30 protein-coding genes and 6 pseudogenes are annotated in these 49,496 nt (G+C 71.5%); 25 read left to right on the top strand and 11 right to left on the bottom strand.

Annotated elements, in window-relative coordinates; genetic code table 11:
• A pseudogene (locus B0E53_RS04960) lies at positions 1 to 504 on the top strand (amylo-alpha-1,6-glucosidase); the annotation flags it as partial.
• 122 nt (positions 505 to 626) lie between these two features.
• Positions 627 to 1,148 (top strand): annotated as a pseudogene (locus tag B0E53_RS04955) (transposase); the annotation flags it as partial.
• A gap of 124 nt (positions 1,149 to 1,272) precedes the next feature.
• On the opposite strand, the gene B0E53_RS38520 reads toward B0E53_RS04955, so the two are convergent.
• The 3 genes and pseudogenes from B0E53_RS38520 to B0E53_RS04945 form a co-directional block, all read right to left on the bottom strand.
• Positions 1,273 to 1,443 (bottom strand): cation transporting ATPase C-terminal domain-containing protein, encoded by a 171-nt coding sequence (locus tag B0E53_RS38520; protein ID WP_246835247.1) that lies wholly within the window; start codon positions 1,441 to 1,443, stop codon positions 1,273 to 1,275.
• A gap of 280 nt (positions 1,444 to 1,723) precedes the next feature.
• A pseudogene (locus B0E53_RS39085) lies at positions 1,724 to 1,936 on the bottom strand (IS5/IS1182 family transposase); the annotation flags it as partial.
• A gap of 77 nt (positions 1,937 to 2,013) precedes the next feature.
• Positions 2,014 to 2,243: pseudogene (locus B0E53_RS04945) on the bottom strand (hypothetical protein); the annotation flags it as partial.
• Positions 2,244 to 3,228: 985 nt separating this feature from the next.
• On the opposite strand from B0E53_RS04945, the pseudogene B0E53_RS40035 reads away from it, so the two are divergent.
• Together B0E53_RS40035 and B0E53_RS40030 are read left to right on the top strand one after the other, a co-directional pair.
• A pseudogene (locus B0E53_RS40035) lies at positions 3,229 to 3,642 on the top strand (low temperature requirement protein A); the annotation flags it as partial.
• An 18-nt stretch (positions 3,643 to 3,660) separates the two neighbouring features.
• Positions 3,661 to 3,901 (top strand): annotated as a pseudogene (locus B0E53_RS40030) (transposase); the annotation flags it as partial.
• A gap of 199 nt (positions 3,902 to 4,100) precedes the next feature.
• On the opposite strand, the gene B0E53_RS04925 reads toward B0E53_RS40030, so the two are convergent.
• Complete coding sequence (locus B0E53_RS04925; protein WP_107074881.1) at positions 4,101 to 4,859, bottom strand: DeoR/GlpR family DNA-binding transcription regulator; 759 nt, start codon at positions 4,857 to 4,859, stop codon at positions 4,101 to 4,103.
• A 72-nt stretch (positions 4,860 to 4,931) separates the two neighbouring features.
• Here B0E53_RS04925 and B0E53_RS04920 point away from each other — a divergent pair, with 72 nt between their 5' ends.
• Both B0E53_RS04920 and B0E53_RS37340 read left to right on the top strand, forming a co-directional pair.
• Positions 4,932 to 6,143 carry an MFS transporter gene (locus B0E53_RS04920; protein WP_107074880.1) on the top strand — a complete coding sequence of 404 codons (1,212 nt, stop codon included), beginning with the start codon at positions 4,932 to 4,934 and terminating at the stop codon, positions 6,141 to 6,143.
• 289 nt (positions 6,144 to 6,432) lie between these two features.
• The gene (locus B0E53_RS37340; protein ID WP_168215223.1) at positions 6,433 to 6,639 is read left to right on the top strand and encodes a hypothetical protein; all 207 of its coding nucleotides are present in this window, start codon (positions 6,433 to 6,435) and stop codon (positions 6,637 to 6,639) included.
• Positions 6,640 to 6,887: 248 nt separating this feature from the next.
• Here B0E53_RS37340 and B0E53_RS39080 read toward each other — a convergent pair whose 3' ends face one another.
• The 3 genes from B0E53_RS39080 to B0E53_RS04900 all read right to left on the bottom strand — a co-directional run bounded on the left by B0E53_RS39080 (position 6,888) and on the right by B0E53_RS04900 (position 9,261).
• On the bottom strand, positions 6,888 to 7,223 hold the full coding sequence (locus B0E53_RS39080) for a hypothetical protein (protein ID WP_246835245.1): 336 nt from the start codon (positions 7,221 to 7,223) through the stop codon (positions 6,888 to 6,890).
• A gap of 242 nt (positions 7,224 to 7,465) precedes the next feature.
• Positions 7,466 to 8,125: a response regulator transcription factor gene (locus B0E53_RS04905; RefSeq protein WP_281492836.1), complete on the bottom strand. Its 660-nt coding sequence runs from the start codon at positions 8,123 to 8,125 to the stop codon at positions 7,466 to 7,468.
• Positions 8,116 to 9,261 (bottom strand): histidine kinase, encoded by a 1,146-nt coding sequence (locus B0E53_RS04900; protein WP_146167590.1) that lies wholly within the window; start codon positions 9,259 to 9,261, stop codon positions 8,116 to 8,118. Before B0E53_RS04900 ends, B0E53_RS04905 begins: the two co-directional genes overlap by 10 nt.
• 128 nt (positions 9,262 to 9,389) lie before the next feature.
• Between B0E53_RS04900 and B0E53_RS36890 the strand changes: the two genes are divergently transcribed.
• The 13 genes from B0E53_RS36890 to B0E53_RS04840 all read left to right on the top strand — a co-directional run bounded on the left by B0E53_RS36890 (position 9,390) and on the right by B0E53_RS04840 (position 38,187).
• The gene (locus B0E53_RS36890; protein WP_146167589.1) at positions 9,390 to 9,683 is read left to right on the top strand and encodes a hypothetical protein; all 294 of its coding nucleotides are present in this window, start codon (positions 9,390 to 9,392) and stop codon (positions 9,681 to 9,683) included.
• An 80-nt stretch (positions 9,684 to 9,763) separates the two neighbouring features.
• Complete coding sequence (locus B0E53_RS04895) at positions 9,764 to 10,456, top strand: hypothetical protein (RefSeq protein WP_107074876.1); 693 nt, start codon at positions 9,764 to 9,766, stop codon at positions 10,454 to 10,456.
• Between the two features lie 1,053 nt (positions 10,457 to 11,509).
• Positions 11,510 to 12,280, top strand: coding sequence for an alpha/beta fold hydrolase (locus B0E53_RS04890; RefSeq protein WP_246835244.1), 771 nt, complete (start codon positions 11,510 to 11,512; stop codon positions 12,278 to 12,280).
• A gap of 164 nt (positions 12,281 to 12,444) precedes the next feature.
• Complete coding sequence (locus tag B0E53_RS04885; RefSeq protein ID WP_107074874.1) at positions 12,445 to 13,452, top strand: class I SAM-dependent methyltransferase; 1,008 nt, start codon at positions 12,445 to 12,447, stop codon at positions 13,450 to 13,452.
• A gap of 4 nt (positions 13,453 to 13,456) precedes the next feature.
• Entirely contained in the window at positions 13,457 to 16,078 is a 2,622-nt protein-coding gene (locus tag B0E53_RS04880; RefSeq protein WP_107074873.1) for an amino acid adenylation domain-containing protein, read from the top strand.
• Positions 16,059 to 17,234: a potassium transporter TrkA gene (locus tag B0E53_RS04875; protein ID WP_107074872.1), complete on the top strand. Its 1,176-nt coding sequence runs from the start codon at positions 16,059 to 16,061 to the stop codon at positions 17,232 to 17,234. Before B0E53_RS04880 ends, B0E53_RS04875 begins: the two co-directional genes overlap by 20 nt.
• A complete protein-coding gene (locus B0E53_RS04870) occupies positions 17,225 to 18,586 on the top strand; it encodes a DUF6002 family protein (RefSeq protein WP_107074871.1) in 1,362 nt (453 codons plus the stop codon). Before B0E53_RS04875 ends, B0E53_RS04870 begins: the two co-directional genes overlap by 10 nt.
• Positions 18,580 to 20,955: a non-ribosomal peptide synthetase gene (locus B0E53_RS38510; protein WP_107074870.1), complete on the top strand. Its 2,376-nt coding sequence runs from the start codon at positions 18,580 to 18,582 to the stop codon at positions 20,953 to 20,955. Before B0E53_RS04870 ends, B0E53_RS38510 begins: the two co-directional genes overlap by 7 nt.
• A complete protein-coding gene (locus B0E53_RS38505) occupies positions 20,952 to 22,622 on the top strand; it encodes a polyketide synthase (RefSeq protein ID WP_107074869.1) in 1,671 nt (556 codons plus the stop codon). The genes B0E53_RS38510 and B0E53_RS38505 overlap by 4 nt, the downstream gene beginning before the upstream one ends.
• Entirely contained in the window at positions 22,619 to 26,116 is a 3,498-nt protein-coding gene (locus B0E53_RS04855; protein ID WP_107074868.1) for a non-ribosomal peptide synthetase, read from the top strand. Before B0E53_RS38505 ends, B0E53_RS04855 begins: the two co-directional genes overlap by 4 nt.
• Positions 26,113 to 28,431, top strand: coding sequence for a lantibiotic dehydratase (locus B0E53_RS04850; RefSeq protein WP_107074867.1), 2,319 nt, complete (start codon positions 26,113 to 26,115; stop codon positions 28,429 to 28,431). The genes B0E53_RS04855 and B0E53_RS04850 overlap by 4 nt, the downstream gene beginning before the upstream one ends.
• Positions 28,428 to 32,789, top strand: a complete 4,362-nt coding sequence (locus tag B0E53_RS04845; protein ID WP_107074882.1) for a type I polyketide synthase — start codon at positions 28,428 to 28,430, stop codon at positions 32,787 to 32,789. Before B0E53_RS04850 ends, B0E53_RS04845 begins: the two co-directional genes overlap by 4 nt.
• A gap of 55 nt (positions 32,790 to 32,844) precedes the next feature.
• Complete coding sequence (locus B0E53_RS04840; RefSeq protein ID WP_107074866.1) at positions 32,845 to 38,187, top strand: non-ribosomal peptide synthetase/MFS transporter; 5,343 nt, start codon at positions 32,845 to 32,847, stop codon at positions 38,185 to 38,187.
• Here B0E53_RS04840 and B0E53_RS04835 read toward each other — a convergent pair.
• Complete coding sequence (locus B0E53_RS04835) at positions 38,149 to 40,470, bottom strand: lantibiotic dehydratase (RefSeq protein ID WP_107074865.1); 2,322 nt, start codon at positions 40,468 to 40,470, stop codon at positions 38,149 to 38,151. The genes B0E53_RS04840 and B0E53_RS04835 overlap by 39 nt on opposite strands.
• 45 nt (positions 40,471 to 40,515) lie before the next feature.
• On the opposite strand from B0E53_RS04835, the gene B0E53_RS04830 reads away from it, so the two are divergent.
• The 4 genes from B0E53_RS04830 (at position 40,516) to B0E53_RS04815 (ending at position 44,822) form a co-directional block, all read left to right on the top strand.
• Positions 40,516 to 41,526, top strand: a complete 1,011-nt coding sequence (locus tag B0E53_RS04830) for a 3-oxoacyl-[acyl-carrier-protein] synthase III C-terminal domain-containing protein (protein ID WP_107074864.1) — start codon at positions 40,516 to 40,518, stop codon at positions 41,524 to 41,526.
• A gap of 85 nt (positions 41,527 to 41,611) precedes the next feature.
• Complete coding sequence (locus tag B0E53_RS04825) at positions 41,612 to 41,830, top strand: acyl carrier protein (RefSeq protein ID WP_246835243.1); 219 nt, start codon at positions 41,612 to 41,614, stop codon at positions 41,828 to 41,830.
• Positions 41,827 to 42,732, top strand: a complete 906-nt coding sequence (locus B0E53_RS04820; protein WP_107074862.1) for a thiamine pyrophosphate-dependent dehydrogenase E1 component subunit alpha — start codon at positions 41,827 to 41,829, stop codon at positions 42,730 to 42,732. Before B0E53_RS04825 ends, B0E53_RS04820 begins: the two co-directional genes overlap by 4 nt.
• Complete coding sequence (locus tag B0E53_RS04815) at positions 42,729 to 44,822, top strand: 2-oxo acid dehydrogenase subunit E2 (protein WP_107074861.1); 2,094 nt, start codon at positions 42,729 to 42,731, stop codon at positions 44,820 to 44,822. Before B0E53_RS04820 ends, B0E53_RS04815 begins: the two co-directional genes overlap by 4 nt.
• 91 nt (positions 44,823 to 44,913) lie before the next feature.
• On the opposite strand, the gene B0E53_RS39075 is transcribed toward B0E53_RS04815, so the two are convergent.
• The gene (locus B0E53_RS39075; protein ID WP_246835242.1) at positions 44,914 to 45,600 is read right to left on the bottom strand and encodes a phosphotransferase; all 687 of its coding nucleotides are present in this window, start codon (positions 45,598 to 45,600) and stop codon (positions 44,914 to 44,916) included.
• A gap of 282 nt (positions 45,601 to 45,882) precedes the next feature.
• Here B0E53_RS39075 and B0E53_RS04800 point away from each other — a divergent pair, with 282 nt between their 5' ends.
• Together B0E53_RS04800 and B0E53_RS37330 are read left to right on the top strand one after the other, a co-directional pair.
• Positions 45,883 to 48,135 (top strand): hypothetical protein, encoded by a 2,253-nt coding sequence (locus tag B0E53_RS04800; RefSeq protein WP_107074860.1) that lies wholly within the window; start codon positions 45,883 to 45,885, stop codon positions 48,133 to 48,135.
• A gap of 25 nt (positions 48,136 to 48,160) precedes the next feature.
• Positions 48,161 to 48,484 carry an STAS domain-containing protein gene (locus tag B0E53_RS37330; RefSeq protein WP_281492835.1) on the top strand — a complete coding sequence of 108 codons (324 nt, stop codon included), beginning with the start codon at positions 48,161 to 48,163 and terminating at the stop codon, positions 48,482 to 48,484.
• A gap of 171 nt (positions 48,485 to 48,655) precedes the next feature.
• Here B0E53_RS37330 and B0E53_RS39070 read toward each other — a convergent pair whose 3' ends face one another.
• Both B0E53_RS39070 and B0E53_RS39065 read right to left on the bottom strand, forming a co-directional pair.
• Entirely contained in the window at positions 48,656 to 49,021 is a 366-nt protein-coding gene (locus tag B0E53_RS39070) for a hypothetical protein (protein WP_246835241.1), read from the bottom strand.
• Complete coding sequence (locus B0E53_RS39065; protein ID WP_246835240.1) at positions 49,018 to 49,227, bottom strand: hypothetical protein; 210 nt, start codon at positions 49,225 to 49,227, stop codon at positions 49,018 to 49,020. The genes B0E53_RS39070 and B0E53_RS39065 overlap by 4 nt, the downstream gene beginning before the upstream one ends.
• Positions 49,228 to 49,496 lie beyond the last annotated feature (269 nt).

Here is a 49,496-nt window from a genome sequence, read left to right as displayed (position 1 = left end):
CCGAAGATCGCCGAACACCTGCTCGGCCCCCGCCTCTTTTCCGGCTGGGGCGTACGCACCCTCGCGCAGGGGGAGGGGCAGTACAACCCACTCGGCTACCACGTCGGCACCGTCTGGCCATTCGACAACGCCTTCATCGCCTGGGGGCTACGCCGCTACGGATTCCACCAGGAAGCCGGGCAGATCGCCGAGGGAATCATCGACGCGTCCCGGTACTTCCAGGGACGACTTCCGGAAGCCTTCGGCGGCTACGACCGCGAGTTGACCCGGCACCCCGTACAGGAACCCGCGGCGAACAGCCCACAGGCCCTGGCCACCGCAGCGCCCCTGCTGCTGATACGCACGCTGCTCGGCCTCGAGCCCTACGGCGATGATCTGGTGGTCGCGCCGGCACTGCCCGAACGGTTCGGTCGCATCGAACTGCTCGACATCCCCGGACGGTGGGGCCGCGTCGACGCCATCGGCAGCGTGACATCCCAGGAGGCGAACGCGGCCGACAGATGAGCGTGGCGGCGTTGCCGCCGACCAATGCCGGTGACCAGTGCTGCGGCAGACAAAGCCGCAGTTCACAACCCCTGCGAACCAGTATGGCACGGCAGAGGCCGAAAATGATCTTCAAAATGCCAGGTCAAAGCCTGCCCGAGGTGGTGGAGATGGTCTGGCCACGCACGATCGTTCAAACGTGCGTGGTTCACCTTCTGCGCAACTCGTTCCGCTACGCGGCCCGGCAGGACTGGGACAAGATCGCCAAGGCGCTCAAGCCGGTCTACACCGCACCGACGGAGGACGCCGCGACCGAGCGGTTCATGGAGTTCGCCGACGCCTGGGGGAAGAAGTAGCCGGCGATCGTGAAGCTGTGGTCCGACGCGTGGGCCGAGTTCGTGCCGTTCCTCGCCTTCGACGTCGAGATCCGCAAGGTCATCTGCTCCACCAATGCGATCGAGAGCGTCAACGCCCGCATCCGCAAAGCCGTCCGCGCCCGCGGACACTTCCCCAACGAACAAGCCGCGCTCAAGTGCGTCTACATGGCGTTGATGAGCCTCGACCCCACCGGCGCCGGCCGCCGGCGCTGGACCATGCGCTGGAAGGCGCCATTGAACGCCTTCCAGATCGCCTTCGAAGGCCGGCTCACCCCGGCCAACCACTGACCACCTCAACAACCAAGATCAGCCGTTAACTTGACACTCCCGCGTCCGGCGCGGCGTAGTACCGCTCGCCGTATCTTGTCAGGCGCCCATAGGAGTATCGGGAAGGCGATCAGGAGGGCGAGCATCAGGGGGCGGGCGGGGCGGTGCCGAAGATCGTCTGTAGCGGCGGCACGGCGACGATGGTGGCGGCGAAGGCGAGTTCGAACGCGATTCCCCGAAGCAGGAGGCGGTTGGTCGCCAGGCCGATGGAGCGGAGCGAGGCCCGTTCGGTGCGGGCGGCGCGGGCGGTGCCGATCTGGCAGGCGACGATGGGGCGGATGGACGCCGCCGGTACCGGGGTCGTTGAACGTTGTTGCGCCGAGTGAACCCGCTGCTACGGCCCGGCCGTGAGATAGCAGAGGAGGTAACGGGTTGAGCATGTTGGGCGACGAGGAACTGCGGGCCGAGATGCGGGCGGCGTCATGAGTGAAAAGGTGCCCTTCAACGAGGCTGGCGCAGCGGGTGGAGTTGCTGGGGGAACATCGTGCTCGGCGTTTTCGGTCAACTGGCTGAGCGGTCGCGCAGATGGGTTGCCTTCATGGTCGGCGGGTGGGGCGGGTGTCCCACCGGTACAAGAACCATGCCTGGCGGATGAGGCTACGGATGGTGACGATGGCATCAGCGAGGTTGAAGTGAGCGCTGGCCACGTCTTCTTTGCGTTCGTAGCGGCGTTGTAGGCGGTTGAAGGCGTTGTGCCAGGCGTTCGTGCGCTCGATGTGCTACCGCCGGGTGGCCTGGACCGGGGCTTTTGACGCCCTTGTGGGCGATCTCGCCGGTCGGCCTGTGGGCGGTGAGCAGGGCCTCCGTCACCGTCGGGATCGCCACGGAAGTGACATACGGTGATCTGAAGGCCGGTCTGGACGGCGAGGGTGGCCAGCTCGGCTTTCCAGGCGCGGGTGCGGTAGCCGTTGGGGCCACCGGCGTCCGCGGTGATCAGCAGCCGTCGGGGAAGTCGTGGGTGAGGGTGGCCACCGGCTCGCCTTGGGGCCGCCACTGCCGGCCGGCGTGGCTGAACTGGCCGACCAGTTCCTTCCACCTCAACAGCCCGTTTACGACCTCCACCGGGCCTGCGTTTGAACCTGTCACCGCCACGCCCACCGGCCACCGTCGTCGACCTTGCCGAGCAGCGGCGGATACGGCGAAAACCGATCCTCGGCGGGCTGATCAACGAGTACGAACGAGCCGCATAGATCCTCAAGAAGCAGCAGGTCACCGCAGGTACCAGGGTTCTGAGCCCCTACACGCTCACCCAGGTCCTTGTGGGGACCCGCGCAGACCGGGCGGGACCGGGGCGGACGGCCGACCAACCCGATCATGCCAATAGACAGGCTTCGGTCTACGGATCAGATGTTCTGGTTGATCAAGCGTCTCCTCGCCCGTCACCGCTGAGAGCCCGGTGCCGCGCTGTTGGCCCTCTGCCGAGAGCGCAGGTGGCGATGGCTGATCTTGACGATGTGCGCGTTGTGTGCTCTCCAGCAGGTGCCGTCGTGGGGTAACCGGTGCCACTCCTGGTCAACGCGGGTCAGGGATCACGGCCGCTGGCGCGACCCGTGTGGTCGACGTGTGGTCATCCGCTGGTCCCGTGGGCCGGGGCGGTGCAGCTCAACGCGGGCCACTTCCTGCGACCCCGGGTCAACGCGCGGGTCGCTACACTGGGCCGTCGCGCCCTCGTAGCTCAGGGGATAGAGCATCGGTTCCCTAAGACGGTGCTCTCGCCACGTCCGCAGGGCTGACTACCTGCGGCATTGCTGATTCTTCTTCTCTTTGGTTGGTCGCATAAATGGGGCGCTGTGCTCGCTCGCGTAACAGCTGGGAAAGCGCGTCGCAGTGTTTCGAGTGCCTCCTGGGACTAATGGTTCCTTGAAGGCTAATTGCTGCTCGGGCGGGCGCATCGGTACTGACGATGCCGCCTGCGCCGCAGCCGCCGTTTGAGATCTTGCTGGTGAACGGGGTGGATCCGAGACGGCCACCGCGGGCTCTGACGCCCGTCGTTGTGCCGGAACTTGGCGCGGGAGCGCCCGGCCGTTGAAAGACTCGTCGGGTGAGGGGCTTCGGGTGGCGGGGGAGCCTTGGTCCTGCGGTGCCGGTGGCGCCTGCAGCCCGGGTGGACCGGTTCGAGGTGTTCTTCGACCTGGTTTTCGTCTTCTCGTTCTTCATCATTACCCGGTCCACGGCGCGGGATGTCACTGCCGGGGCGCTGTTTCACGCGCTACTGGTTCTCGCCGTGTTGTGGTGGTCGTGGGTGTTGCACAGCGTGGTCGCTACCCGGGTCCGGCTCAGCGAGGGCTTCGTGCCGGTGCTGATGACGGTCGGCATGGCGTCGCTGTTCAGCTTCTCCCTGTCGCTGCCGCAGGCGTTCCGGGATGTGCGGGGCGCCGCCGGGCCGATCACCGCGGCGGTCAGCTACGCCGTGTTCCGCCTCGTGCACGTGCTGCTCCTCTGGCACGCGCTGCGGGACAGCCCCGCCGAGCGCTGGCTCGACCACGAAGGCGACCTGCCGATCATCGAAGGCGCCCTGATCCGGCTGCAGGTCGGCCCCCCTGCCCGGCGACCGCCACCCGAAACCAGTCTGGCTGTGGACCTCCATCACCACGGCCACCGCCGCGGACGTGGACCGCAGCTGGCAGTCCTACCTGCGCAGATTCGACCTCGAACACACCTTCCGGCTCCTCAAACAGGCACTGGACTGGACCCGACCCAAGATCCGCACACCAGCTACGACGTCGGGAAGACCGTGAAACGCGCCCTCACCATCGCCGAACGACGAGATCAGACGGGTTGAACGACAAGCTAAGACTCCCAGAACCCGGGGGCTGAGACAGCCGCCGTCGTCACCAGCAACTCCTGGCGGGAAGAGGACTGCTGGCGGGCGATGACGCCGAACAGGTCGAAGAGCCGGTGTCCGCCATCGGGTCACACCCTTCGCACGACGACGCCGGCGGCTTCCAGTGCGTCAGCCTCGTCGTGTGGGGCGTCGTCTCCGGTCACGACGGCGTGCAGCGCGGACGTCGGCGCGACGAAGGCGAGGGCGGTGCGGGAGAACTTGCCCGCCTCGGCGACCGCGATGACGCGGTTGGCCGAGGCCATCACGGCACGCTTGATCGCAGCGTCGGCCAGGTCGTACGCGGTCAGGCCGTTCGAGGCGTTCAGGCCACAACAGCCGATGACTGCGGTGTCGAAGCGCAGCGCGGCAAGCGACGCCTCCGCGAGGGGGCCGGTGAGCGCCAACTCACCGGGGCGCGGCTCCCCGCCGGGCAGGAGAAGCCTCAGCTGGGGTGCGCCGACCAGTGCGTTGGCCGCGTGCAGGGACAGCGGCATGACGGTCAGGCGGCGGTGGGTCAGGGCGCGGGCCACTTCGAGGCAGGTAGTGCCGCTGTCGATGACGACCGCCTCGCCGTCGGCAATCATCCCGGCTACCGCTGCGGCGATGCGCTGCTTGACCGCCAGGTCATCGTGTGCGCGAAGCGCGAACGGGGGCTCCTCGCCGCGCAACAGCAGACTTCTGGCCCCACCGCGGTAACGCTCCAGGACGCCCTGTTCGGCCAGGATCTCCAGGTCTCGGCGGATCGTCATCTCCGAGGTGCTGGTCAGTTCCGCCAGCGCCGCCACGCTGAGCTGCCCGGCCTGCCGTACGGCATCGGTGATCTGTTGGTGTCGGTCCACGCTCGCCATGCGCTCATTGAACACCTCGTGCGTTCGATCAACAAGTTTTCGAACGCGTAGCATGTTTGTTATGTTCGAAGCATGACGAGATCCTTGCGGGCCGCCCGGCTGGCCACCTTCGCCTACTTCGCCCTCAACGGCTTCGTCTTGGGGATCTGGATCGTCCACATCCCCGCCGTCGAACACCGGGCAGGAATCAGCCACGCCGTGCTCGGCTGGCTCCTGCTGCTCCTCGGCGCCGGCGCCTTCGCCGGAATGCAACTGGTCGGGCCGCTTACCGACCGTTTCGGCGCTCGCAAGGTCGTGCCGCTGAGCGCGGCGCTGTGCAGTATGGCGCTGGTCCTGCCCGCGCTTGCCGCGAACGCGTGGACACTGGGCGTGGCACTGCTGGCATTTGGCATTGGCAACGGCAGCCTGGACGTCAGCATGAACACCCACGCTGTTCAGGTCGAAGCCCGGTACAAGCGTCCGATCATGTCCGCGTTCCACGCCGTGTTCTCCATCGGCGGAGTTCTCGCCGCGCTGGTCGGCGCTCGGACCCTCAGCTGGGGTTGGAGCACGACGGCCACCCTAGCCGCGGCCAGTCTCCTCGCCCTCGCCATCACCGCAGTCGTCGCACCCGCACTGTTACAGAGGCCAGAAGCCGCCAGCGCGCCGGAGCGCTCCACCGCCAAGGCCACCACCTGGCGGACCACGCCCCTACGCATCTGGGCGCTCGCCGCACTCGCCTTGATGCTGATGCTCAGCGAAGGCGTCGCCAACGACTGGAGCGTGCTGGCCATGCGCGACGTGCTCGACGCGCCCGCCGCCACCGCCGCCCTCGCCTACGGTGCGTTCGCCACCGCCATGACGATTGGGCGCTTCCTCACCGACCGGGTCGCCGCACGCTTCGGCCCCGTCGCCATCGTCCGCTACGGATCGGCACTGGCGGCACTCGCCCTCACGATGGTCGCCCTTTCACCATCGATCCCGCTGGCTATCGCCGGATGGGTACTGTTCGGTATCGGGCTGTCTGGCACCATCCCGCAACTCTTCAGCGCGGCCGGCCACGCCAACCCCAACGCCGCCGGAGCAAACGTCTCCCGCGTCGCCGGCCTCGGCTACCTGGGCATGCTCGCCGGGCCCGCCATCATCGGACCCCTCACCCACCTTACGCCGTTGAACTACACATTCTTCCTGCCCGTGGCCTTCTGCGTAGTCGCCACCCTCACCGCCGACGTCCTTCGATCCAAGGCAGAAGATCCGCAGCCACAGGTAGCCGACCTGCCAGCGGCCAGCGTCCGCGCCATCTGAGCCACACCTTGATGCCGCCGGCGGATTCTCCCGATCCTGTTAGAGCCTTCAACAAGATCAAGAAGAGTCATGCGTACGATCGTACAAACAACGTACGATCGTACGCAACGAAAGCGGGAACGCCGAAAATCCGGCTGAGGTAGACCCAGATGGCCGCCTCCCCCGGGGCGGGGCTGCGGCAGCGGGCTCGGCCGACCTAACGACCTCGTGCACGGTTGACGGTAGAAGGAGCAGCACCGTCTCATCGAACTTTGGGTGCAGCGGGTAGTGCCCTGATCCGCCGGGCGTTGTGTTCGATGCGGTCGGTGTGTTGGTGCTCGGACATGAGGCCGGCGATCGCGCGGATGCTGGCGTCGAAGGATTCACGTCGGCCGTGGTAGCGGCCCAGAATCCGCCAGTTCTTCAGGTGTCCGATGGCATGCTCGACGCGGATGCGCTGGGAGGAGTGCTGTTTGCGGATCGCCTCGTGCGCGGCGATGACGCTCGGTGGCAGTGAGGTCTGGCGTTTACGCGGTACAGCAACCGATCGAGCCGCAAGAGCTACCAGGCGGCGACCAGGAGCTGTGCGACGTCGGGGACGACCGCAGGAGATCGCATCGCCCGGAGCTACGGATCTGTGAGTGTCAGATCTGGCGGTTCTGGGTGAGCTGCCGCCAGGATCGGTGCTGGTGTTGTCGGGTGACTCGCTACGGATTTGGCTGAAGTGGACCTCACCTCAGCCGCAACCGCTGCCTAACGGAGAAATCATGCCCAATGAACAAGATCATCATATGGATGCAGTCGTCGCTCGACGGGCTTTACCTTTGGACCAAACGGCGAGTTCGCTGGCCGTACATCGGGAACGACCTGCACACCCATTTCGTCACCACGCTGCGCGAGGCGGGACTGTTCGTCTACGGCCGCGCGGTCTTCGAGATGATGGCGGCCTTCTGGCCGATCGCCGACACCCTTGAACAGCACGCCGAACCAGGACCCGTACGCACGGATCTGGCGGCCCAGGCCCAAGGTCGTCGTCTCCCGCACGCTGACCTCGGCGGACTGGAACGCGTCGGTGGTGGCCGACCCGGCGTTGGTCCGCAAGGCGGCCGACGCCGCGGACGGGCCCAGCTACGTCTTCGGTGGATTACAGACCGTCGCCGCCCTCGCCGAGGCCGACCTGATCGACGAGTACCAGATCTTCGTGCATCCCATCGTGCTCGGCGCCGGCACCCGATTCTTCCCGCCGTTGGCCCGGCGTCAGGCCATGACGCTCGTCGAGGCCCGCACCTTCGACGGCACCGTCACGAGCCTCCGGTACGCCCGGCGCGGGAGGTGTGACCCGGTCAGGACGTGCGGCGCGCCTGATAGACAAGTAGGGCTACCTGCACGCGGTTCTCGGCCGCGGTCTTGGACAGTATTCGCGACACGTGCGTCTTCACGGTCGCCTCGCTCATGAACATGTCGCCAGCGATGGAAGCGTTCGAGCTGCCTGCGGCGATTCCCTCAGCCACCTCCATCTCCCGTTCTGTGAGCTGCGCGAGCCGGCGCCGAGCCTCGTGCGTTTGCGGATCGCTTTCCCGACTGCTGATGTGCGACACCAGCCGCTCTGTGACCTGCGCCGAGAACACCGAATCACCGGCGGCCGCCATGTGCACAGCCCGCGCGATTTCCTGCGGTGCGGTCTCCTTGAGCAGGTAGCCGAGGGCGCCCGCCGCAAGCGCTTCCAGCACGTAGTGGTCGAGATGGAAGGTGGTGAGGATCAACACCGCGGGTGGATCCGGGCGCCGGCGCAGTTGCCGAGTCGCGGTGACGCCGTCCATGACGGGCATCTGGAGATCCATCATCACGACATCGACCGGATCGTTGCGAGTCCGGTCCAGGGCTTCCTGACCGTTGGCGGCCTCACCAACCACCTGGATGGTGGGATCTGCCGACAGCACCATGCGCAATCCGGTCCGCACCATGGCATCGTCATCAACGATCAGTACTCGGGTCACTTCCACGTCAGCTCCGCACACAGTTCGAATTGGTGGGATTCTGAGATGCCGTAATGCAATGTTCCGCCCGTCAGAGCGACTCGTTCTGTCAGCCCAATCAGGCCGCGATCGGACCCGGGCATCTCCAGCCTCTCGGCCGTCAGGGGATTGCGTATTTGCAGGAGTAAACCGCCGGATGTGCGCCGCAGGGTGAGCGACACAGCGGAGCCGGGGGCGTGTTTCCGGGCATTCGTCAGCCCTTCCTGGACGATGCGATAAGCGGCGCGTCCCACATCTGGCGGGACACCGTCCGCGATGTCGGGAGTCCTCGCTACCGCCACTCGCTGACCGGCGTCCGTGGCGTCGCGGAGCAAGTCGTCGACACGGTCCAGTCCCGGTTGCTCCAGTGATCGAGGCTCGTCGGCTCGCAGAACACCAATTGCCACGCGCAGTTCCTCCAACGCCTGGACGGCGGCAGATCTGATCAACTCGGCAGACCGGCGGACATCGCTCTGGGCCGGATCCGGCATGACATCGAGGCCACCCGCGTGCAGAGCCACGAGAGAGATCCGATGCGCGACGGCGTCATGCATTTCCCTCGCAATCCGGGTGCGCTCGGCACGGCGAATCTCTCTCTCCCGCAATTCTTGTTCCCGCTCCAGCCGCTCCGCCCGCTCCCGGTAAGAGTCGAGCAATGCTTTTTGCGCCTGCCGTAATGCACCCCAAGCGGTCAATGCCGCGGCGATGGCGACGTTGACCGTGAAGGTCAACAACAGCGAGCTGTTCTTGGGATACAGCGTCCAAAAGAAGCAGCCGCAGACGACATTGAACGATGCGATGAGCAGCGCCACCGTCAGCTGTCGATGGCGTGCCACGGCGTAAAGTGCCAACATATTTGCCAGTCCGCCGGAGGCGAATACGGCGGCGACCCCCGCCAAAGCCAGCGCCACCGGTACGGGCGCACGGCGAGAGAACACCAGGGCCGCGCTGGCCAAGGCACCGAACAGCACATCAATCCAGCGTGCTGCACCCGCCGGAGCCTGCTGCAGAACTCCATATAGAAGGGCAAGTCCGCCCGCGAACGAAACAAGCACCAAGAATGCGGGTCGGACATACGACAGCCACCCGCGGCCCGGCTGGATTGCGGTTTCGTCCTCGCTCACGCGACGAGCCTAGGGAAGAGATCGCCCGCATGCAATGCCCTTCCGTCGACCGCTCGTACAACTTTAGTTGGTGAGTCTGCCCGGAAGGATCGATGTGCGGTGTCGTGAAACCTGGCGGAATTGTGGCCATGAACTCCACCCCGACTTTGCAAACCATCGGCGAACGTACTCGAAGCTTCGTTGGCGACGTACTGAGGCCACCTAGCACGCCAACCGGGTCCCCTCGGCGGATCCTCGCCGCTCGACAGATCACCGCCGTGGTCGGCTCTCTCGCGACCCTCATTCAAGTGGTGATCTGGCTACTGATCGGTGTTATCGGCGGCGATCTGGACTCGCCATGGTGGCTTCTCACCGCGGTCGCCACCACCGCAGTTGTCGGCGGACTCACAGTCGCCGACGGGCTGGCCGCAGACATCCGATGACCGGACCGGACGCGCCAGCGGAACTCAGCGCGCCGCCCGGGCGCAACCCCACCCGAACCCCACACTCCTCTGGAGCAAACATGCCCACCACGTTCACCTCGATTCAGCGACGCGTCACAGGTCTGAGCGGAATCGCCGGCGGAGTCGTGTCGGTGCTGATGGTTGCGCTGTACTTCGTCTACTCCGGGCCGCCGCCCCTGGCGAACGTGCTCGGTCGCAACCTCATCACCGTCGCCACGTTCACTGGCTTCCTCATTTTCTCGGTCGGCCTGTCTCGCATGCTCAGGGCCAGCCGACATGGGGACCCGGGGCTCTCGGGAGCGCTTGCGGTCACGGCGCTACAGGCCTATGTCGTGGTCACCCTGGTTTCCGCGTCGTTGGAGACCGGAACGTCCCTGTGGTACCCGGACGGTTCCCTGGATCCGACCGTGGACGGCCCGCTCGCGTCCGCGGTCGTCCTCCTGCACGGCCCCATCGCTCGGGTCCTCGTGGCCACGTACCTTATCGCGCTGAGCATCGCGACCCGTAATGGTATTTTCTCGGCCCGGGTCCGTCGATGCAGCATCATCCTGGCCGCAGCCAACCTTGCGCTCGTGCCGTCACTCTTCTTCGGCATGGACGCGGCCTCGTTCTACGCCGCAAACGGTTGGGGCTCTGTCGCCCTCATCGGACTGATCAACGTGATCTGGTTCGGCGTCCTGGGCCGAGCGGTCCTCAAGACCGGAGTGACTGCTGCATCAAGCGGGGAACGAATTCATTCGCTCACTCGTTGACCGAGATCCAACTCCCGGACCGCAAGGGGCTGTCCCGGTAGCGGTGGCCCCCGGGGCGATAACAGCAACAGCGTTGAACAAGGAGTCCGACCTGCCGCAGCGCGGGTCGGACCCTTGCCGGCCGGCCATCTCTTGCCCGTGGCATCGACGTGTCGAGCTGGGCCGGGTGAGCCCGCCCGCAGGCACCGGCTGCGACCCGGACGGCCGATGTCATCTCAGCGCGGCTGCCTTGCCCAGCAGCAGGGACCGTTCGCGGGCATTGCGGCACGCCGCGGTCGTTGAGGAGGGCCACGACGTCCATGTCGTTCTCGGGAGGGCAGCCAGTGGGGTTGCCCATCGGTGGGTCGCCTCTGGACTTCGGCCCACTGTCTGGCAAAGTCAGGGTGCGCGTACGAGGGCGCTGTCAGGTGCCGAAGCGGCGGCGGGAGTCCTCGATCGCGCAAGTCCCCTTCAGTCCCAGCCGGACGCTCCGCACGGCGCATGCCCACGTGGCGAGGCTCTGAAGGTCGCGGACGTTAGCTCGGACGCGCCGGCCGCCGTCCGCAATCACCCGCCGTTCCGCAAGGTCCAGGAGCGGCTGTCACATCTCTCGCCGCTCCTGCCGCTCGCGCTCGCCGGTGTGGTGGCATTCGCCGTTGCTTCTACCACCGGGACGCCTCCGATGCGCCACCATGCCCCCCAAGTCTGGGCAGCCGCTGGCCGCTGGCCGGGATATCACTGGGGGTCGGCCTCCTGATCCTCACCGGACTGGCCATCGCCGCCCGACCGCGCCGGAAGGCTGCCATGGCCCGGCTGGCCCATGTTCTCAAAGGGATACACCAAGCTGCCGAACCCCGGCGCGACAGTTGAGCAGGACCATCGCCAATCGTCGCGAAACAACTGAAACCCTGGCGGCACCCAGCAACACCAGGGCGAGGCCGTAGAGAGTCCCCCTGCCCGGCCCGAGAACACTCATACGCCCGGAACCTGGAGGTCGGGGCAGGCAGCAGTAGGCGCGGTCGAGGTTCCAAGGACTAGGCGGCTCCGCTGCCTGGTTGACCTATGCTCGCGGTCATGTCCCTGGCGAGTGCGGGCGGCGCGAGCCGCTGGTTCGGGTCGGTGGCGCAGTCCACCGGCGATGGGCAGGTCTTCGTCTTCCCGCATGCCGGTGGCATCGCCGCGTCGTTCATGGAGTGGCAGGCGATGGCTGAGCCGGAGCTGTCGTTGCAGGTCGCGCTGATGCCGGCCAGGGGGATCCGGATGCACGAGCCGCCCGTCGACGACATTACGGAGCTGGTGGATCAGCTGACGACGGCGGTCATCGAGCGGGCGTCGGGGCCGTTCCTGCTGTTCGGGCACAGCCTGGGCGCGCTGGTGGCGTTCGAGGTGGCCCGGGAACTGCGCCGCCGGGGCGCACCCGATCCGCTGGCGCTGCTGGTCAGCGGGGCCGAGGCGCCGCAGACCCGGCTGATCACGCAGCGCTGTCACGATCTCGACGACACCGGCCTGATCGAGGCGTTGCGCGACTTCGGGGCCACCCCGGCCGGATTGCTGGCGGACCGGGAGATGATGGAGATCATTCTGCCGGGTATCCGGGCCGACTTCGCCCTGTCCGAGCGGTACGCCTACCGTGCCGAGCCGCCGCTGGAGCTGCCGGTGCACGTGCTGCTCGGCGACGGGGACGAGCACGTGGACCTGGACCGGGCGGCCGGGTGGGCGCTGGAATGCGCGGCCCCGCCACAGCGACATGTGTTCGCCGGTGGGCATTTCTTCCTGACTGACTACCAGTCGGAAATCTTGGACCTTATGCGCCGCATCGTCGCCCGTCACACCGCTGTGGCGTAATTATCGACAAAGGATGTGTAAGGACTCTTGCCCGCACCGGCGCTTCCATTGTGTCGGGTGTTCGACCTGGCGGACCGGCGAGACGCGGTGCTACAGTTCGCCATCCGTTCATCGATGGGACGTCGCTGACGAGGCGGCAAACCGTTGCGTGCGCCGAGGTGCTCATGAGCCCGTCGTACTTGCCGTCCTTGATTCTGCGTGAGTACTTGCATACGGTGGCGACCGTCCACCCCCAGCTGCGCGAGGTGCTTGATTTCGAGCGCCCGGGTGCGGCTGCGGCGCTGGCGGAGCTGGCCGCCACGGTGAGCGAATTCGACACCGACTCCACCGGCCGGGGCGATTCCTATCGCCGGGCCCAGCGCGACACCCTGGTGCGCTGGACCGGAATGCGGCAACTGCTGGAGCTGGCCGCTCCAGCCGGATCCGAGCCGGTCACACTCATCCTGGACGTGCTCGGCGGCGACGGCACCGTGGCGCGCGCGGCGAGCAGCCAGTCCGCCTGTTTCGAGTCCAAGCTGGCGTTCATCACGGGCGACCTGTCCGGCCACATGGTCGACAAGGCGCTCGCGCACGGCCTGCCCGCCGTGCGCCAGGCCGCGCACTTCCTGTTTCTGCGCGCTGCCAGCCTGGACGCGGTGCTGCTCGCCTACGGAACGCATCACATCCCGGCACACCAGCGGCCGCTGGCGGTGGCGGAGGCGGCCCGGGTGGTCCGCCCCGGTGGCCGGATCGTGCTGCACGACTTCGACGAGTCGAGCCCGATGGCCCGATTCTTCGGTGAGGTGGTGCATTCGCACGCCTCCGGTGGCCACGACTACCAGCATTTCAGCCGGGCGGAACTGGCCAGCCTGTTCGCCCAGGCCGATCTGCCGGTGCGCATCGTCGACCTCTATGACCCGCTGATCGTGCGCGCCGACACCGCACAGTCCGCGTACGCGCGGATACGCGACTATGTCGGCGACATGTACGGGATACGGGAATTTTTCGCGACGCTGAGCGATGACGAGGTGTGGCGGCTGCTGACGCACCACTTCGACCACACCGGCTACCTGGCCGCGCTCGGTGGCCGTGACGACATCCCGGTGCGGCCGGTGCTCTACCGGACCGACGGGCAGTTCGTCGCCGAAGTGCCCAGGATGGCGATCGTCGCGGTCGCGACAAGGACGGCATGACCCCATGTCCAGCCCGCGCTACCTGATCGATCTGGTGCACCGGCCCTCGGGCGCCGACGCCGACCGGCCCGCGATCGTCGCCCCCGACGGGGAGCTGAGCTACGCACAGCTGTGGCAGCGGATCGGCGCGACGGCCGAACTGCTGCGCCGGGCCGGGATCAGGCCGGGTGACCTGGTCGGCCTCTACCTGCACCGGTCCGCCGACTACGTGACGTCGCTGCTGGCGACGCTCACGGTGGGCGCGGTCGCGGTGCCGATCGATCCCGAGCTGCCCTCCGGCCGGGCCGAGCAGATGCTCGCCATGGCCGCACCCCGGCTCGTCCTGTACGCGGACCGGCCCGCGACCGTCGCCGCGCCGGCGGGCACCCGCTGGCGCGATGTGCGTACCGCCAAGGTGGTGGCGGGGACCGATCCGCTGGATCGCGCGGGCTGGCTGCCGCCGGGGGAGCAGGCCGCGCTGGTGTTGTTCACCTCGGGTTCCACCGGCCAGCCGAAGGGTGTCGTGCTGCACCACGCCGGGCTGGTCAACCGGCTGGCCTGGGGCCACGACTGGTTCGGTTTCGCCGCCGACGACCGGGTGCTGCACAAGGCGTCGATCGGGTTCGACGCGTCGGTACACGAGATCTTCTCCCCGCTCATCGCCGGTGGCACCGTGGTCATCGCGGGGGCGGGCCTGCAATTCGACAGTCTCGGCCTGGTCCGGCTGATCCAGCGGGAAGCTGTCACGACCGCGCATTTCGTGCCGACCATGCTGCGGCACCTGCTCGACGAGCCGGAACTGCCCGGATGTGTCACGTTGCGGCGGGTGCTGTGCGGCGGTGAGGCGCTGGACATGCAGCTGGTCCGGCGGTTTCGTGCGGCGCTGCCGGCCGGGCTGTTCAACGGGTACGGCCCCAGCGAGACCTCGATCAACGTGTCCTACTGGGACTGCTCCGAGGCGTACGCGGGCAGCATCGCCCCGATCGGCCGGATCATCGGCGGGGTGTCGGCGCGGGTGCTGGACGAGGAGTTCCGGCCGGTCGCCGACGGCGAGACCGGTGAGCTGTGGATCGGCGGGGTCGCGGTCGGCCTGGGCTACCTGCGCGACGACGAGCGGACGGCGCACCGTTTCCGGCCCGATCCGGCGCAACCGGGCGCCTGGCTCTACCGCACAGGTGACCTGGTGCGGGTCGCGCCGGAGGGTTTCCTGGAGTTCCGGGGCCGGGTCGACGACCAGGTCAAGATCCGGGGCATCCGGGTGGAGCCGGGCGAGGTCGCCGCGGTGCTGCGCAAGCATCCCGCCGTGCACGACGCGGTGGTCGTCGCCGTGCCGGACGAGGACGGGCCGCGCCTGGTCGGATACGTGGTACCGCAGCCACGCCGGGCCCCGACGATCGGCGGGCTGCCCCGGTTCCGGCTGCCCAACGGCATGGCGGTGACGGCGGCGTCGCCGGACGAGGCCGTCTTCCTCTACCGGCAGATCTTCGACCACGCGGAGTATTCCCGGTTCGGCGTACGCCTCGGTGACGGCGCGGTCGTTGTCGACGTGGGCGCCAATATCGGCCTGTTCTCGCTGTGGGCGACCCGGCAGGCACGCGATGTGCACCTGATCGCGGTCGAGCCGAACCCGGACACGCTGCCGTACCTTCGGGCCAACCTCAGCCTCTACGCCGAGTCCGCGACCATCGTGGAGGCCGCGGTGACCGATGTGGCGGGCACGGCCGAGCTGATCTCGTTTCCCGAGCTGAGCTACCTGTCCGGCCTGGGCGCCGACCGGGCCGACGCCGCGTCGGACCTGGTCCGGTCGCACTACCGGCAGGGTGGCGGCGACGCCGACGAGGCCGAGCAGGCCGCGCTGCTGGCCGACGCGCACCGGCGCCTGACCTCGGTGGCGCACGTGGTGCCGACGGTGACCCTGTCCGCGCTGCTGGACCGGTTCGGCCTGGACCGGGTTGACCTGCTGAAGGTCAACACCGAGGGCGCCGAGCTGAGTGTGCTGCGCGGCCTGCGCCCGGAGCACTGGCCCCGCATCGGCCAGGTGTGCCTGGAGGTCGAACGCAGCAGCGTGACCGCGCCGCAGGTGCGCGAGCTGCTGTCGGCGGCCGGGTTCGAGGTGCACGAGATCGGCGACTGGAACGTCGGGGCGGACGCCGATGTCAGCTACCTCTACGCGATGCGGCCGCAGGGTCAGCCGCCGGCGGCCTCGCCCTGGGACGAGCCCGCCGACCAGCTGCTGACGACCGGGCTGCTCCAGGGATACCTGGCGTCGGTGCTGCCGCCCGCGATGCACCCGGACCAGCTCGTCTTCGTCGACAGCCTGCCCCGCCTACCCAACGGCAAGGTGGCCCGGCTGGAGCTGCCGCCGCCACCCCGGCGGCACGCGGAATCGGCCCCGGAGCAGGGCAGCGCCCTCGCCGACCGGCTGCGCGAGGCGTGGCGGGTCACGCTCGGCGTCGACGCCGTCCATGACGACGACAACTTCCTCGCCCTCGGCGGGCACTCGCTGACCGCGCTGCGGGTGGTGCACCGGGTACGCGAGATGGCCGACCTGGAGGTGTCGCCGGCGAGCTGCCTGCGCGCCGGGTCCTTCGCCGACTGGTTGACCCGGGTCACGGACGCGAGACGCGATGTCAGCCCCCCTCGGTAACGCGCCGCGGCACGTCGTCGTGGTGGGCAGCGGCCAGCTCGCCCGCTCGCTGTGCGATTCCCTGGCCTCGATGCAAACCCCCCAGCGGATGCGCGTGACCGTGCTGGCCCGTAACCTCACCGCCGCCCTCGGCGTGGCCCGGGGCGCGCAGGTTCGCGCCACGGTCGCCGGGACCGGGGTCGACTTCACCGGCGAGCCGTTCACCGCCGAACCGTCCACCGACCCCGGCGGCGGGTACGCCGCCAACGCCGTGTCGATGGCCCGGCTCCGCCCCGACGTGCTGGTCTGCGCCGCGTCGACCCAGTCGCCGTACGAGCGGGTGCACACGCCGTCGGCCTGGACGGAGCTGGTCGCCACGGCCGGCTTCGGGATGACGCTGGCGTTGCAGGCGGAGCTGGTGTCCCGGCTGGCCGCCGCGCTGGCCGGCGGCGCACCGGACGCGGTGCTGGTCAACGGCTGCTTCCCGGACGCGGTCAACCCGCTGCTGGCTGCGCTGAATCTGCCCGTGCTGTGCGGCATCGGCAACGTGGCGACCCTGGCCGCGTGTCTGGACGCCGCGCTGGGCCGTCCCGGGCCGCGGCGGCTGGCTGTGCTCGGCCACCATGCCCACCTCCCCGCGCCCGACCCGGACAGCACCGGGGACAACACCGCCGAGGTACGCGCCTGGCTGGACGGCCGGCCCGTCCCGGACGTCACCGGGCTGTTGGCCGGCTACCGTGCCCTGCCCCGGCCGCAGCTGAACGCGCTGGCCGGACATGCCGCCGCAGCCCTGGTGGCGGGGCTCGCCGCCGACGCGGGTGAGGTCGTGGCGAGCCTGCCCGGGCCGCTGGGGCTGCCCGGCGGCTATCCGGTCCTGATCAGCGGTGGCCGGGCGCAGCTGCGGCTGCCGCCCGAGGTCAGCGCGGCGCAGGCCGTCGCCTGGAACACCGCCGCCGGGCACCGGGACGGCGTCGAGGTCAGCGACGGCCACGTGCGTTATCCGGAGCACGCCCGGGCGGCGCTGTCGGCGTACCAGCCGGAACTGGCCGAAGGCTGGCGCGTGACCGAAATGCCAGAGGTCTTCGCCCGGTTCATCGCCCTGCGCGACCATCTGCGAGCGGCGCCACCGACGCCGGCGCATGCCCCTCGTGTGTTGGAGGAATCCCGATGCCCGTGACCGCCCCGACCACACGCAACCTGATCACCGACTATTACGACGTCATCGCCTCCGCGGTGGATCAGTGCGGCGCCGTCCCGGGCGGCCCTGCCGGGACGCCCGGCTTCGCGCCCGGCTTCGACCTGCCCGAGCTGACCCCGGCGGTGCGCGAATACTACGCCGCCGCCACCGCGAGCTGGTCCCCGCTGGGCGAATACGGCGGGCACAACCTCCAGCTGCTCGACCTGACCGCGAACCCGGGCACCCAGACCACCAAGACGTTCGCGTCGATGGTGATCGTCGCCCGGGCGGTGGAATACATCCGGCGCACCGGGACCCGGCTGTGCATCTTCACGCCGACCTCCGGCAACAAGGGGGTCGCCCTGCGCGACGCGGTGGCCCGCACCTACGCGGCTGGGCTGGTGACGCCGGAGCAGCTGTCCATCGTGGTGCTGGCGCCACAGTCGACCCGGCACAAGTTCCGCCACGACGCGCTGGCCGCCGACCCGCGGTCACGCCAGGTCAACCCGCTGCTGCGCTACACCGGCAGCGACCCGGAAGGGGTGAAGGCGCTCGGCCGCGCGTTCGTCGACGAGTACGCCGCCACGATGCAGGACAAGCACGGCGTCACGCTGTGGTACACCCTCGACCTGAAGAACTACCTGGTCGCGGACGCTGCCCGGGCCGCCTTCGAGGCTGACGTGGCCCCGGCCAGCGCTGCCCGCCCCCGCTGGCACGCCCACGCCGTCTCCAGCGCCTTCGGCCTGCTCGGCTACAACCTGGGCCGCGACGTGCTCGAAGCGGCGGGCCAGGCCAGCACGGCCGACCGCCCGGGCTTCCTGCTCGTGCAGCACCTCGGTACGCCCGACATGGTGCTCAACCTGCGCCACGGTTCGTTCGAGCGGAACAACTGCCCGGCCTACACGCTGGATGAGGGCGTGGGCGCCTGGACACAGGACAAGGACCCGCACTTCCCGGCCGTCACCGACGACCCGGCCGAGGTGCTCGACCCCACCTTCTACACCCACCGCCCGGTGACCTCCCCGGCGATGAACGCCTTGATCGAGCGGCACGGTGGCGACGGCATCGTCGTGTCGCGGCGCGAGTGCGCCCAGCGCTACCCGGTGGCCCGGGACTGGCTGGCCAACGCCGGGCTCAACCTGCCCGCCGACCCCGAGCAGCTGCGGGAGTGGTCGATCGTGATGGCGCTGACCGGTGTCTGCAACGCCATCGACCGCGGCCTGGTGCCGGCCGGGCACGACATCGTGGTGCACGGCACCGGCAGCTACGCCAACGACTTCGCCGTCGCCGTCGCGGACGCCGAGGTGTCCACGGTCGCCGACATCGTGGCCGCCGTCCTCAGCAAATGGTGAGCCTGGCGTACTCCGACCGCCCGCTCGGCCTGTCACCCGAGCGGGCCGCCTGGCTTGCCGCGCAGGCCCACGCCGCCGGGGTCACCCCGGCCGCGGTGGTCCTCACCGCGACCGCCCTGCTGGTACGCCGGTACACCGGCGCCCAGGTCGTGACGCTGCGGCACGGCGACGACCTGGTGGCGCTGGATCTGACCGCCGACGCCCCGATCCGCGAGCTGTGGCGGTCGGTGCGCCCGGCACCGCCGGGTTCCACCGCCGACGCCAGCGTCCGGTTGAGCCCCGACCTCGGCGAAGGCGCCGTGTCGGGGCTGCCCGGTGACTACGCCGATGACCTCTGCGCCGACCTGACCGAGTTTCTGTCCGCGCTGGACCCGGCCGCGTCGTCGGCCGACGTGTTGCCGTCGGCCCGCTACGAGCAGCGCCGGGCACCACAACTGGCCCGGCTGCACGGGGGCGACGGCACCGAAGCCGACGGCGTACGCGGTGACACGATCCCGGCCGCGTTCGCATCGGTCGTCGCCGCGCACCCGCAGCGGATGGCGGTGCTGGCCGACGACGCGACCGTGACCTATCGGGAACTCGGCGCCGCCGTAGCCGCGACCGCCGTGGCACTGGCCGACCCGGGCACCGGCTCGGCGCCGCCCGCGCCGGTCGGGGTGCTGTGCCGCCACGGCGTCGCCACCATCACCGGCATCCTGGCGGTGCTGGCGTCGGGGTCCGCGTACGTGCCGCTGGACACCGTGTTCCCGGCGGTCCGGCTGGCCGGGATGCTGCGCGACGCCGGGGTGCGGGCCATCGTCACGGACCCCGAGCACGCGCGGCTCGCCGCCGCGCTGGCCGCCGAAGCCGGGCTGCCGCAGCTGCCGATCGTGCACCTGCAGCCGGGCACCGCCCCGGCCGACCTGTCGCTGCTGCGGGGGCCCGCGCGGCCGGACGACCCGGCGTACGCGCTCTACACCTCCGGGTCGACCGGAATGCCGAAGGGTGTGGTGCAGAGCCACCGCAACGTGCTGTTCGGCGTACGCAACCACGTGTGCAACTTCGTCATCCGGCCGGACGACCGCACCAGCGTGCTCACCTCGTTCGGCTACGACATGGCGGTCACCGACACGTTCAGCGCCCTGCTGTCCGGCGCCGCCGCCGTCCCCGTCGACGTTCGCGCGCACGGCCTCGGCCACCTGACCAGCGCCCTCGCCGACCGGCGCGTCACGATCTACCACTCCACCCCGACCGTCTACCGATACCTGGTGGCGAGCCTGGGCGAGGGCGGGCGGCTGCCGTCCATCCGCGCCGTCGTGCTCGGCGGCGAGGAGGTGACCCGGCACGACGTAACGCTGGCCCGGCGGTCGTTCGCGCCCGGTGTGGTGTTCGTCAACGGGTACGGCACCACCGAGATCAGCTTCGCCGCGCAGCACCACCTGCCGGCGGGTGCGCCGCTGGAGCAGGCCGTCGTGCCGATCGGGCACCCGCTGCCGGGCATCGAGGTGGTGCTGGCAGACCCGGCCGGGCGTCCGACCTGCCTGACCGGCGAGGTCATCGTGCGTACCCCGCACGTCGCACTGGGGTACCTGGGCCGGCCGGAGCTCACGGCGGCCCGGTTCATCGAGCACGGCGGGGTGCGGGCGTACCGGACCGGGGACATCGCGCGGCGGCTGCCCGACGGGACGCTGGTCTATCTGAGTCGCAGCGACCGGATGGTGAAGATCCGCGGCCATCGCGTGGAGCTGGGCGAGATCGAAGCCCGCCTGGCCGGGTTGCCCGGGGTGGGCCAGGCGGCCGTCGTGGCCCGGCGCAGCGTGGCCGTTGCCGGCACCGGCGAGCACGAGATCATCGCGTACGTGGTCCCGGCCGTGGGGGCGAGCGTCGAGCCGGGACGCCTGCGGGAGCAGTTGGCAGCGGTGCTGCCGGACTTCATGGTGCCCCGGGCCGTGGTGGCGGTGGCGCAGCTGCCGATGGGCCCGACCGGCAAGCTCGACCAGGCCGCCCTGCCCGATCCGGATGCCGAGGCCGGGCGAATCGTCACGGGGGCCGGCGGGCCGCCGTCGGGGCCGCTCGAGGAGACGATCGCGGTGGCCTGGTGCGCGGTGCTGGGACTGCCCGCCGTGGACCGTCAGGTGGGCTTCTTCGAGTTGGGCGGGCATTCGCTCCAACTCGCCCTGGTGCAGCGGCACCTGGAGGAACGCCTCGACCGGCGGGTGCCGCTGGCCCGGCTGATGGAGTTTTCGACGGTGGCGGCGCTGGCGGCACACCTGGGGGCGGCGGCCGGCGCTGACGGCGTACCGGCGGACGGTCGCCTGGTGGCGGTCAGGCAGCGGATGGCGCGGCGCAGAGCCGCGCGGGGCGGTGGCGGCGGGCAGGGGGAGACGTGAGCGAGGACGACCAGATCGCGGTGGTGGGCCTGTCCTGCCGGGTGCCCGGCGCGGACGACGCACCCGCCATGTGGCAGAACCTGCTGTCCGGGGTGGACTCGGTGCGTCGGTTGACCGCCGCCGAGGGTGCGCTCACCGACCCCGACTGGGTGCCGGTGTTCGGGCGGCTCGACGACCTGGACGGTTTCGACGCGGACCTGTTCGGCTATCCCGCCGAGCTGGCGGCGCTGCTCGATCCGCAGCATCGGCTGTTCCTCGAGGTCGCCTGGCGCGCCCTGGAGGACGCGGGAATCGATCCCGACCGTGACCCGGCCCAGGTCGGCGTGTTCGCCGGCTGCGGCCCCAACCGCTACCTGCACCATCACCTGCTGGGCAATCCCGCCCTGAAGCCCGGCTTCGGTGGCCTGGCCGAGGACTGGGACGACGCGCTGACCGGCTCGGGCTGCGACTACCTGCCGACGCGCACCGCGTACGCGCTGGGGCTGGCGGGACCGGCCGTGGCGATCCAGACCGCCTGCTCGACATCGCTGGTCGCGGTGTGCCAGGCGGCGCAGAGCCTGCTGGACTACCGCTGCGACCTGGCGATCGCCGGTGGCTCGGCGGTCGTCTCCACCCGGCAGGCCGGTTACCGCCTGCGGCCGGGCGGCCTGCTGGCCACGGACGGGGTGTGCCGCCCCTACGACGCGGCCGCGACCGGGCAGGTGTTCGGCAACGGCGCCGGCGCGGTGGTGCTCAAGCGCCTCGCCGAGGCGCGAGCCGACGGCGACAACGTCTACGCCGTCATCCCGGGCTGGGCGGTGAACAACGACGGCGCGGACCGGCCCGGCTTCATCATCCCGGGCGTGGCCGGGCAGGCGGCGGTGCTGGCGGAGGCGCTGGCGTCGGTGGGCTGGGACCCGGCCGAGGTGGGCTACCTGGAGGGTCACGGCACCGGCACCCCGGTGGGCGACGCGATCGAGGTCGACGCCCTGGCTCGGGTACGCCGGCGCAGCCGCAGCCCGCTGCTGCTCGGCTCGGTCAAGGGCAACCTCGGCAACCTGGACGCCGCCGCCGGCGTGATCTCCCTGATCAAGACCGTGTACGCCGTCCACACCGGACAGGTCCCGGGGACGGCGCACTTCACCCGCTCGCACGACGATGTCGACCTGGCCGCGGCGGACGCCGAGGTCAGCGCGCAGACCCGGCCGTGGACCGGGCACCGGCGGGCCGGGGTGAGCTCGTTCGGCCTCGGCGGCACCAACGCGCACGTGCTGGTGCAGCAGGCGCCCGGTGCGGACGACCATGACGAGTCGAACAGCGAGCTTGGACAGGAACGTCACGACCGGATGGTGCTGGGGCTGTCGGCGGGCAGCCCGACGGCGCTGCGGGAGTTGGCCCGGCGGCTGGCCGAGCGGCTCGCCGTGGGTGACCTCGCCGTGGCGGACGTGGCGCACACCCTGGCGGTGGGACGGCGGCGGCTGGCCTACCGGGCTGCCGTCGGATGCGCCGACGCCCAGGAGGCGGTCGGGCAGTTGACCGCGCTCGCGCAGGGCGAACCGGTGGCCCACGACGCCGCCGCGCGCTCCTGGCGGGACGGTGGCGACCTGCCTGCGGTGCGGGGGCGGCGGGTTCGGCTGCCCGGCTATCCGTTCCAGCGGACCCGACACTGGATCGAGGCAAACCGATGAACGGCCCCCACCTGCCCTATCCCGAGCTGTGCCTGCCCGACCTGGTCGCCGGGCACGCCCAGCGGCGCCCCCACGCGCCCGCCGTCGTGCAGGGCGACCTGACCCTGAGCTACCGCGACCTCGTCGGCCGGGCCAGCGCCCTCGCCGCGTCGCTGCGCGCCCACGGCATCGCCCCGGACGACCTCGTCGGTGTCTGCGTGGACCGCCGCCCGGACCTGGTGGTCGCCCTGCTCGGCGTGCAGGCGGCCGGCGCGGGGTATGTCCCGCTCGACCCGGCGCTGCCGCCGCAGCGGTTGCGCGAACTGTCCGCCGAGGCCCGCCTTGACGTCATCGTCGGTGCGCCCACCGCCGCGCCCGAAGCCTTCGGCGATGTGACCGTGCTGGGCGTACCAGCCGAAACGGCGCCCTGGCAGCCGACGCCCGCGACGCTGTCCACCACGGCGTACGCGATGTTCACGTCCGGGTCGACCGGGCAGCCCAAGGGCGCGGTGATCGAGCACCGGGCGCTGACCGAGAAGGTCACCAACATCGCGGACTTTTCCAACTACGGCGAGGCGACCCGGTGCCTGGCCTTCGCCTCCATCGGGTTCGACGCGTCCGTGGCCGACCTGCTCGCTCCGCTCGCCGCCGGCGGCACGGTCGTGCTGGCCGGCGACGCCGAGCGGGCCGACCCGACCCGGCTCTACCGGGTGTGCGCCGAACAGGGCGTCGACGTGGTGGTGCTGCCGCCGCCGATCCTGCCGCTGCTGGACCCGGCCCGGCTGCCCGGCGTACGGCTGGTCATGACCGGTGGGGAAGCGACCGGCCCGGAGCAGGTCGGCCGGTGGACCGAGGGAGGCCGCCGGTTCATCAGCGTCTACGGCCCGACCGAGGCGACGGTGTTGGTGTCCTGGTTCGAGGGCAGCGGCACCTGGACCCGGCCCATCCCGATCGGCAGGCCCGCCGCCAACCACCGCATCCACCTCGTCGACGACAGCCTGCGCGAGGTCGGCCCCGGTGAGATCGGCGAGGTGCTCGCCGGCGGGCCGGGGCTGGGCCGCGGCTACCTGTTCGACGCCGCGCGCACGGCCGAGCGGTTCATCCCGGATCCGTTCACGCCGCAGCCCGGGCAGCGGCTCTACCGCACCGGTGATCTCGCCCGATGGTTGCCGGACGGGAGCCTGGAATTCCTCGGCCGCGCCGACCGGCAGGTCAAGATCCGCGGACAGCGCATCGAGCTCGGCGAGGTGGAGGCGGTGCTGCGCCGCCACCCCGAGGTGGGCAACGCCAGCGTCCAGGCGGGCGTCGGCCCCGGCGGCCAGGAACTCGTTGCGTACGTGGCGACCGGCCTGGACGTGGCGGACCTGCGCGCCTACTGCGCGCGGCTGCTGCCGCCCGCGGCCGTCCCGGCGCGGATGTTCACCATGGCCGAGCTGCCGATCACCATCAACGGCAAGATCGACACCGAGCGGCTGGTCGCCCTCGCCGAACCCGCCCCGGCACCGCAGGGCGAGGCACCGGCCACCGACACCGAACGCCTCATCGCGCAGGCCTGGGCGGTGCTGCTGGACGAGCCGGCCCTCGACCGCGACGCCGACTTCTACGACCACGGTGGGCACTCCATCACCGCGATGCGGCTGGTCGCCGACCTGCGCAAGCGGCTCGGCCGGAACATCGCGATCGAGGACGTGCTGATCGGGCGTACGCTGCGCGGCATCGCCGCCCGCGCCGACGCCGCCGCCGAAGCCGGCCCGGCCACCGCTTCCCGGGGCCGTCCACCGGCCCTGTCCCCGGCACAGCAGCGGCTGTGGTTCCTCGACCGCTACTTCCACGCCGCCGCATCGGCCTACAACGTCGCCTTCGCCGAACGGCTCACCGGCCCCCTCGACATCGCGGCCCTGGCCACGGCCCTCACCGCCGTCGCGGACCGCCAGCAGATCCTGCGCTGGCGCATCCCGGACACCGACGGCGTCCCGTACGCCGTGGCCGACCCGCCCGCGCCGGTGCCGCTGCCCGTGCTCGAACTGGCCCCGGGCACGGAACTCGCCACCCACCTCGCGACGGGCGCGGCGGCACCGTTCACGCTGGCCACCGACACGCTGTGGCGGGCCGAACTGATCCGCACCGGCGCCGACGAGCACGTGCTGGCCGTCTACGCCCACCACGCCGTGTTCGACGGCTGGTCCCAGTCGCTGTTCTACGCCGACCTCGCCACCGCCTACCGCGCCGCGCTCGGCGACGGGCCGCCGCTGCCGCCACTGCCCGCCACCTACGGCGACTATGTCGCGTGGCGCGCCGACCGCTCCCGGCGACGCGCCCAGCAGGACCTGGACTGGTGGCTGGAGCACCTGACCGGCGTCCCCGTCGTGCTGGAGCTGCCCGGAGGACGAGACCGGCCCGCCGAACAGACCTTCACCAGCGCGGCCGTGACCACCCGGCTGGACCGGGCCGCGACCGCCGCCCTCACCGACCTCGCCGCCGGGCTCGGCGCGACCCCGGCCGCCGCCGTGCTGGCCGCGTTCGCGCTGGTGCTGGCCCGGCGCACCGGCCACCCGGACCTGGTCATCGGCACGCCCACGGTGGACCGGCGAGCCGCCGACTTCGAGCAGATGGTCGGGTTCTTCATCGAGATCGCACCGCTGCGGCTGCGTCAGGCCCCCGAGGCGGGCTTCGCCGAGCATGTGCGCGCCGCGTGGGAGGAACTCCTCGCCGCGCTCGCGCACCCGGAAGCGCCGGTGGAACGCCTCGTCGGCGGGTTCGGCCTCGGGGGCCTGCTCGACCGCAGCCCACTGGTGCAGGTGCTGTTCAACATGTACACGTTCGACGAACCGAAGCTGGACCTGGCCGGGCTCGACAGCGAGCCGGTGCCGGTGGCCGCGCCCGGGTCGCCGTTCGATCTCACCCTCTACGGCGTGACCCGGGACGGGCACCTGCGCGTGGAGATCGTCTTCAACCCGGAGGTCTACGGCACCGACCTGATGACGGCCCTGCTCGGCGAGGTCGAGCAGCTGCTGCGGGCCGGAACCGCCGATCCGCGGCAACCCGTGTCACAACTGCCCGGCTGGACAGCCATCCCAGCCGGGACGCCGGGCCACGTGACCCGGGCCGCCCGGGTCAAACGGGCCGTGGGCCGGTCGGGCGCGATCACCCAACGCCCCGCCACCGCCACCGAACGCCAGATCGCGTCGGTCTGGTGCAACGTGCTCGGCATACCGGAAGTGGCGGCCACGGACAGCTTCTTCGACATCGGCGGTGGCTCACTGGCCGTCGCCGTCGTACAGCGGCAACTCAACCGGCTGCTCGGCACGAACCTGCGGCTGGTGGACCTGTTCCGCCATCCGACCGTCCGCACCCTCGCCACGCACCTGGACAGCACCCGCGCGTCCATGGAATCACCTGCGGAAAGCGCCGAGGACGCGGCCGTGGAACGGGCCGCCCGCCGCGGCGCCGTCCGACTCCAGCGCGCCCGGCGCCGCTGGACCGACGAGCCCGCTGTCGAGGGTGATCCGGCGTGACGCACCTGGTCCCCCTCGGCGACACCGGCTGGTCGGTCTGGCGTGACGTGCTGCTGCGCAGCGCCGGGTTCCCCGCCGCCGGCCTGGACCGCTTCGCCGCACCGGACTGCGCCGACGCCGCCGACCGTCACCTCGCCGGTGACCTCGACGCGGCGGCGTTCACGGCCGCGTACGCCGACGCCACCCGGGCGTCGGCGGCGGCGGTGTGCCAGATCGCCGCCGACCCGCTGTTCCGTGAGGCCGTGACCTGGCAGAACCCGGACGTCCTGGTGGCGCTCGACGGGCTGGTCACCGACGGCCCGGACGGGCCACGCAACGTCCGCCGCCGGGGCCGGGAGAACGTCGTCGCCGGGTACTGGCAACGCTATGTCGCCAAGTGCGAAACCATCGGCTTCTTCGGGCCGGTGTGCTGGGGCACCGTCGAACCCGGCCCGGCCACCATCACCACCAGGCCCGGCCCCGGCCTGCTCCGCCAACGCGCCGTCCACCTCGAATACTGGGCCCTTTCCGCGTACGCGGACAGGCTGGCGGCGGACCCGCCGGTGCGGGCGTGGCTGGCCCCGACCCTGGCGCCGCACGCCCACCTGGACCGGCGGGTGGTGCACCGGCCCGCCCAGCGCCCGACGCCGGTGTCGCTGACCGAGTCGATCGCGCTGGCCTGCTGCGACGGCAGCCGCCCCGCGCGGGAGATCGTCGACGACCTGGTCCGCGACGAGCAGACCGGCGTACGCCGGGCCGAGGAGGGGTTCCTGCTGCTGGCGCACCTGGCCGAACGGGGCCTGCTGCGCTGGGACTTCGACCTGCCGCAGGGCTTCGCCGCCCAGGCGTGCCTGCGTGAGCGGATCGGCGCCATCGGCGATCCGGCGCTCCGGGACAACGCCCTGGCCGGGCTGAACCGGCTGACCGACGCCCGGACCCGGGTCGCCGACGCCGCCGGTGACCCCACCGCGCTGGCCGCCGCGCTGTCCGCACTGGACGCCGAGTTCACCGAGCTGACCGGGTTGCCGCCGCGCCGCCGGGCCGGGCAGAACTACGCCGGGCGGGCGCTGTGCCACGAGGAGACCGCCCGCGACGTGGAGTTCACCGTCGGCACCGGCCTGCTCGACTCCCTGGCCCCGGCACTGGCGTGTGCGTTGCAGGCGGCGCGCTGGCTCACCGCCGAACTGGCCACGGCCTACGCCGACGCGCTGCGCGACCTGTACGCCGAGTTGAGCGGCGACGGACCCGTCCGCCTCGGCGACCTGTGGTTCCTCGCCCAGGGCCCGCTGTTCGGGCCCAGCGACCGGCCCGTCGATCGGGTCGCGCGCGAATTCGCCACCCGCTGGGAACGAGTGCTCGGGCTCGCCGACCTGCCCGCCGACGCCGCGCGGCTGCAGGTCAGCTCGGCCGAGCTGGCGCCCCGGATGGCCGAGCAGTTCCCGGCGACCCGGCCCGGCTGGAGTGCCGGCCGGGTGCACAGCCCGGACCTGCAGATCTTCGCCGAGTCGCCGCAGGCGCTGGCCGACGGCGAGTTCGGCGCGGTGCTCGGTGAGCTGCACGCGGCGTACGCGACGTTCAACGCCGAACTGTTCACGCACTGCCATCCCGACCTGGACCGGCTGCGGCGCGCGTACGCGGCGGACCTGGGCTCGGGACGGCTGCGCCCGCTCTACCCGGTCGACTTCCCCCGCGTCGGCGGCCGGTTGTCGGCGTCGCTGTTCGGGCCCGGCGACCACCAGCTCGCGTTCGCCGACGCGCCGGGCGCCCGGCGGGGCCGGCTCGTGCCGGCCAACGCCGCCCTGGTGTCAGAAGTGGACGGCACCATGGTGGCGACCGGGCCCGACGGCACCCGCTGGCCGCTGGTCGAGGTGTTCTCCGACCTGATCGCGGTGCACGCCGCCGACGCGTTCAAGCTGATGACCGAACGCCCGCACAGCCCCCGGCTCACCGTGGACAACCTGGTGCTGGCCCGAGAGACGTGGCGCACCACGGTCGGGCGGACCGGCCTGACCAGCGCCATCGACCAGGCACAGCGCTACCTCGCGGTACGCCGGTGGCGGGGCGCGCTGGGCCTGCCGGAGCGGGTCTTCGTCCGGGTGGCCACCGAGCTCAAGCCCACGTACGCAGACCTGACCAGCCCGCTCTACGCCAACCGGCTCTGCCTGCTGCTGCGGGCGGCACGCCAGGCGGGCGGCGACGACGTGCCGGTGACGGTGTCGGAGCTGCTGCCGAATCTGTCACAGGCGTGGCTGCCCGACGGCCAGGGCCGCCACTACGTCAGCGAGCTGCGCCTGCACATCAGCGATCCGGCCGAGCCGAAGGGAATGCCGTGGTGAGCGAGACAGTGGAGCCGATCGCGATCGTCGGGCTCAGCCTGCGCGTACCAGGGGCGTCGTCTGCGGAGCAGTTCTGGCGCAACCTGGTCGACGGCACCGAGTCGTTCACCCGGTTCAGCCGGGCCGAGCTGCTGGCGCGCGGGGTCAGCGAGGACGAACTCGACGACCCGGCGTACGTGCCGGTGGCGGCCGTGCTCGACCAGTTCGACCATTTCGACGCGGGTCTGTTCGGCATGAGCCCGCGCGACGCGGAGCTGGCAGACCCGCAGCAGCGGCTGTTCCTGGAGCACGCGCACGCCGCCCTGATCGACGCGGGCTGCGACCCGACCCGCTACGACGGCGAGATCGGCGTCTACGCGGGCGGCAACGCCGACCTCTACCAGTGGCTCAACGTCCGGCGCAGCCCGCAGGCGCTGGCGGACGCGGGTGAGCTGCGGGTGTCGCTGGGCAACAAGCCCGACTACCTGGCCAGCACCGTGTCGTTCCGGCTCAACCTGCGCGGCCCGGCGATGACCGTACAGACCGCCTGCTCGTCGTCGCTGGTGGCGGTGCACCTGGCCAGCGAGGCGCTGCGCAACGGCGAGTGCGACACGGCGCTCGCGGGCGGGGTGTGCGTGGAGCTGCCACACGCCCTCGGGTATATCGCCGACGACGGGTACACGTCCGCCGACGGGCACTGCCGCCCGTTCGACGCGCAGGCCAACGGCACCGTCTACGGCAGCGGGGTCGGGGTCGTCGTGCTCAAGCGGCTGTCCGACGCGCTGGCCGACGGAGACGACATCCGCGCGCTGATCATCGGCAACGCGGTCAACAACGACGGCACCACCAAGGCCAGCTTCACCGCGCCCAGCGTCAGCGGGCAGTTGGAGGTCGTCGTGCAGGCCCTCGCGGTCGCCGGCGTCACCCCACGCTCGGTCAGCTACGTGGAGGCGCACGGCACCGGCACGGTCCTCGGCGACTCGATCGAGATCGCGGCGTTGACGGCGGCCTACGGGCGGCGCACCACCGAGCGGGGCTGGTGTGGGGTCGGCTCGACCAAGGCCAACATCGGCCACCTCAGCGCGGCCGGCGGCGTGATCGGCCTGATCAAGACCGTGCTGTCGATGCAGCACCGGCTCATCCCGCCCAGCATCAACCACGACCGGCCGCACCCGGAGATCGACTTCGAGGCGAGCCCGTTCTACGTGGTGTCGACGCTGACCAAGTGGGAGCCTGAGGAGCAGCGGCCGCTGCGGGCCGGGGTGAGCTCCCTCGGTCTCGGCGGCACCAACGCGCACCTGCTGCTCCAGGAGGCGCCGCCTCCCGCACCCGCCACGGCGCCGGGCCACGGTGCGGGCGAGCTGATCCAGGTGTCCGCCGCGACCCCGGCCGCGCTGGCGGCGGCGTGCGCCCAGGTGGCCGCCCGGCTCACCGACCGGCCGGAGTTGGAGCTGCGCGATGTGGCGTACACATTGCGGGAGGGACGGCCGGTCTATCAGCACCGCGCCGCCGTCGTCGCCGTGGACCGGGCGCAGGCGGCCGCAGCGCTGACCGACCCGAAGCGTCGGGCCAGCGGCGACGCCGCGACCGTGCCCCGGGTGGGCCTGCTCTTCCCCGGCCAGGGCTCGCAGCATCCCGGCATGGGCGCGCGCCTCGCCGCGACCGAGCCGGAGTTCGCGGCCACCGTGGACGAATGTGCCGGGATCCTCGGCTGGGACCCGCACGAGCTGATCTTCAGCACGCAGCCCGGTGCCGACCAGCGGCTGACCCAACCCGCGGTGCTGCAACCCGCCCTGTTCACCATCGAATACGCCACCGCGATGCTGTGGCGGCACTGGGATGTCACACCCGCCGCCATGATCGGCCACTCCATCGGCGAGCTGGTGGCGGCGACCGTGGCCGGGGTCTTCGACCTGCCCGACGCGCTGCGGCTCGCCGCTGCCCGGGGCCGTCTGGTCCAGGCCGCGCCGCAGGGCCGCATGCTCGCCGTGCAGCGCGGCGCCGACGAGATCTCGCCCCTGCTGCCCGCCGGCGTCGCCGTGGCGATCAGCAACGGGCCCAACACATGCGTGCTGGCCGGCGCATCGGAGCCGGTGACCGCCTTCGCCGGCACGCTGCGCGAACGCGGCGTCAGCTGCACCCTGCTGCGGTCGCCGTACGCGATGCACGTGCCGCTGCTGGACCCGGTGCGCGACGAGTTCGCGGCGCTGGTGGCGGCGGTGCCGCGCCGGGCGCCGAGCCTGCCGGTGTGGTCGGCCGCGACCGCCGCACCGTTCACCGACGCGCAGATCACCGATCCGGCGTACTGGGGGGAGCAGCTGTGCCGTCCGGTGCGGTTCGGGGCCACGGTGGCAGCGCTCGCCGCGACGGGCGCCGCCGACGAGTGGCTGCTGCTGGAGTGCGGTCCCGGCCGCCAACTCGCCGGGCTCGCCCGGCTCAACCTGCCGCCGGGGGCCAGGGCACCGCTGCGTACGCTGCCCGCGCCGGGGGAGAAGCTGACCGACCGGCAGACCGCCTACGAGGCGGCGGGCCGGTTGTGGACGGCCGGGGTCCCCGTACGCCTGCCCGCGCCCGACAAACCACGCCGGGTGCCCCTGCCCGGGTACCCGTACCAGCGGACCCGGCACTGGATCGACCCGGCGCCGGTGGCCGCACCAGCCGAACCGGCCGCCGACCGCCGCCACGACGACGGGGTCGTCGAGGTGCCGGTCTGGCACCAACTGCCCGCCACGGCACCCGCCGAGGCGCCCGGTCAGCTGCTGCTCTTCGCCGCCGGTGAGCGTGGCACTGCCCTCGCGGCCCGTCTGCGTGAGCGCGGCACCGACGTCACCGTGGTCCGCCCCGGGACCGCCTTCGCCGTCCGCCCCGGCGGCTACCAGCTGCGCGCGACCAACGCCGCCGACTATCAGCGGCTGCTCGATGAGTGCGCCGACGACGGCCGGGCCGCCCGGATCGTGCACACCTGGGCGCTGGACGGCGACCCGGCCGGCTCCGATGCGGATGCCGTGTCGGCGGCCCAGGAGCACGGGTACTACGCGCTGCTGACGCTGCTGGACGCGCTGCCGGCCGCCGGCGTGGAGCTGGATGTGGTCACCGCCGGCGTGGCCGACGTGACCGGGGCCGACCTGGTGCGCCCGGAACACGCCACGGCGGCCGGGGCGGTGCGCTCGGTGCCGCTGGAACGCCCGCAGCTGCGCTGCCACTGGGTCGACGTCGACCCCGGCGACCTCGACGTGGACGCGGTGGTGGACGAACTGCTCGGCGCCGAGCGGGCCGAGACGGTCGCGCTGCGGCTGGGCGGGCGCCGCTGGACCCGCGAGTTCGTTCCGGTCCGGCCGGGTGGGCGTGCCGCCTCCGGGTTGGGCATCCGCGACGGCGGGCGTTACCTGATCACCGGCGGGCTGGGCCGCGTCGGCGGCGCGTTCGCCGCCGACCTGGCCCGGCGTGGCGCGCAACTGGTGCTGGTGAGCCGCACCGCGCAGCCGCCGCCGGCCACGATCGAGGCCCTGGCGCAGGCGGGCGCCCGGGTGCGTCACCTCACCGCCGACGTGGCCGACGTGGACGCCATGCGGGCGGTACGCGCCGAAGTCCTGCGTGACCTCGGCGGCCTCGACGGCATCATCCACGCCGCGAAGCTGCCCGACACCGGCCTGTCCGCCGGGTCGCGGCTGGCCGAGGCGGCGGCGGAACTGCGGCCGAAGGTCACCGGCACGCTGGTGCTGCGCGAGGTCTTCGGTGACCTGCCGCTCGACTTCGTGGCGCTGACCTCGTCGGTGACCGCGCTCGCCGGTGGCCTGGGCCGGGCCGACGACACCGCCGCCAACGCATTCCTCGACGCGTACGCGCGCAGCCCGCACGGCTGGCCGACCCGCCTCGTGTCGCTGGCCTGGGGCGCGTGGCGGGAGGAGGGCGTGCCCGAACACGACGGGTTGCCCCCCGCGGCGGCGGTCGCCGCGGGGCAGCGGGTCCTCGCCGAGGGCCGCACCGGCTCGGTGGCGATCGGCGCCTACACGGTGGCCGCGGTCGCCGGCCACGAACGGCGACTCGCCTCGGCCGCCGCCACGGTGACCTCCACCGTGGCCGCCGCGGACGGCGACCTGACCGCCACCATCGCCCGGATCTGGGGCGACGTCCTCGGCGTCGCCGAGGTCGACCCGCACGACAACTTCTTCCGACTGGGCGGCACCTCGCTGGTGGCGGCGCAGCTGGTGCTGCGCATCCGCCAGGCCGTCGGCGCCCGGCTGTCCATGCGGGTGCTGTTCGACGCGCCGACCGTCGCCGCGATGGCCGCCCGGATCGAGTCGCTGCGCGGCGCCCCACCGGCCGCCGACGCGGAGGCACCCATCCCGCGCCTCCGCAGACCGGGGCAGCCGGCGTGACCGACTGCACCGCAGCGAAGCAAGGGCCAGGAGGGCATGCCAAGGAGAACCCAGGATGACCGAGTTGCGGCACGACCTCACGGCGGTGGGCGGCGTCTACACCGTCCCCGCCTCCTACGCCCAGGAGCGGGTCTGGTTCACCGCCCAGCTCAGCCCCGGGCAGCCGCTGTTCACGATGACCGACGCGGTCACCCTGCCTCCCGGCGCGGGGCCGGAGCAGGCGCTCGCCGCGCTGCGGGCGGTCACCGAACGGCACGAGGCCCTGCGCACCACCCTGCGCCTGAGCGACGGCGAGCTCTACCAGGACATCCACCCCACGGTGCCGATCGAGCTGCCGGTGACCGACCTGTCCGGGCTGGCCGAGCCGGACCGGGAACGCGCCCGCGCCCAGATCGTCGCCGAGTACGCCCGCCTCGACCTGTCGATGGACCGCGCGCCGCTGTGGCGGGCCCGGCTGCTGCGGCTCGGCGCGGACACCTGGTGGCTGCTGTTCGCCGGGCACCACGTCATCCTCGACGGCACCTCACTGCTCAACCTGCGTGCCGAGCTGACCGAGCTGTGCGCCGCCGCCGTCGCGGGCCGCACGCCGGACCTGCCCGACCTGCCCATCCAGTACGCCGACTACGCCGCCTGGGAACGCGATCGCCTCGACGGCCCTCGGTGGGGCCAGCTGCGCGACTACTGGCGGGAGACGCTGACCGGCCTGCCCGTCGTGCACACGCTGACCACCGACCGTCCGCGCCCGCCGACCCGTACGTTCAACGGCGGCGACGTACGCCGCACCCTGCCCGAAGGCGTGGCGCAGGCGCTACCCGAGCTGTCCCAGCAGGCCGCCGCGACCCCGTTCATGGTGCAGCTGGCGGCCTATGTCGCGCTGCTGCACCGGCTGTCGGGCAGCGACGACATCGTGGTCGGCATGCCGGTGGTGGGCCGCGACCGTGCCGAGTTGGAGCCGCTGCTGGGCATGTTCATGAACATGCTGACGCTGCGGGTCGACGTCTCCGGTGATCCGCCGTTCCTGACCCTGGTCCGCCGGGTGCGCCACGTCGTACTCGATGCGTGGGACCACCAGGACATGCCGTTCCAGAAGCTCGTCGAGGAACTGGCGGTGCGGCGCGACCCCGGCGTGCCGCCGCTGTATCAGGTCACCTTCCACCATCTGCCGACCGGCCGCGGTGAGGCGTTCGGCGGCGCCATGGACGACCTGTCGCTGGAAATCGCCGGGAACGAGCTGCGGCTGGAGTACAACAACGCACTGTTCGAGGCCGCCACCATGGAGGCGTTCGCGGACCGCTACCTGCTGCTGCTCGCGGCCGCCGCCGCGGCGCCGCGGACCAGGGTGGGCGCGCTACCGATCATGTCGGACGCCGAGCGCGCCCAGGTCGTGACCGGCTGGAACGCCACTGACGCCCCGGTGCGCCAGACCACCCTGGCGGAGCTGTTCGACGACCAGGCCCGGCGTACCCCGGACGCGGTCGCGCTGGTCGACGGCGAAACCCGGCTGACCTACGCCGAGTTGTCCGCCGCCGCCGAGCAGGTGGCACGGCGGCTGATCGCGCACGGCGTAGGCCCTGAGTCGATCGTCGCCATCCACGAGCCCCGCTCCACCCGCCTGGTCGCCGGGCTGCTCGGCATCCACCGGGCCGGTGCGGCCTACCTGCCGTTGGATCCGGACTATCCGGCGCAGCGGCTGGCCTACATGCTCGCGGATGCCGGTGCCGAGGTGCTGCTGGCCGACGAGGTGCCGCAAGGGCTGGCCGTACCGGGCGTCGTGCTGCCGCTGACCGGCCCGGACGAGCCCGACACCGCTGCGGGCATCGCCGCCGGGCCGGGCAACGCGGCGTACCTGATCCTGATCTACACGTCAGGGTCCACCGGGCGACCGAAGGGCGTGATCAACGAGCACGCCGGCATCGTCAACCGGCTCGACTGGATGCAGGACACCTTCGGACTCGGACCGGACGACGCCGTCCTGCACAAGACGCCGATCGGTTTCGACGTGTCGGTCTGGGAGGTGTTCTGGCCGCTCATCGTGGGTGCGCGGCTGGTGCTGGCTCAGCCGGGCGGACACCGCGACCCGGCGTACCTGCGGGATCTGATCGAACGGGAGCGGATCACCACCGTCCACTTCGTTCCATCGATGCTGGACGCCTTCCTGGCCACGGCCGGTTCCGCCGACCTCGTTCGGTGCGGGTCGCTGCGGCGGATCGTGTGCAGCGGCGAGGAGCTGCCGATCGAACTCGCCCGCCGGGCCGTGGCCGCCCTCCCGGCCGCCGCGCTGCACAACCTCTACGGGCCCACCGAGGCCGCGATCGACGTCACCGCCTGGGCGGCTACGCCCACCGCGTTGGCCGGGGTCACCCGGGTGCCGATCGGCGGGCCCATCCGCAACGTCCGCACCTACGTGCTCGGCCAGGCTCTGCAGCCGGTGCCGGTCGGCGTCGCCGGGCAGCTTTACCTCGGCGGGGTGCAGGTGGCCCGGGGCTACCTGCACCGCCCCGAACTCACCGCCCGCACGTTCGTCGCCGACCCGTTCCATGGCGCCGGCGCTCGGCTCTACGCCACGGGTGACCTGGCCCGCTGGCGGACCGACGGCACCCTGGAGTTCCTCGGCCGTATCGACGACCAGGTGAAACTGCGTGGCCTGCGGATCGAGCTGGGGGAGATCGCCGCCGTGCTGCGCGAGCAGCCGGGCATCGGCTCCGCCGCCGTCGTCGTACGCGGTGCCACGCCCGCCGAACAGCGCCTGGTGGCGTACGTGACGCTGGCAGCAGGCACCGAAAGCCTGGACCAGACAGCGCTACGGGAGGCGCTGAAGCGGCGGCTGCCGGAATACATGGTGCCGTCGGGGTTCGTGCCGCTGGACGCGCTGCCCCTGTCTGCCAACGGAAAGCTCGACACCGCCGCGCTGCCCGCGCCCGGGCACGACGACAGCCGCGCCGCCGTGCGCCGGTCACCGGTCACCCCGGTCGAGCAGGCCATCGCCGCCGCCTGGCAGGACGTGCTGGGGGTCAAGGACGTCGGGCTCGACGACGACTTCTTCGAACTGGGCGGGCATTCGCTGTTGGCGATCCGGATGCTGGCCAAGCTGCGCGACGCGTACGGGCACATCGATGTCGGCGTGATGGACGTGTTCCAGCACTCGACCGTGCAGGGGCTGGCCGCGCTGATCGACGGCCCGGCCGACCGGGAGCGCCGGCGGCCGCTGCTCTACGAACTGACCAAGCCGGTCCCGGCGGGGCAGCGGGTGCGGTCCTACGTGTGCGTACCCTACGGTGGCGGGCTGGCCAGCATCTACCAGCCGCTCGCGGACGAGCTGCCGCCCGGGCACACGCTGTTCTCGGTGGCGGTCCCCGGCCATGACGTCGGGGTCAGCGACGCGGAGCTGCCCTTCGGTGAGCTGGTCGACCGGTGCGTGGCCGAGATCCAGGACCGGGTGGACGGCCCGCTGGTCCTGTACGGCCACTGCGTCGGCGGCGCCCTGCTGACCGGCATCGCCCGGCGGCTGCACGAGCAGGGCCGCCCGATCGACGCGATCTACGCCGGCGGCGTGTTCCCGACGGCCCGGCCGGACAACATGCTCGGCCGCCTGGTCGATTGGGTCGACTCCCGTGGCGCGGACCGGCGTTACGAGACGTTCCTGCGCTCGATCGGCGCCGAGCTGGCCGACCTGGACCAGGCGCAGGTCGACCGGTTCGTCCACCACGTGCGGCGGGAGGCCGCCGAGGCGCAGGAGAAGTTCACCGAGTGGCTGGAGGCCGAGCCGGCCCAGGTGCCCGCGCCGGTGATCTCCGTCGTCGGCACCCACGACATGCTCACCGAGTATTACCAGGAGCGCTACCGCGAGTGGAGCCTGCTCGGCGAATCCACCGCGCTGGTGGTCCTCGATCAGGCCGGGCACTACTTCATCAAGCAGCGGGCCAAGGCGCTCGCCGAGGTGGTCACCCAGACCCATCTCCGCCTGGCCGAGCCCCCCGCCGCGCAGGCCACCGCGGAGCGGCTCGCCGGTGACGGCTGGGAACTGGCCGCCACCAGCGCCGACCCCATCACCGCCGGCACCGACGTGCAGCCCGGCGTACGCCGGTTCCTGGCGCTCACCGCCAGCCAGCTGATCTCGGCCACCGGCTCGGCGCTGACCCAGTGGGCCGTACCCGTCTGGGTCTACCTGACCACCGGGTCGATGCTGTCGTTCGGCCTGTCCGGGGTGATCGCCTACCTCCCGGCGCTGCTGACGCTGCCGGTCGCGGGTGCCGTCGCGGACCGGTTCGACCGACGCAAGGTGCTGCTCGCCGCGTGCGCGGCCGCGGTGACGGCGGAGGCGCTGCTGGCCACGCTGCTGTGGACCGATCAGCCGGGGCTGGCCGCCGTCTACGCCCTGGTTTGTGTGCTCGGCGCGGCGTCGGTGTTCCAGCGCATCACCTACCTGGCCGCGATCCCGCAGGTCATGCCGAAGCGCTACCTGGGGCACGCCAACGGTATCGCCCAGCTGGCCGTGGGGCTCAGTTCGCTGGCGGTGCCGCTGCTCGCGGCGGGCCTGCTCGCGGCGATCGACCTGACCGGCGTACTGTTGATCGACATCGTGAGCTACGCGGTCGCGATCAGCGTGCTCGCGGTGGTGAAGTTTCCCAAGCTGCTCGGCCGCCGCCGCAAGGAGTCGTTCCTGGCCGAGCTGATCGGCGGGGCGCGGATGGCGTGGGCGCAGCCGGGGTTCCGGGCCATGCTGGGGTTCTTCTCGCTCTACAACCTTTGCCTGGCCAGCCTGCTGCTGGTGCCGCCGATGGTGCTCGCGTTCGGCACGATGGGCCAGGTCGGCACGGTCGCGTTCGCCGAGGCGCTGGGCGCGGTCCTGGGTGGACTCGTGATCGCGGTATGGGGTGGCCCGACCAGGCGCCGGATGCCGGCCCTGATCGCGATCGCGTTCGGGGTCGCGATCAGCCTGGTGCTCAGCGGCGTACGCCCGAACCTTGCGCTGGTCGCGCTCGGCAGCTTCGGCGTGGGACTGGGTCTGGGCCTGCACAACGGCATCTACCTGTCGATCATCCAGGTGAAGGTGCCGCAGCGGTTCCACGGCCGGGTGTTGGCGATCATCCAGACGCTGACCTGGGCGACGTTGCCGCTGGGTTTCGCCGTGCTGGTGCCGCTGAGCGGGTCGGTGCTGGAGCCGATGTTCGCTCCGGGCGGCGCCCTGGCCGACAGCGTCGGTGCCCTGATCGGGACCGGCGCCGGCCGAGGGCTCGGGTTCGCGTTCGTCGTGTCCGGGCTGGCCCTGGCCGTGGTGTCGCTGGGCGCCTACGGTCGGCGTCGGTTGCGCCTGTTCGACACCGACACCCCCGACGCTCCCGCGGATGCGACCGAGTGGCTATCGCACCAGAGCCGTCGCCGGGTCGACGATCTGTAGCCGCAGTTCCGAGGCGTACGCCTGGCCGGCCGCGTCGGTCAGCCAGGCGTCGCCCGGGCCGGGCAGCAACTCGGTGATGGTCAGCCCGACCCCCTCGCCGCCCTTCTCGTGCGCGCCGCGCAGCAGGGTGCACAGCAGCCGGGCGTAGACGCCGCTGGTCAGGTCGACGAAGCTGGGTTTGAGCTCGGTGTCGACCCGGACGAAGATCTGCTCGGGCAGGCCGAGGGCGAGCCTCCAGCGCCGCACCGCGAGGTAGCGTTCCCGCTCACCCTTCACCTTGTGCAGCCCACTGTCGCCGACCGTGGTGCGCCAGGTCTCGCGGACCAGCACGAGGTCGTCGACGGTGATGCGCGGGGTATGCCCGACATTCCCGGCCAGCTTCCACGTGTCGAACACCTGGTAGTCGAAGAGCGGCGCGAACACCTCCAGCAGCGGCCACTGCCGTCCGTCGCCCGCGTGCACCCGCAGGCTGCCGTCGGCTTCGGGTCGCACGGTGAGGCCGGTGATCGGAACGAGGCGGTCCGGGTCGGCGCCGGGGGCGCTGACGAAGCCGAGCTGCGCGTCGGCGGGTCCGTGCAGCCATTCCGCGATGCGGGCCGTGTGCCGGGGCCAGTCCGCCGGGGGCAGCAGCCGCACCCGGCCCTCGGGCAGGTCGGCCCGCATGCCGTCCCGCAACCGCTGCGGTTCCGGGTGCCCGTACGCGAAGAAGTGCGTGTCGAACGCGGCCAGGGCCACGTGCAGCTCGCCGAGCACGACGGTGAAGTCTCCCCGCAGCAGCGCCGCCTCGTCCGGGGCGCACAGGTGCACGTCGGGGCTGTGAATCCGGGCGGCGTCCCAGCCGGGCGCGGTGGCCGGGAACGCCGCGGCGACCCGCTCGGTCAGCTCGGCGCCGCCGAACCGCAGCTCCCGGGCGTCCGCATCGACGTCGGCCAGGCCGAGCACCTTCGCCCACCGGGCCAGGAAATCCGCGGTGACGGCCGCGCCGGGCGGGTCCGCCCCGAACACGATCGCCTGAGCCAGGAACCACAGGTCGGCCAGGGGAACGTCCGCAGTGGCCGAATCGGCCGACAGGTCGCGGTAGAGGGCGGCCAACGCTTCGGCGTACGCGTCGCCGATCGCCGCCGTCAGCCACCGGGCCGACAGCAGCAGCGGCTCCAGCGGAGCAAGCCGTTCCAGCAGCGCGTCACCGAAGCTGATGTCCAGGTCGCGTACGGTTTCCAGGTGGCACAGGGTGCGTCCGGCGTACACCTCGCCGGGGTGTCGCCGCGCGGCCTGACCGGTCAGCTCGACGAACTTCCGCTCCAGTGCGGACATGGCTGCGGCCAGGGCGTCCGGGCCGTCGGCGGCGGCCACCGCGTCGCGCAGTGCGCTGATGGTGGCCAGCTCAGCGAGCACCCGTTCGCGGACCAGGTCGTCGCCGATCGCGGCGAGCTGTTCGCGCAGCACATCCTCGGCGGTGAGGTCGATCGGCAGGTCGAACCCGATCCGCAGCACGCCGCGCTCGGCGAGTTCGTCGAGCTGCGCGTACACGTCGGCGGCGCGGCGGAACCCGCTCGCCGGGTCCGCGACCAGCGCGGAGGCGAGGTCCGCGACGCGCGATCGCCGCTGCGCCAGAGTCAGAAGCGTGGCCATCGCCGCCGGCAGTGCCTGCGGCGCTCGGTGCGGATGCAGCAGCACCCCGTCTCGCAGCGTCAGCTGGGGCGCCAGCCGCACCGGCAGCCAGTCCCGCACACCCTCCGCGCAGGCGAAGGCCTCGCCGAGCGCGTCCAGCGCCCACCGCTCCAGAAAAACCCGGCGGGTACGCGTCAAAGCCGCACCCGGGCGCACCGTGGCGACGGGACCGGGGCCACCCAGTTCCGTCCAGCAGATGGGACCGAAGAAGCCGACGGTGTCGTTCTTGAGGCAGTAACGCTGCCAGTATTTCGCGATGACCTCCTCGCGGTGCCGTCGACGCAGATTGCGCGGGGCGTGCGGGCCGTCACGCCGGATCGCGTCGACCGCGAGCAGGACGGCCGGATTCTGCCAGACAAGCGCAGTGCGGAACGCATCGTCGCAGGCGATGTCGTAGACGGCCCGGCCGAGATCCGTTGCGGCGGCGTCGAACGCGGCCTCGAAGGTGGCCGCGCCTGAGGCACCGGTGAGACAGCCGTCGGCGGCCGCCGCGAGCGCGGGCGCGGCGAACCGCTGCATCCCGGCCACTGGGAATCCGGCCGACCGCAGCAGCGCTGAACGCCACATGCGCCACGGGGTTCCGGCGAGGGACGTGAGATGCTCCTGGGGCATCCGGCAATGGTATGCATCCATGGACCTGCGGTGGGACGGTCAAACATGAGCTTCGGGCTGGTGTCGTTCGGCGAGGCGCTCGGCGATCCGGTACCGGTGGCGGACGTGGTGGGGCAGTACACCGACGACGTGAACCGGGTCCTCGGGTACGGTTACCGCCAGGTGCACCGCAGCGCCCCGGAGGTTGGCCTGACCGACCTCGCCGAGCGGGCCGCCCGCCAGGCCCTCGACGCCGCCGCGCTCGCCGCCGCGGAGGTGGACCTGCTGGTGCTGGCCAGCACCGACCTCACCGAGTACCTCTACTGGGACGCTGCAGCCGACCTGGCGCACCGGCTCGGCGCGGTCAACGCCGAAGCGGTGCTGCTCACTCAGGCGTGCACGACGGGTGTGCTCAGCTTCGACACGGTCGCGGGCAAGTTCGCCACCCACCCGCGGTACGCCAGCGCCTTGGTGGTGGCCGCGAACCGGACCTGTGAGGCGTACTGGAACCGGATGGACACGCAGCCGATGGTCTTCTCCGACGGCGCGGTCGCCACGGTGGCCCGGCGCGGGCATTCCCGGCTGCGCTGGCTCGCCACGGAGGCCGCCACCGACGGCCGCTACGCCGCCTTCCACCGGCTCGATGTGGGCGGCGCGGCTGCACCATTCGGCCCTGGTGCCGAGCCGCCTGCCGTCCGCGACGTGTGGCACGTGATGGAGTTCTTCGACTACGACGCCGAGCAGTTCGAGCAGTTCGCCCGGGACCTCGACGAGCGGGCCGTGCGGGTCACCGAGCGGGCCTGCGAGCGGGCGGACGTCAAGGTCACCGACCTGGCGCGCCTGATCCTGGTCAGCGACAACGAGCGGTCCATGGCGTCCCTGGCGCAGGCGCACAGGGTGCCGCTGGCGCGTACCAACCGGGAACTGGCCGCCGAGCACGGGCATCTCGGTGCGGCCGACCAGCTTTTCGGGCTGAGCCGCCTGCTCGCCGCCGGTGAACTCCGCGAGGGCGACCGGGTCGCGCTGATCTCACTGGGCCGGGGCATGCACTGGGCCTGTACCATCGTCGAGGTGTAAGCATCGATCGCCCGATCGGTTTGACAGCGCGCCGCCGCTGCCTGATGTCCGTTCTGGAAAGGGACACCGGATGTCCAGTCGCCTGGTGCGGCTCGTCGCCGACGTGCTGGCGTTGCCGGTTGATCAGGTCGACGCGCAGACCGGTCCCGCGACCACAGCGGCCTGGGTGAGCTTGCGCCACCTCCAAATCGTCGCGGCGGTCGAGGACACCTACGGGATCGCCATCACGCCACGGGAGATCCGGGCCGTTCGGTCGGTGGCGGACCTGCGCGAGTTGCTCGCGCGGCGGGGCATCGAGGAATGACGTTCGCCGCGCCGTCTCCGCTCAGCGACGCCGACCTCGGCACCGGGCTGTTCATCCGCCGCTTCGAGGAGGAACTGCTCCGCCTGTACGCGGACGGCCACCTCAGCGGCACCACGCACACCTGCCTCGGCCAGGAATACATCCCGGTCGCGCTGGCCCCGCTGCTGACCGGGGACTTCGTGTTCAGCAACCACCGGGGGCACGGGCACTACCTGGCCCACTGCGCTGATCCGGACGGCCTGCTGGCGGAACTGCTCGGCCGGCAGGGCGGGGTGTGCCATGGGCGCGGTGGCAGCCAGCACCTGCGCCGGGAACGGTTCCTGTCCACCGGCGTGCAGGGGGAGAGCCTGCCCGCCGCGGTCGGCGTGGGGCTGCACCTCAACCGCACCGGGCAGGACGGGATCGTGGTGACCTACATCGGTGACGGCACCTGGGGCGAAGGCGCGGTCTACGAGGCGCTCAACATGGCAAAGCTGTGGCGGGTGCCGCTGCTGGTCGTGGTCGAGCACAACCGGATCGCCCAGTCCACCCCGACCACCGAGCAGTTGGCCGGGACCATCGGCGGCCGGGTCGCCGGGTTCGGGATCACTTTCAGCGAGTCGGATTCGCTGGACCTCAACGAGGTGCGTGCCGCCGCCGCGCCGCACATCGAGCGGGTCCGCGCCACCCGGCAGCCGCATGTGCTGGTGCAGCACACGGTCCGACTCGGCCCGCACAGCAAGGGCGACGACTCCCGCCCGGCCGACGAGATTCGCCGGCTGCGCCACCTCGACTGGCTGGAGCGGTACGCGGTTGCGTACCCGCCACAGTTTTCGGCCGCTGACGCGCAGGCCCGGCAGCGGGTCGCGGAAATCTCGGCCGCGGCGCTGGCCCGGCCCCTGGTGAGCGGAGGCGCGGCGTGACGCGCGCCGAACGAATGAGCCAGCACCTCAACCGCGCCCTGCACGAGCTGTTCGCCGCCGACGAGCGGGCCTGGCTGCTGGGCGAGGATGTCGTCGACCCTTACGGCGGCGCCTTCAAGGTCACCCAGGGCCTGTCGACGGCCTACCCGGACCGGGTGCTGTCGACGCCGCTGAGCGAGAACGGCATCACCGGCATCGCGGGTGGCCTGGCGCTCTGCGGCGACACGGTCATCGTCGAGATCATGTTCGGCGATTTCGTCGGCCTCGCCTTCGACCCGATCATCAACTTCCTCACCAAATCCGTCGCCATGTATGGCGAGCACACCCCGATGCGCGTCGTGATCCGCTGCCCCGTCGGCGGTGGGCGGGGCTACGGCCCGACGCACAGCCAGAGCGTGCAGAAGCACTTCATCGGCATCCCGCACCTCGCGCTCTTCGAGCTGTCGCCACTGCACGACGCGGCCGACGTGCTCGCCGCCGCGCTGCGCCGCGGCGAACCGTCCATGCTGTTCGAGGACAAGATCCTTTACACCCAGCGGAGGTACGTGGACAACCGCGTCGACGACCGCCTCGCCTTCGAGCTGCTGGGCGCGGACCGCAACTGGGCCCGCGTCTACGACCCGGCTGCCGCCGCCGCGCCGACGCTGGTCATCGCCCCCGGCGGGGCCGCCAACCGGGCGATCGCCGCCGCCAGGAAGGCCTGGGAGCAGGGGCATAATGTCGAGGTGCTGGTCCCAGCCCGGCTCTACCCCTTCGATGTCGACGGTGTGCTCGGCCTGCTCGACGGCGCCGACGGCGTGATCGTCGCCGAGGAGAGCACGGCTGGCGGCACCTGGGGGAGCGAGGTCGCCACCCGGCTCTACGCCGCCGCGTGGCCGCTGCTGCGTCGGCCGATCGAGCTTGTCAGCTCGGCCGCCAGCATCATTCCGTCGGCACCGCACCTGGAACGGGCGGTCCTGCTCAGCGCGGACACGATCCTGGAACGGATCATGCACCGCGCCACTGGCGAGTCTGCCGCGTCGGGAGCGGCAAGTCGCGATCGGGCTGCGCCGTCGTGGCAAACGCCCGGCACGGCTCCGGTTTCCAGCACCGGTTCGCCGCTGACCAGGTTGCGCCAGGCGCGGGCGGTGGAGCAGGGTGTCGCGGTGAGCGTACCCAAGCTCAACAACAACGACGACAGCTATGTGCTGCTGGAGTGGCTGGTCCCGGCCGGTGCCACCGTCGAGATCGGACAGGTGATCGCGGCCGTCGAGACCTCCAAGGCGATCGAGGAGCTGGCGGCGACGCACGCGGGCGTCCTGCGCCAGGACCTCGCCGCCGGGGCCGACTGCGTCCCGGGCTCGACCATCGGCTACATCCTGTCCGCCGGTGCCTTCCCTGCCGCGGCGCCCCCGGTCGCCGAGCCGTCCGTGGTGACGCAACCGGCGCTGCCGGGGCGGCCGCTGCCACCGTCACAACGCCGCATCGCCGACGTGGTGGCGACCTCACACCGGGAGATCCCGGTCGCCTTCACCGCCGTGCGGGTCGACGTGACCGTCGCCCTCGCGTACGCGCGCCGGGCCGCCGACGAGACCGGCGCCGACGTCAGCCTGACCGAGGTTGTCATCGCTGCCGTGGCCAGGTTGCACGAGCAGTTCCCTGCCCTCTACGCCCAGCTCACCGGGGACGGCCGGGTCATCGAGGCGGCACAGCCGTCGGTCGGGCTCACCGTGGACGTCGGCACCGGGTTGTTCCTGCCGGTGATCCGCGACGCGGCGAAGCTGGACCTGGGCGACCTCGCCGACACTGTCGTCGAGCTGCGGATGAAGGCGCTGCGCAACCGGCTACGCGAGGACGACATGGCCGGGATGAACTTCCTGGTCGCGCTCAACAACACCCCCGGGGTGATCTACGCCCAGCCGATCATCCCGCCCGGCGTCACCTGTGCCCTGTCGGTGCCCGACGTGCACCGCGAGGTCGTGCTGGACGTCGGAGGTGAGGTGCGCGAGCGGATGATGGCGGACCTCGGGCTGGCCTACGACCACCGGCTGGTCAACGGGGCGCAGGCCGGGGCGTACCTGGCCGCGCTTAGCGTCGCCCTGCAACGGTAACCGTGGAGCCGTTGCGCGCCGGCGCCGGAAACCGGAGGTGGCATGGTCAAGGGGTGGCACGGCTGAGTCGGTACGTTCAATGGCGCGGCGCTCATCTCGGTGGCCGTACTGCCGTTGGCCGCGCTGGTGGTGTGGGGCTCTGGCGCGCCGTCGGAGTGTCACCGGCACCACGCCGGCGTGGCGGATGTCGCTGGCCGAGGTCGGCATCGTGTACGGGACGGTGCCGTGGGTATGGATGATCATGTTGCCGGGCGATCGGGCCGGCGCCGTCCCCGGTCGGGTGAGCCTGGTACCGCTGCGGGATCTGCTCACGATCGCCGCCGCCGGGCCGCTGACGGCGACGGGCCAGGTCGTCGGCAACCTGCTGGTGTTCGCGGCGCTGGGGTTCTTCGCCCGCCCCGGTTCCGGCCCCGCGACGGTAGTCCGGCCGGCGAGCGCGACATCCGCCAGCCACGCCCTGTACCAGTGGCTGCGGCCGGGCAACAGCCTGGGGTTCATCTCGTACGAGTGGGGTCTCGGCGGGGGTAAGAGCGTCACGGAGACGGGCCGGGCCGGGCCGATCGCTGGTAACGCGGTAGGCGAAGGTCTGTTCGTCGAGGCGGCCGTAGGTCATGGAGGCGGTGACGAGCAGTCCGGCGAGGTCGTAGCCGAAGGCGGCGAGGGTCAGGTCGTCGAAGTCGACGACGGCGATGTCTTCGCCGTCCACGAGGTAGTTCCGGATGTTCGGGTCCTTGTAGAAGGCTGTTGGCGGGCTGGGGCGATCGAGTAGGGCGGCCACTGCCGTCGCGTCGACGCCCGCGGCGGCGGCAGCGGTGCAGGGCCGCGCGGCGTGGGTTGGCGAAGTCCGGGATCACTCGGGGCAGGTCGGCGACCGCTGGTGTGTGCCCCACGGCCTTGATGACGACGGCTACGCGTATACCGAGATGGTGGTTTGCAAGGGAGTCATCTTCAGTACGCGAGACTGCCTCAGCCGCAGGAAATGCCTACACCTCGGGGGGGGGGGGGACTCAACTCGACCGATTTGGCAGCGGGTGGCGGTAGTTTCTGTGACCCTGGCCCCGTGGGCGCAGCACCCGGGGGTGAACCCGTCGAGTTGCGGGTGCACGGGGTGTACGGCGCGTCGGCGGAGACGATCCTCGACCACCCGATCGTGGTGCGTGTCGCCGGGGACCGGCACGCCGGGTTCTACCGCACCCGGCCCGGGACCGGCACGGCCAGCGGCGCCGCCGGGGTCGCCGTCGAGGCGTACCGCTGGGGTGCCCTGACTGCCGGTGCGGCGGTACGCACGGCCTCGATGCTGCTGCTGTTGCCGTTCATGCTGGGTAACCTCGCGATCTGGCTGCGCCCGACGTCGACCGACCGGTGGGGTCTGCTCGGCGCGTTGTGTCGCTTGCTCGCCGGCACCCTCACCGTGGCGTTCACGCTCGCGCTCGTCGGGGTCACGCTGAACCTCGTCGGCTGGCAATGCGTGCCCTACGTCGAGTGCCGGGCTGATCGCCCGTACCTGTCCTGGCTCGCCGCGATGCCGATAGGTCCCCGCCTGGCCCTGCTGTCGCTGATCCCGCTGCTCGCGCTGCGCGTGATCTGGGCAATCGGCGCCCGGTCGGCGCGGGCACTCGAGGGTTTCGACCCGACACCGGCGGAGCCGAAGTCATCGGAGCGGACCGAGAGCCTGTCGACGCCCGGGTTCTGGCACGACGAGCGGGTCACGTTCTGGCTGCGCCAGATCCACGTCGGGATCGGCGCCGGCACGCTGGACGCCAGCCTCCTCGCCGGCGTCTCCGACGGCGGACGGAATCCACTCGGCCCACTGCTGTTCGATGCCGCCGCCGCCCTGGTGGTGTTCTGCGCGGTACTGCTCTGCCTGCCCGCGCCGGCCAGCCAGGCGCAGGCCCGTCACCTCCCGCGCCTGCTGTGGGTGATCACCGCCGTGGTGACCGCTCTGAGCCTCAGCTACGCCGCCCTCACCCGATCGGTCCATCCCACAGCCGGGCAACTGCCCCGCTACGAGGCCGCCGCCGCCGGCCTGACCGCGGTCCAAGGCGTCCTGCTCGTCACGATCGCCATCGTCACGCTCGCACGAGCGCGGGCGAACCCGACCGGGGCCCCGCCTTTCCTGCGCGGGCTCGGCACGCCGCTCGTGGCGGCGCTGTCGGTCAGCGTCGCCGCGGCATTCACCGCCACGCTGGTCTTCCGGGTCGCCGACCAACTTGACCGCGGCGACATCCCCGACCCGATCCGGCCTAACCCACCTGCCATCGGTCCCCTCGAACCGCCCGTCGCCTACTGGTGGGCGGCGCTCGCCGGACTCGCCGCGCTGCTGATCGTCGCCGCGGCAGCCGTCGCCACGCTCCTGCTCAGCCGCCGGCGGCGACGCGCAATGGCAGAGCGCGTTGTCGCACACGACTTTCCCCACGTCCCCCCATACGCGGCGCGTCGGCTCCACGACGTGCGCGAGACCGTCGCCAAGTCCCACGTGACCGAGGAACTCGGCCCGATGCTCGTCGCGTTCTTCCTGATCTCCTCGCTCGGCCTGGCCACCATCGCCCTCGACCTGATCGGGGTCGGGCCCACCCAGCTCGCCGCTCAACTCAGCGGAACGCGCGGCGCAACCGCGCTGCTCGCCGCGTACGTCACGGACGCCGGGATCTGGGTCATCAGCCTGTTCGTCATCGGCCTCGTGATCCTCGGATACCGCTCATACCGATCCGCCGAGACCCGACGCCTCGTGGCGGTCCTCTGGGATCTGGGCACCTTCTGGCCGCGCACCGTCCACCCCTTCGCACCCCCCTGCTACGCCGCCCGAGCCGTGCCCGAACTGGCCAAACGGGTCACCGCGCTCGCCGCACAAGGCCCGGTCGTCATCTCCGGGCACAGCCACGGCTCCGTCCTCGCCGCAGCCACCGTCCTGCAACTGCCACCTGCCGCCCTGCCCAGAGTGTCGCTGCTGACCGACGGCAGCCCCCTGCGCCGCATCTACGCCCGCCTCTACCCGGCCTACCTCGGCCAGCACGCCCTGTGCGACATCGGCGAACGCCTCGACTGGCGATGGCACAACCTCTGGCGGGACACCGACCCAATCGGCGGACCCATCTTCGACCACCACCGCGGCGCCCAGCCACCATCCAACCCGGCCGCCAACTCGGTGGATGTCCGACTCCGGGACCCCCGCGCCCTCACCATCGACCCAGCGGATACCGTCCCACCGCCCGTCGAACGCCACTGGCCCTACCACACCGACCCCCACTATCAGGCCGCCGTACAGGACCTCATCGACCGAACCAACCACCACGGCACCGAGAACACGGCCTAATGTCCGCCCCTGGCGACCTGCAGCAGTGGCGCGTCGAGTCGCAGCCTGGCCGCACGGTGCTGACCTGACGGGTGAGCTGGACGTCAGCAGCGTGGACGAGGTACGCGGCCTGCTGACCGGAACGATCCGTGCGACCCCCGTGGTCGATGTTGACCTGACGGGGCTGACGTTCATCGACTCGACGATTCTCGGCGCGCTCATCGCGGCCCACCGCGACGCGGCCACATCGGGTGGCTGCCTGACACTGCTCAACCCGACCGGCCATGTCCGGCGAGTCCTCACCGTTACCGGCGTCCTACCGCTGCTCGGGGCAGACAGGCCAGGAACGGCCAGACCCCAGGTCCCGTAGACCCTCGTCCGGACCCCTGGTGCGGGCAGAGGACAGCATGTCGGCTCCATCCCTGGTCGGCAGGGGCCGCTTCGGGCGTTGCACGCCTGGCGGGCAACAACCGTCTTCGGGCCGGCCACCCAGGCGGCTGGCGTCGTCGCCACCCCACTCAAGACGAGGATCCAAACGCGTTCACCCCAGGTCACCGAAGTAGGTTTCCTCCTTGCCGAGCAGCAGCGGTGGCTCGGGCCGGTCCAACCGACCGGACCAGGACGCGGGCAGCGGCTGTGGCCACGGGTGCGCCACCGTGCCGCGACGCGGCAGCCGCGGCGGCGAGAGTAACCCCGCCAACGCTGCACCCTGGTCGGCAGTCAGGGGATGGGAGCGGCCGGTGTACCGCAGCCGGCCCCGCCGGTCGAACCGACCCAGCACCACGGTCTGCGGGCATCTGATACCGCCGGTCACCCCGCCGACGATCGCCTCGGTCACGATCCGGGTCCGGAACTTCCACCAGCCGCGCCGGCCCGGCTCGTACCGGCCGGCCAGGCGCTTGCTCACCACGCCCTCGATGCCGGCCGCGACTGCTCGAGGCGGGCCCGCCGTTCCGACAGCGGCAGGTCCAGGACCACCTCGCCGCCGGCGTCGACCAACAGATCGAACAGCACGTCGTGGGCGGGGCAGTCGTGGACCAGGCGCAGCAGCCAGCGGCCGGCGGTGACCCGCCGCTGGAGCAGCGCGAAGTTCGTGCGGCCGCGCTCCCACACGATCAGCTCGCCGTTAATCTCTAGTCTCGCTGGTCGTCCGTGTCCTGACCTGCCACCTTGTTTCGTGAACATGTCCAGGACGAGGTTGTCCAGGCTTGTCGGCGGTTCGCGACGAGAGGCCGGACAGCTATCCGGCGTGGCCCTCGGCCGTCATGCATCGATGCGAGGCATGGTGGTCATTCGGTTCGGCTTAGGGCGCGTCTCAGTTGGTGGCCTTGGTCAGCCTGCGGTAGCAGATGAGCAGGCAGCCGATGTCGGCGAACGCGAGG

It is taken from the genome of Micromonospora sp. MH33 (assembly GCF_003013775.1).
GTDB classification, from domain to species: domain Bacteria; phylum Actinomycetota; class Actinomycetes; order Mycobacteriales; family Micromonosporaceae; genus Micromonospora; species Micromonospora fulviviridis.
This window is presented reverse-complemented; position numbering and strand designations above follow the sequence as displayed.

Excerpts from the sequence above, each read along its gene's own strand:
- B0E53_RS38510 (WP_107074870.1), top strand. The coding sequence starts at position 18,580 with ATGGTGAGCCTGGCGTACTCCGACCGCCCGCTCGGCCTGTCACCCGAG.
- B0E53_RS04925 (WP_107074881.1), bottom strand. The coding sequence starts at position 4,859 with ATGGCGAGCGTGGACCGACACCAACAGATCACCGATGCCGTACGGCAG.
- B0E53_RS04875 (WP_107074872.1), top strand. The coding sequence starts at position 16,059 with ATGTCAGCCCCCCTCGGTAACGCGCCGCGGCACGTCGTCGTGGTGGGC.
- B0E53_RS04835 (WP_107074865.1), bottom strand. The coding sequence starts at position 40,470 with ATGCCCCAGGAGCATCTCACGTCCCTCGCCGGAACCCCGTGGCGCATG.
- B0E53_RS04820 (WP_107074862.1), top strand. The coding sequence starts at position 41,827 with ATGACGTTCGCCGCGCCGTCTCCGCTCAGCGACGCCGACCTCGGCACC.
- B0E53_RS04870 (WP_107074871.1), top strand. The coding sequence starts at position 17,225 with ATGCCCGTGACCGCCCCGACCACACGCAACCTGATCACCGACTATTAC.
- B0E53_RS04840 (WP_107074866.1), top strand. The coding sequence starts at position 32,845 with ATGACCGAGTTGCGGCACGACCTCACGGCGGTGGGCGGCGTCTACACC.
- B0E53_RS04890 (WP_246835244.1), top strand. The coding sequence starts at position 11,510 with ATGTCCCTGGCGAGTGCGGGCGGCGCGAGCCGCTGGTTCGGGTCGGTG.
- B0E53_RS36890 (WP_146167589.1), top strand. The coding sequence starts at position 9,390 with ATGAACTCCACCCCGACTTTGCAAACCATCGGCGAACGTACTCGAAGC.
- B0E53_RS04830 (WP_107074864.1), top strand. The coding sequence starts at position 40,516 with ATGAGCTTCGGGCTGGTGTCGTTCGGCGAGGCGCTCGGCGATCCGGTA.
- B0E53_RS04920 (WP_107074880.1), top strand. The coding sequence starts at position 4,932 with ATGACGAGATCCTTGCGGGCCGCCCGGCTGGCCACCTTCGCCTACTTC.
- B0E53_RS04895 (WP_107074876.1), top strand. The coding sequence starts at position 9,764 with ATGCCCACCACGTTCACCTCGATTCAGCGACGCGTCACAGGTCTGAGC.
- B0E53_RS04880 (WP_107074873.1), top strand. The coding sequence starts at position 13,457 with ATGTCCAGCCCGCGCTACCTGATCGATCTGGTGCACCGGCCCTCGGGC.
- B0E53_RS04885 (WP_107074874.1), top strand. The coding sequence starts at position 12,445 with ATGAGCCCGTCGTACTTGCCGTCCTTGATTCTGCGTGAGTACTTGCAT.
- B0E53_RS04855 (WP_107074868.1), top strand. The coding sequence starts at position 22,619 with ATGAACGGCCCCCACCTGCCCTATCCCGAGCTGTGCCTGCCCGACCTG.